Source organism: Plantactinospora sp. CNZ320 (genome assembly GCF_002846275.1).
In genome coordinates this window covers 3,440,211-3,496,963 of sequence record NZ_PJMP01000001.1, presented here as the reverse complement: position 1 = coordinate 3,496,963, position 56,753 = coordinate 3,440,211, and the positions used below count along the sequence as shown (strand labels likewise).

Genomic DNA, 56,753 nt, shown 5'->3' with positions numbered 1-56,753 from the left:
CTCCTACTACGCCCCGGCCTGACCCGGTCCGCTCCTCCTGTGCCTTGCCTGATCGCGCTGGCGACCGGTTCTCAGTCCGCCTCGGCGGCGCGGCGGGCGCGGGCCCGGCGCTTCCCCTCGTGCATCGCCTGCACCCGGGCGATCGGAATGGTGTGCCCCTCAGCGATCAGATCGGCGGGGAGCCGCTGCGGCTCCGGCATCCGCTCGGCCCACGGATCGCGCCCGGCCAGCAGGCCCGGCACGGTACGCATGGTGAAGTCGGCCGGGGTGACCCGATCCAGCTCCTCCCACGGCACCGGGAACGACACCGGCACCCCCGGCCGGAGCCGAGGACTGTACGCCGAGACCACCGTCGCGCCGCCGGAGCGGGTCGAGTCGACGAAGACCCGGCCGCCCCGGTCCTCCCGGATGAAGGCGGTCGTCGCGAGCGCCGGATCCAGCCGTTCCGCCCGGGCAGCCAGCGCCCGGGTCGCGGCGGCCACGTCCTCGATCGCTGCCTCCTCGTCGACAGGTACGAAGACGTGCACGCCCTTCGCCCCGCTGGTCTTCACCACTCCGGACAACCCTGTCTCGTCGAGCACCTGTCGGACGAGCTGGGCGGCGCTCACGACCAGTGGAAACGTGTCGGGGGCCGGTGGGTCGAGATCCAGCACCAGATGGGTGGGGCGGTCCCGCCGCTCGGCGGTGACCAGGGTGGGGTGGTATTCCACGGCCCGCTGGTTGCCGAACCACAACAGCGTGCGCCTGTCGTTGCAGAGGGCGTACGCCACCTCGCGGTGGGACGCCTCCGCCCACAGTGTCACTGTCGAGACCCACGAGGGGGTGTAGCGGGGGACGTTCTTCTGCATGAACGGCTGCTGGCCCCGGAGCACCCGGATCACCGAGAGCGGCCGGTCCCGCAGTTGGCCGATCAACGGGGTGCGGACCTCGTCGAGATAGTCCACCAGGTCCCGCTTGGTCGCGTCAGCCCCGTCGAAGAGCGGCTGGTCGAGGTTGGTCAGCGAGACACCGTCACGTACCTCGTCGGCTCGGCCCGTCATCGAACCACTCTCCCGGGGTGCCGCCGTGTCGGTCAACTCCGCCAGGCCGGGCAACCCGCCCGGCCCGTGCCGTACCGGCCAGGTGCGGAGTCAGCCGAGCACCAGCCGGACGCTGTGCCCGGACTCGTCGTGCCGGTAGGCGATCGTCCCGGTCAGGCCGGTCAGCTCACCGGTCCCGGTCTCCGGTACGACGTGTCCGAAGGTACGCGGAGGCTCGACGTCCAGGCCGGCGTGCTGGAAGACCACCGTCCCGTGCCGTCCGCCGATACTGCCGGTGAAGCGCTCCGTCGCCACGTATCCGCGGTTGGCGGCGGTCAACAACTCGGCGACGCTGGTCCCCTCGATCGCGCCCCGGAACGCCTTCCGCACCGTCACCCGGGCCAACGTGCCGCCCTCGGCCGGCTCGTCGTAGGGCTGCTCGTCCCATCCGGTCACGTCGAACTCGGCGGTGAACTCGGCGCCTGGGACGAGGGCGGGCTCCGTGCCCGGAGCAGGGGCGGTCTCGGTCTGTTGCGTCATGCCGGAATCGTAGGGCGGCCCCCCGACAGTGGATTGGAAATTCGCGTCACAGCTTCCCTGCCGGCGGTCGTACCCTGGGTCGAATGGAGCGTGACCTCGACGACCGGCGGGGAGTACTCCGTACCGCGCCGGCCGGTGTCGAGTCGCTGCGCCGACGGGCGCCCGCCCCGGAACTGCTCCCGTACGTCGCCTGGTACTGGTCGGTCTACTGGGACCTGCGCGGCCGGCCCGCCCATCGGCAGTCGACCCTGCCGCACGCCTCGGCACACCTGACCGTCGAGGAGGGAAGGGCCTGGCTCTACGGGCCGCCCCGGCGCCGCTTCGACCGGGTCCTCGCCGGGCAGGGGCGGGTGGTCGGGGTTCGTTTCACCGCCGGTGGCCTCGCCGCGTTCCTGGGCCGCCCGGTGGCCGAGGGGCCGGTCCCGGCCTCGGTGCTGCCGGGGCTCGACACCGCCGGACTGGCCGCCGCCGTGACCGCCGCCGCCGATCTCGACGCGGCCGGCCCGCTGCTGGACCGGGCGCTGGTCGCGATCATGCCGGACCGACCGGACCCGGCGGTGCTGACCGTGGAGCGGGCAGTCCGGCTCGTCGAGGCGGACCGCTCGATCCTGCGGGTGACCGACCTCGCCGACCGTCTCGGCCTGCGGGTACGCGCCCTGCAACGCCTATTCGCCGACTGGGTCGGGGTGAGCCCGGGCTGGGTCGTCCGGCGCTGTCGCCTCCAGGAGGCGGCACTGCGGGCCACCGAGGGCGGGCCGGTCGACTGGGCGGCGCTCGCCGCCGATCTCGGCTACTACGACCAGGCGCACCTGGTGCGGGAGTTCACCGCCGCCGTCGGGACACCACCCGCCCGGTACGCCAGCGACGGCACGCCATCGGACCAGCACGCCGACGGCGCGGAGAGCCGGCCCGCCCGCCCCCGTTCGCGTTCCCGCTAGGGCGGACCGACTCCCGCAGCCCTCACGGCACCCGGGCGTCCTCGTTGGACAACTCCGCAACCGGCGTTCCCGGGCCGGAGAATTCCTGGTACATCACGTGCAGGCCGACCCGGCCCAGGGTCGGGTGGGCGAAGGCGCCCGGCACCGTACCCAGCACGTCGAATCCGAGTCGCCGGTAGAGCGCCACGGCCTGGTGGTTCGACTCCGCGACGGCGTTGAACTGCATGCCGGCGTACCCGTGCCGCCTCGCCCAGTCCAGGGCGTACCGGCACAGCGCCGTCCCGACGCCGCGTCCCCGGGCATCGGCGGCGACCATGAAACTGGCGGTCGCAACGTGGCCGCCCGGACCTGGCCGGTTCGGCCCCATCTTGGCGGTACCGAGCAGTCGGTCCTCGTCGACCGCCACCACGGTCAGCCCCGGGGTCGACTCGATCCAGATGTCGTGCCCCTGCTCCGCCGTCATCAGAGGGTCGTAGGTGAACGTCTCCTGCGCCCGGACGACGTCCCGGACGATCGGCCACACCCGGGACCAGTCGGTCTCGGTGAACTCACGGATCCGCACGCCGCGACGCTAGTGCCGGGCTACGACACGAACAACCAAATTCGGACCAGGACGGGTGTCGTCCGCCCGTCCAGATCCGTCGGTCCGTCAAGATCAACTGGGCGTACCCGCGGACTCGACGGCGCGGCTGGCGCCGCTCACCACCTGGTCGATGAAGCCGTACTCCCTGGCCTCGGTCGCGGTGAACCAGCGGTCCCGGTCGGCGTCCCGGACGACCTGTTCGTAGGTCTGCCCGGTGTGCTGGGCGATCATCTCCAGCAGCATCTGCTTGGTGTGCAGCATCTGCTCCGCCTGGATCGCGATGTCGGCCGCGGTGCCGCCCAATCCGCCGGACGGCTGGTGCATGATGATCCGGGCGTGCGGCAGCGCGTACCGCTTGCCGGGGGTACCCGCGCAGAGCAGGAACTGTCCCATCGAACCGGCCATGCCCATCGCCACGGTCGAGACGTCGTTGTCGATGAACTGCATCGTGTCGTAGATCGCCATGCCGGCGAAGACCGACCCGCCCGGCGAGTTGATCCAGAGGGTGATGTCCCGCTCCGCGTCCTCGGCGGCGAGCAGCAGGAGTTGGGCACAGATCCGGTTGGCCAGCTCGTCGGTGACCTCGCTGCCGAGGAAGATGATGCGCTCCCGCAACAGCCGGCTGTAGACCGAGTCGTCGAGGGTGCCGTGCGGCTGTTCCCCGCCGCGAGCCTGTGGGATGTGCAGGTCGGTCGTGTCGGCAACGTCAGTCATGCCAGCAAACCTAGTGACGGCCAACGGCGGGAAGCGACAGCTTACGCTGTCAGCGGAGGTCTTCAGCCGTCGGCGGAATCCCTGCGGATCTCGTCGTCGATGCGGGTCCATTGGTCGATGCCCGCGGCTTGGCTGGGGTGACGCAGAACCGGGCGGCGGGTGGCTTGTGGACACCCGCCGCCACGGCCGGCCATCGCGGTCGCTCGCGCGCCGCCTGGCGCTCCTGGTTCAGCAGGGGGAGATGGTCCCGGTCACGCTGGAGACGTACGCGTGGCTGATGAAGTGCCCGGTCGCGAGACGGTTCCACTGGGTCGTGGTGCGGTACGGGCCGCTGATCGACTGACCGGTGACCGAGCACTCGATCGGTACGTTGGCGTAGGTGGCGGCGAGGCCGACGACCGGGTTACTGGTGCTGGCGCCGGAGCGAATGTTCAGCGGACCGCTGCCGATCCGGCCCCGGGTGCCGGTGCCGGTCCACAGGTAGGCCACGTCCACCCAGGCGTTGTTGGTCAGCAGCAGGCCGTCCCAGAACGTGCCGTCGGCGAGGTCGATACCGGCGGGGTTTCCCACGGTACGCCCGAACTGGTCCCGGCCACCGTTGTAGCCGTTCTGGTACGCCGCCTGTGCCTCGGGCCTGCCCTGTGGCAGGTCCTTCCACATCTCCCTGGTGGTGCTCGGGTTCCAGTAGTCGTCCTTGGTGTTCCACGGACCGACGTCCCACACCGGCGCGTACTCGCAGCGGCTGCCGGTGGTGGTGCAGACCCGCACGGTGTAGTCCCCGGTGTTCTTCGGCGAGAGGCCCCGGCGGGAGGGCAGCGCGACGAAGTGGTCCCGCGACACGATCACGTGACCGTTGGCGGTGGTGCCGCCGACCAGCCCTTCCCGGGTGGCGTAGACCCGGTAGGTGAGGCCGGGGGTGGCGGCCGTGGTGATGGCGACCGAGTCGGCGGTGAGCCGGACCGCCCGCAGGGAGGGCACGGCGGACGGCCGCTCCGCCGTGAGGACGACCCGGATCTGCACCTGGGTCACCGGCTGGTCGAAGACGGCCTCGTCACCGGCGGCCCGCCACTCGGTCCAGCCGTCCGATTGCCAGCCACGCGCCTCGACCTCTACCGCGCCGCCTTGGCGGGGGCTCGCGGCGATCTCGGCCCGGACCCGGTTGGCCGGGACGGCGAGCTGGTGTGGCGTGACGACGAGCATGCCTTCGGCGACGGCACGGCGCTGCCCCGCCGGGAGGTGCCCCGGATCGGCCAGGCCGAGCCCGCCACCGGTCCACCGGACGTTGACGTCGTCGGAGTCGATGACGGCCAGGTCGGCGCTCCACGTGTTGCTGGCGGGGACCGGTGCGGCCACGGGGGTGGCGAGTGCCGGTGAGACGGCCAGGACGGCGGCGAAAGTGCCGGCCAGCGCCGCGAGCGGGCGGGTTCTCCGGGGATGTGGCATGGCTCTCCTCCGGGGGCAAGAGGTAGATGACGCTCGATTAGAACGCCATTACGTAGGTAACCATCGATCTTGTGACGTGTCAAGAAAGAAAGTTTCGACCCGACGGAGCTGGTCGTGGCAGCGGGGCGGGTCGGTGATGACCTGCTGATCCCAGCGCGGCACCGGAGACGGAAGTGGAAGGAGAAGTGATCGGGAGCCCGGCTCAGATCTTCGCTCTGGGCTGGGCCCTCCCGGAGGTGCGCCCGGCAGGATTCGAACCTGCGACCAACTGCTTAGAAGGCAGCTGCTCTATCCGCTGAGCTACGGGCGCGCGGGGGACGTGGTCGTGTGCCCTCGCAGGTTACCGTTGCCGGGACAGCGCCCCGACGAGGACGTGACGATCTGGCCAGCACATACTAGGTTTCGAAGCGTGCAGTTGACGAGCGCAATGTTTCTGCCGCTCCTGGTCTCGACCGAAGACACCAGGTACGGCGAGAACCACCTGCTCGAAGACTTCACCCAGGACCTCGACGTCGGCTACTCGTTCGGGCCGCCGTACGGTAATCGCCTGGTCACCTGGGATGACCTTGACGAGCTGGAGATCAGCCAGGCCGAGCTGCGGCAGGTGGCCGTCGACAATCTCTACCGGCTGCTGCCCCGGCTGCGGATCGACGGGCAGCCACCCGCGCCGATGCTCTCGTTCGGCGGGCTGGAATCCACGGTGTTGCTCGCCGCCGAGGTCTGGGAGGACCTGGAGCGCTCCGTGCCGGGCGAGCTGGTCGTCGGTGTACCGGCCAGGGACGTGGTGATCGTCACTGGTACGGCGTCCCGGCCGGGCATGGAGAAGGTACGGCGGGCGGTGGACCGGATCTTCTTCGCGGGCGACCAGAATCTGCTCAGTCGCGAGCTGCTGGTGTGGCGGCAGGGCGGCTGGTCGCCGTATCGGACGACGCCGGAGGCGGAACCGCAGCCGGACCGCTGGGAGGAGCCGGAGCCGGAGCCATACCGGGAGCCGGAGCCGTACCGGGAGTCGAGGCCGGGGCCGGCGCCGGGACGGCGACGGGCTGAACCGCGGCCGGAGCCGGAGGCCGGACCGGAGCCGGACCGGTGGCGGGACGATCCCCGTCCGGCGTCGGGGGCGGGACGGGCTCGCTGGCACGACGCCCCTCGTGCGGAGCCTGATCGGGACCGGGAGGCGGAATCCGAGCCCGAACGGGGTCGCTGGCGGGCTGCCTCGGGGCCGGAGTCGGCTCCGTACCGGGTGCCCCGGCAGCGGTCGTCGGGGGACGGCGGGACGACGGACTGGCCGGAGCGGCCGCCGGTGCGGGGCTCGAAACGACGTAGGCCGAGGCCCAACGGGCCAACTCGGTGAACACCCGCTGACGCACCGCCGGCCCGGACAGGGTGAGGTCGTGCAGGGCGCCGTCGAACCGGATCAGTGTCACGTGCCGGCCGAGCTTCGGCGCCCACCGGGCGATGTGTTCGACGTCGAGTACGGCATCCGATCCGGTGGCGGACTCGTGCCAGGTCCGGCCCCGGAAGCTGCGGTCGGAGATGCTCACCAGCACCGGTACCGGGATCTCCAGCCCGGCTCGCAGTTGCCGTTGCGCCTGCCGGATCGCGGCGAGCCAGCCGACCCGGACCGGGAAACCGCCTACTGGTTTCCAGGTGAGATCGTAGGTCCATTCGCCTCTGTGCTCGGCGTGCAGGCTGTGGCCGTACACGGCGGAGAGCCGGCGGGGGACGGTCCGGTAGGGCATCCGGTGGCTGACCCGCGCGAGCATCGCCAGGGCCGGCCGGCGGACCAGCCAGGGCAGGTTGAGGTCGAAGAACGGGCTGTTCAGGAAGAGCCCGTCGACGATGCCGGCGGATCTGCGCGCGTGTGCCCAGAGCGCGGTGACCAGGCCGCCGGTCGAGTGTCCGTTGACCAGCAGCGTGCGGTTGCCGTCCGTCTCGCGGATGATCCGGGCCGCCGCGTCGAGTTCCGGGAAGTACTCCGTGACGTCGTGGCAGAAGTTCGGCGTCTGGTGCGGCAGCAGGCTGCGCCCGTGCTTGCGCAGGTCGAGCGCGTAGAAGTGCCAGCCCTGCTCGACGAAGAAGTCCGCCAGGTGGGTCTGGAAGAAGTAGTCGACGAAGCCGTGCACGTAGAGCACGGCCCGGTCGGTCGGCCGGGTGGCTCGCCGCCGGACCAGGGTGGCCACCACCGGTCCCTCCGCGTCGCGGCCGAGATCGATCGTCTGCCGCTCGTAGGGCGGTCCGAGTAGATCCGGTTCCACCTTCCTGACGCTACTCGGCAATACCAGATTGGTCCTTGATCAGGGCGTTTTCCACAGGGCGGCGGGTTGTCCACAGGGGTGGCGGCCACGGTCGCGAGTCAGCGGGTACGGCGGCGAGGCTGTCCGTCGAGTCGGCTCGGACGGGAACAACCGGATCCCTGTGGAGGGACGATGTTCGACACTTACGTAACGATTGTCGGTAATGTGCTTACCGCTCCAGAATGGCGGCGTACCACCCAGAGCGGCACGCTGGTGGCCAACTTCAAGGTGGCCTCGACCGCTCGTCGCCTCGACCGGGAGAGCGGTCGGTGGGTAGACGGCAACAGCCTGCGCGTCAGGGTCAACTGCTGGCGAAAGCTGGCCGAGGGGGTCGCCGCCTCGGTGATGGTCGGCGACCCGGTCGTGGTGGTCGGCCGGCTGTACACCCGGGACTGGACCGACGACGCGGGCAACCACCGGACCATGTACGAGTTGGAGGCGGTGGCCGTCGGTCACGACCTGTCCCGGGGAAGAGGGCGGTTCGCGCGGAACCGACCCTCGGTGGCGACCTCCTCGATGGAGGAGGCCGAGGCCGAGGCGCGGGTGCACGGCGAAACCACCGAGTCCGTCCCGTCCGAGGAAGCGCCGGTGCTGCCCGACGAACGTCCGTTCGACGACGACGACTACCGGGGCCTGCCCGTTCCACCGGGTCAGGACTTCGATTCGGTCGAGCTGCCTGCCGGTCACTTCGACGACCGGGATTTCGGGCTGGACGGCATCGACGCGGCCGAGGTCGGAGGCGACGAGAGCACACCGGGCACCAACGATGGGGACGACGAGCAGGAGTTCCGGGACTCCGACGACGACGACACCACAGACCTCGGCAAGGCCGGCGGCGCTGGTCGTGGCCGACGTGGCCGTGGCCGACTGCCGGCGTCCGTCTGAACACCTCACACATCCGGTCCAGGCACTCCGGTCGTCGGAAAGGGGTCCGACCTCACCATGCCTGGTCCGGCGGTCCGGCCCGATAGTTCGCCGGACCGAGGTCGCCCGGATCGAGGCGGTTGGTTGCCTCCGGACCGCCGTCCGGGCTGACCGAGGGTGGGGAGGTCGGTCGTTGGCACCGGCCGATCTCCCCACCCGCCTGGGGACATCGGTGGCCGGGTGAACAGCTACCTCAACTTCAACGGCTGTCGTGATTCACGACGGACTCCTGGTCGCGTCGGGGTGACGGCACCACCCGGTTCGCCTGGCTCGCCGATCCCGCCTGCTCGGTCCACTCCTGCGCCGGCCCGGCGGACTCCGAAGCCGGCCGACCGGGTTGGTGCGGCTGCCGCTGACGTACGACGCTGGGCGGCGGGGCTGTGGGGCGAGGCCGGCGCCGAGGATTGAGCAGACGCATCATCGGTGTCTCGACGAACCGGAAGAGCAACCAGGCGGCGACCAGGCTCACCAGCAGCAGGGCGAACGAGACGGCCGGCCCCTGCCACCCGGTGAACCCGCCGCTGTGACCGGCGAAACGGAAGATGGCCTTGATCAGGAAGACATGGACCAGATAGAACGCGAACGACACCTCACCGAGCCAGACCAGGGGTCGGGACCGCCACGGCGACCAGCGACCGGTGGTGTCCGCCCTGGCCGCACTCGCGATCACCAGTACGTAGCCGAAGGCGAGCACGGTGGTCCAGAGTTCGGCGCGGATCCACTCCATCGACGCCACCCAGATCGCGACGAAGAGACCGGTGGAGACGAGCAGCCCCGGCCCTCGCCACTTCCCCCGGAGCATGAGTTCGGCGGCGGCGACTCCCATCCAGAACTCGAAGGAGCGTACGACCGGGAAGATCTGGGTGAACCACCAGCGGACGGTCTCCGGAAGCAGTTGCTGGGCCGGCCACATCGCCGTGATGAGCAGTGGCATGGCGATGACGACGGCGTAGAGCTGCCAGGCAGGCATCCGGCGGATCAGCGGAAGGACGAAAGGCAGCGAGAAGTAGAAGAACATCTCGCAGGCGAGCGACCAGCTGACGTTGTTGACGCTGTAGAAATAGCCGTCGACCGGGATCCAGGCCTGCACCAGGAACAGGTTGGCCAGCGCCGCCTTGATGTTGATGGGATCGGCCCAATACAGGCCGAGGGCGATGACCACGGCCCAGGTGACGAGGTGGTTCGGGTAGATCTTCGCGGCCCTGCGCCGCCAGAACGCGCGCTTCGTGTCGCCGGGCCGGGCGGACCAGACCAGCACGAACCCGCTCAGGATGAAGAAGAACTGCACCCCGGAGAGGCCGAGCGTGAAGACCCAGTCGACGATCTGGCGATAGTCGGGCTCGGCGACGATCTGCATGGTGCCGATGTGAAAGCCGAAGACCAGCATCGCGGCAACCCACCGCAATCCGGTCAGCGACGGCAGCCGGTTCAGCCCGCCGCCAGCGCCGCCTTGTCCGGCCCGGCCGGTACCCGTCGCCGTGTCGGCGCCGGCCTCCTGGCCGGTCCCGGTGGCTCGGTCGGCCCCGCCTTGCCCGGCCTTGGTGGCTTGGTCGGCGGCAGTCGATCCGCCGGCTGATCCCTCGGTGGCGGTCGTCACACTGGTCATCGGACCTCCTCGATGGGCACATCGATGGCCAGCACTAACGCCTCCCGTCGGCCGATTGTGCCGGGGTGTCTGGTGCCGTGGGGCCGCCCGGCCGGGTACCCCCGCAGTCGCGGGTCCGTCCGCGACCCTATCCGGTGAGGCGACGAGCCCGCGTCGGCGCATCTGTCCGCCGGTTTCCGCATCGAGAGAGGCCCTGGTCAGACCTGTGCGACGCGACGCGCCGATTGTCGGTGCCGAGGTGTTGATCGGCTACCGAACGGCCGGGCTAGGCTCCGGCGGGGGAGGTGGTCACCGTGCGGCCAGACAGCGGGTTGTCGGAAACCGACGGCAGGTCGTCGGGAACCGCCGACCGGGCGGGCCGGCGCTGCGGGACGCGGCCTGGCGGGGCGAGCCGGACCGGCAGCCGGGGCGCGGTGTCGGGATGGCTGGGCAGCGCTTCGGCGAACGCCGCCGGGCTGGCCGCCGGCTACGCACTCGACGCGCTCCTCGGGGACCCGCGACGGGGGCATCCGGTCGCCGGGTTCGGGCAGTTCGCGACGGTACTGGAACGGCGGTTGTACCAGCCCCGGCGTACCTCCGGAGCCGGGTTCGCGGCGCTGGCGGTCGGCGTACCAGTGGTGCTCGGCACAGCCGCGGCGGTCGCCACCCGGCAGCGACCGTTGGCCCGCGCGGCGCTGGTCGCCGCCGCCACCTGGACGGTGCTCGGCGGACGGACGCTGCGCCGGGAGGCCACGGTGATGAGCCAGGCACTTCGCCGGGCAGACCTGCCGGCGGCACGGCAACGGCTGGGCCACCTCTGCGGGCGCGACCCGGCCGCGCTGGACGAGCCCGAACTCGCCCGGGCCACAGTCGAGTCGGTGGCGGAGAACACCTCGGACGCGGTCGTCGCGCCGCTGGTCTGGGGTGCGGTGGCGGGACTGCCCGGTCTGCTCGGCTACCGGGCGGCGAACACCCTGGACGCGATGGTCGGGCACCGGTCCGAGCGGTACGCCCGGTTCGGCACCGCCGCCGCCCGCCTCGACGACCTGCTCAACCTGGTGCCCTCCCGGCTGACCGGGCTGCTCACCATCGCCGTCGCTCCACTGGTCAGGGGAGATCGGAGGCGCGCCTGGCACGTCTGGCGGCGCGACCGGGCCGACCATCCCAGCCCGAACGCCGGGCAGTGCGAGGCGGCGATGGCGGGTGCGTTGGGGGTCCGGCTGGGCGGCCGTAACGTCTACTTCGGACGATCCGAGGTCCGGCCCTACCTCGGGGACGGCCCTCGGCCCGAGGCGCGGCACATCGACCGGGCCGCCCGGCTCTCCGGCGCGGTCGGGCTCGCCGCGCTCGGCGTCACGGTGGCGTATGCGGCGACCGGCCGGCCGCGTCGGGTCACGACCGCCTGGCTGACCCGCCGGTTGGCACGAGTCGTGGCACGAGTCGTGGCACGACCGGGCGTGCGGTCCTCCCGGATCCAGCCGTCGTCCCCGACGCCGCTCCAGGCGGCAGATCGGTGACACCGGTGAGCCCTGCGGGCCCGGCGAATCCGGCCCGGGCGTCGGCTCCGGCCCGGGCGCCGAGTTCGGTCGGGACGGCGAGTTCGGTCGGGGCGGCGAGAGCCGGGGGCGGTGGACTGCTGGTCGCGGGTACCACCTCGGACGCCGGCAAGAGCGTGCTCACCGCCGGTATCTGCCGCTGGCTGCACCGGCAGGGGGTCAGGGTGGCGCCGTTCAAGGCCCAGAACATGTCCAACAACTCGGCCGTGGTGATCGGGCCGGACGGGCGGGGCGGGGAGATCGGTCGCGCCCAGGCCATGCAGGCCGCCGCCTGCGGGGTCTCGCCGGACCTGCGGTTCAATCCGGTACTGCTGAAGCCCGGCAGTGACCGGTCGAGCCAGGTGGTGCTGCTCGGCAGGGCGGTGGACACCGTCACCGCCAGCAACTTCCGTACCCTCCGTCCCCGGCTGGCGACCGCTGCCTTCGAGGCGCTCGCCGAGCTGCGTGCCGAGTACGACGTGGTGGTCTGCGAGGGAGCGGGCAGCCCTGCCGAGATCAACCTTCGGGACAGCGACTACACGAACATGGGTCTGGCCCGGCACGCCCGGCTGCCCACGATCGTGGTCGGCGACATCGACCGGGGTGGCGTCTTCGCGTCGATGTTCGGCACCGTCGCCCTGCTGGACGCCGCCGACCAGGAACTCGTGGCCGGCTTCGTGATCAACAAGTTCCGGGGCGACCTGGACCTGCTCCGTCCCGGGCTCGACATGTTGACCCAGCTCACCGGTCGGCCGACCCACGGGGTGCTGCCGTGGCACGTCGACCTGTGGCTGGACGCCGAGGACTCGCTCGCCTACGGGCGGGTGCTCGGCCGGCCGGCACCGCCGAAGGGCGGCGAGTGGCTGGACGTGGCGGTGGTCCGGTTGCCCCGGGTCTCCAACGCCACCGACGTGGAGGCGCTGGCCACCGAGCCGGGGGTACGGGTCCGGTTGACCGTCGAGCCGGCCGAGGTGGCCGCCGCCGATCTTGTCGTACTGCCCGGGACGAAGTCGACGGTGGCGGACCTGGAGTGGCTGCGCCGTACCGGGCTGGATGACGTGCTGCGCACACACGTGGCCGCCGGGCGACCGCTGCTCGGCATCTGCGGCGGCTTCCAGATGCTCGCCCGCAGCATCGACGACGAGGTGGAGAGTGGACGTGGCCGGGTCGCCGGCCTCGGGCTGCTACCCATCGAGATCACCTTCGGTGCCGCCAAGACCGTGACCCGCTCGGCGGGCACGGCGTTCGGGTCGGTCCCGGTCCAGGGCTACGAGATCCACCACGGGTACGTCTCCGCAGCCGACCCGGCACCTCCGCCGCTGATCCACTACTCGGACGGTCGACCGGAGGGAGCCGCGCTCGGGCACCTCTTCGGCACCCACTGGCACGGCGCCTTCACCTCCGACGGGTTCCGTCGGCGTTTCCTCACCGAGGTGGCCCGACTGGCCGGTCGACACGGTTTCCAGGTGGCCCCGGACACCTCGTTCGCCGCGGCCCGGGAACGAACCCTGGACCTCCTCGGCGACCTGGTGGAGGAACACCTCGACACCACCGCCCTGTGGCGGCTCGTCGAGCAGGGAGCACCGACCGGGTTGCCGTTCGTCCCGCCGGGCGCACCTCCGGCACCCGTCCCGGCTCCGCGCGTCCCGGAAGGTTAGCCACCTCTGCTCGGCGCGTTCCGGTGGGCAGCAGTCCGGTTCGGCTGCTGGCTGGCGGGAGTCACCTTCGCACGTCGGCCGGTCCGTCGGCACAGGGCAGCCCGGCCCGCCGCCACGCCTCGAAGCCGCCGATCAGGTCCGTCGCCCGCCACAGGCCGACGCCGCGGAGGCTGGCCGCCGCCAGGCTGGAGCTGTACCCCTGCCGGCAGACCACCACGATCTCGACGTCGTAGCCGACCGCCTCCGGGATCCGCGACCCGCTCGCCGGATCGAGTCGCCACTCCAACACGGTGCGGTCGATCACCAGAGCGCCCGGCAGCTCGCCCTGCTCCGCCCGCTGCGGATCGGTACGGGTGTCCACCAGCAACGCCCCGCGCCGTACGGCCGCGAGCGTCTCCAGCGGCGTCAGGCGGCGTACCCCGGCACGGGAGCGAGCCAGCAGCGCAGCCACCCCCTGCTCCTGATCCAACACCGGATCAGTGTCTCCCGGCCCAGGTCAGCGCGGAGTAGGGTCGGCCGGATGTCACCCGTGGTCGAGGCGTACGCCGAGTTGGCGGCCCAGATCCTGCGCCGGCCGGCCCGACTGGGGCGGACCCGGTTGGTCGCCGTCGACGGGCCGAGCGGAGCTGGTAAGTCGGTCTTCGCCAGCCGGCTGGCGGACGCGTTCGGGGACGGTCGGGGAGCACCGGTGGTGCAGACCGACGACCTGCTCGACGGCTGGGCGGACCAGTTCACCTTCTGGCCGCGCCTGGAGGGGTGGGTACTCGGTCCGCTGCGCGCCGGCCGACCCGCACGGTACCGCCGGTACGACTGGACCAGTGGCCGGTTCGGGCAGGACTGGACGGTGGTGCCGCCCGCCCCGGTGGTGATCGTCGAAGGAGTCTCCAGTGCCCGCGCGGAGATCGCCGACGAACTGACCCTCGCCGTCTTCGTGACCGCACCGGCCCGACTGTGCCGGGACCGTACCCTGGCCCGGGACGGCGCCGCGCTGGCACCCCAGCTCACGGTCTGGCGTCGCGGTGAGCGGGCGCACTTCGCCGCGGACCGTACCGCCGAACGGGCCGACCTGGTGGTGGACGGAGCCGCCGGTTCGGTGCTGGACGGTGCCGCCTTCGTCCGGCTCCGGTGACGCACTGACCCGGTCCGCTTATGGACGTATCAGGATCGCTGCGGCACGATCGGCAGGAGAGGCCAAGGCAGCGGTGGGCGGGGGGACGGCATGACGACCGACGGTACGAGTCCCACTCCGGCCCGGCGTCGGGTGACACTCGGCGGGATCAGCTCGCGGGCCTGGGAGCATCCGGCGGACCGTGGGGCGCTCACCGCGCTGCGTGAGTTGCGCGGCTTCGACGACGTGGTCAAGGCGTTCTTCGGGATGTGGAACGAGCGCGGCTTCCGGCTCTCCTACCTGGCCGCCGCGATCCGGGTCGACCACCGGCAGTATTCGCGGGTCTACCGGCTCTACGCCGAGGCGGGTACCGCGCTGGACATGGCCGAGCTGCCGGAACTCTTCGTGACCCAGTCGCCGTGGCTGACCGGTGAGGCGATCGGGCTGGAACGGCCGTTCATCGTGATCAGTTCGGCCGCCGTCAACCAACTCGACGACGACGAGCTGCGCTTCCTGCTCGGGCACGAGCTGGGCCACGTGGGCAGCGGGCACGCCGTCTACAAGACCATCCTGACCATTCTGACCCGGTGGGCCGCCAACCTGAGCTGGCTGCCGGTCGGCGCGCTCGCACTCCGGGCGATCATCGCCGCGATGCTGGAATGGTGGCGCAAGGCGGAACTGTCCGGCGACCGGGCCGGGTTGCTCGCCGGCCAGGACCCGGCGGCGGCGCTGCGGGTACTGATGAAGCTGGCCGGGGGTGGCGACCTGAGCCAGATCGACACGGCCGCCTTCCTGGAGCAGGCATCGGAGTACGACGGCGGCGGTGACCTCCGGGACAGCCTGCACAAGATCCGGATGACCGCCTGGAGTACCCACCCGGTGCCGGTGGCCCGGGCGGCTGACCTGCGCAGGTGGGTCGACTCCGGCGAGTACGCCCGGTTGGTAGGTGGGGACTATCCGCGCCGGGAGGACGACGACCTGACCTCGGTGTCCGCCGAGATCAAGGCTGCGGCCGAGTCGTACCGGGAGGCTTTCGGGCGCTCCCAGGACCCGTTGGTCGGACTGCTGCGCCGGCTCGGCGACGGCGCCAGTGACCTCGGTGAGTGGGCCGGTGGCGGCGCCGGTCGGGCCCGCTCCTGGGTGAACGCGGCGGGCGAGGCGGCCGCCCGGGCCGCCGGACGTACCCGCCGAGCAGGCAAGCCGGGCCCGACAGGCGCCACCGGCCCGGGCACCGGGGCCGGGGCGGACGGCGACGGGCCGGAACCGCCCGGCGAGGGAGCCCGGTAGCCCCCGGCGGGGGAGCGTGGTGACACCGCTCGGAGTCCCCGGCCCGGGGACTCCGAGCGATCAGGGTCGTCCGACGGCGCATACGATCATCGTCATGACCACGACTATCCGCACCGAGTCCGAACTGCGTGCCGCGATCGAGCGTGAGCTACCCGGCGTACGGGCCGACCTGGAGCGGCTGGTCCGGATCCCCGGCATCGCCTTCGACGGCTTCGACCACTCCCAGGTCGAACGCTCCGCCGAGGCGGTCGCCGAACTGCTGCGCGGCTGCTCCCTGGACGTGCGGGTGGTCCGGTCCGGCGGCCAGCCGGCGGTGATCGGTCGACGTCCCGCCCCGCCCGGCGCCCCGACCGTGATGCTGTACGCGCACCACGACGTGCAGCCGGTGGGCGACCTGAGCCTCTGGCAGAGTGACCCGTTCGAGCCGGTGGAGCGCGACGGTCGGCTCTACGGCCGTGGCGCCGCCGACGACAAGGCCGGCGTGCTGGCCCACGTCGCCGCGCTGCGGGCCTTCGGTGACGCGCTCCCGGTCGGCGTGGTGCTCTTCATCGAGGGTGAGGAGGAGTTCGGCTCCGACTCGCTGGAGCGGATCCTCACCGAGCACCGGGACGAGCTCACCGCCGACGTGATCGTGATCGCCGACTCCGGCAACTGGGACATCGGCGTACCGGCGTTGACGACCTCGCTGCGCGGCATCGTCAACTGCTTCGTGGAGGTGCGCACCCTCTCCCAGGCGGTGCACAGCGGCATGTTCGGCGGGGCCGTACCCGACGCGCTGACCACGCTCTGCCAGCTCCTCGCCACCCTGCACGACCCGGCCGGCGACGTGGCGGTGGAAGGGCTGGTCCGCACGCCGGGGGCCAGCGTCGACTATCCGGAGGAGCGGCTGCGCACCGAGGCCGGGATGCTCGACGGTGTCTCGTTCATCGGCACCGGCCGGTTGACCGACCGGTTCTGGAACAAGCCGGCGATCTCGGTGATCGGGCTGGACGCGCCGGCTACGGCGGAGGCGCCGAACGCGCTGGTCCCGTCGGCGAAGGCGAAGCTGAGCGTACGGCTGGCCCCGGGCGACCAGGCCGCGAAGGCGTACGCCGCACTGACCGAGCACCTGCACCGGTACGCCCCGCACGGCGCGAGCGTCACCGTCACCCTGGAACACGACGGCGAGCCGTGCGTGATCGATGCCTCCGGCCCGATGTACGACGCGGCCCGGGCCGCCTTCCGGACCGCCTGGGACGGCGTCGAGCCGGTGGACATGGGGGTGGGCGGCTCCATTCCGTTCATCGAGACGTTCCGTCGGATGTTCCCGGACGCGGCGATCCTGGTGACCGGCGTCGAGGACCCGCACGCGCGGGCACACGGGCCGAACGAGAGCCTGCACCTGGGCGAGTTCGCCCGGGTCTGCCTGGCCGAGGCGCTGCTGCTGGCCAAGGTCGCCGAGGCCGCCGCCTGACCTGACTCAGGCTCCGGGCTGACCTTGGCCCGAGACCGGGTTCGACCCCGGCGGGCAGAATCGGATCTGCCCGCCGGCCGGGATCGGATCTGCCAGGCGGTTGTATTCGGATCTGCCCGGGGACGGACCGGATGGTCGGTCACGCCCCCGGGCGCGCTCTGCTCGGTGGTGCCTGCCGCCGGGCGTTTCGGTCGGTTACTCGGCGGATGGCGGCGCCGTCGACCGTCGCCGTCGACCGACCAGCAGCAGTACCGCACCGAGGAGAAGTGCGCCGCCACCCACGGCGGCGATGGGACCGGTCCGGACTCCGGTGATCGGGAGCCCGTCGTCACCGTCCGCGCCGCCACCTCCACCCGGTGGGTTGATCACCAACTGCGCGGAGTTGCTCTTCGGGCCGGTCTCCTTCGAGGGCCCGAGGCTGCGGATGGTGATCTTGCCGTTCGTACCCGGTGTCGACTTGATTTTGACCCGTACGACCGTCGAGACCACGCCCCCGCCGGAGGCGGTCGCCGGCCACTGACTCTCGGTGCCGCATTCGACCTCGGTCAGTTCGGCGACGGCTTCACCGTCCTCGTCTCGGAAGGTGCACCACTGGCTGGGCAGCAGTACGGTGCCGCTCGGCGCGACGATCCGCCAAGCGGCGGCACCGTCCGACGGCCCGTGGTTGGTGACCGTGTACGGCACCTCCACGGTGTCACCTACCGAACCGGTGACAGCGGTCGCCCGTACCTCTAGATCGTGGGTGTTGGATTTGGTCCAGATGCTGAAGTCGTCGATGTGAGGCTCGGCCACGGCGGCGGCCGGGGTCTGCTCGGCGGGGCCGGTCGGGGCCTGCCCCGGCAACCGCCCCGGCGTGCGCCGCTGTCCGATCCCGTCCGGCTGCTCCGTCCCGGATCGCTGCTCCGCCCCGCTGGACCGTTGTTCCGCCTTGGAGCGTTGTTCCGCCTTGGCACGTAGTTCGGCGATCTTGTCGGCCAGGGACGGTCCGGCCGGTGCTCCCGCCCGACGCTGAGCCTCGGGGAGCGGCTGGTCCAGAACGCCCGCCTCGAACCGGCCGGTCAGCTCGGCGGGACCCGGCAGGTTCTTGCCGAAGACGATGTTGAACGCGGCGTCGCCGGAGACCGGGTCGGAGAAGGCGATTCCCTTGCCGGGTTCCAGGATCAGGTGCATCTCGCAGGTCACCCGCTGCGGGCCGTAGACGTAGCCCGTGGGCGGCTCACCCGGGAGGTCGTCGTCGTAGACGCAGTCTCCGTACCGCTCGACGAAGGTCGCCCCGGGCGGAAGGGTGATCTTCAGGATGAAGCCGGGGAGCTTGCTGGTGCCGTAGTTGAAGATGGTGGCGTTCAGGGGGCGTTGATCGCCACCGCCGACCCGCTGCTGTGCGGAGCCGAGATCCGCCACCTCGGCGACCAGGCCCGAGCCGGCGGCCCGGATGGTCACCGGAAGCTCGTACGTCGCCGAGACCGTGCCGTCGGGACCCTGGCCCGAGACGCTGACCCGCATGACGCCGGCCGGGCCGGGTCGGGCGTCCGGGGCACTGCGCAGCACGATCGGCTGGACCAGCCGCTCCTGCCCTGGTGCCAGGTCGCCGTGCGGGCACTCCGCCGCCTTGCGGGACTGGTAGCACCCCTCGGGGCCGGACGGAACCACGAATATGACGTCTTTGCTGGTGGGATGGGCGTCGTAGAGCGCGCTGATCGAGGTGGCCGCCGCGTCTCCGGTGTTGCGCAGGAGGAAACCGATGGCGGTGCCGGCGGTGTCGATCGTCGCGTCGACGACGCTGGAGATCTGCAACTGCGGCTGCGCGGCAGCGTGCGCCTGCGGCTGCGCGGCGGCGGGCGGTTGCGCGGCGGCGTGCGCGGGGCTGGGCGCGGCGGTGAGGGCGAGCGCCGCGAGGACTGCGGCGGCGGCCGCACCGAGCCGTCTGCCTGGGCGGAGGATGGCGTTCGTCATGATTCTCCGGGGGTCTCGCCGGAGCCCGGATCCGGGAACGGACCGCGTCTGGCTGGAGGGGAGTGTGGACAGAGGACGGATGTCCGTATCCGAAAGATAGCCCAGTCGTCTCAGGAGTGGAGTTCCGAGGGAAGAAAGCGGAGAAAGCGCCCGGAGGGACCGCCGAGACGGTAGAATTTCGAACATGAGTACGAACGAGGCCATCGCGCGGCTTGACGCCGCGGTCAGTGCGCTGCGGGACGTCGACGTCTCCGCGTGGTCCGAGGATGCGCTCCGGGACCAGCTCGGCGAGCTTTCCACCGTTCTCTGTGCGCTCGACGCCGCCCTCGCCCGGGTGGCCGACAGCGTGCGTGCCCGTGGCCTACGCATCGAGGAGCCCGCGCCGGTCTGAGTCGTCCACCCAGCTCAGCTGGGGGATGGGCTCGCGCCGGCCGGAAAATTGTCGGCGGTGGCTGCCAGGATGGAGCCGTGCGCTTCGTTGACCTGGCAGCCACCTCCGCCGCTGTCGCCGCCACCTCTGGGCGGCGGGCCAAGGTCGAGCTGCTCGCCGAGGCGCTGCGAAACCTTGCCCCGGAGGAGCTCGTCGCCGGCTCGGGCTATCTGGCCGGAGAGCTGCGCCAGCGGCAGACCGGAGTCGGTTACGCCAGTCTCCGCGAGCTGCCGCCGGCGGCCGAGCAGCCGACCCTGACGGTGGCCGCAGTCGACGCGGCGATAGCCGAGCTGGCCGAGGTGCCTGGGCCGGGTTCACAGCAGCGCCGCCGTGACCTGTTGGCGGCCCTCTTCGGCGCCGCCACCGTCGACGAACGGCGGCTGCTGCTCGGCCTGTTCAGCGGCGAGCTGCGACAGGGCGCCCAGGCCGGGCTGCTCACCGAGGCGATCGCCCGGGCGGCCGAGGTGCCGTTGCCGACGGTCCGCCGGGCACTGCTGCTCGCGGGTGATCTGAAGACGGTCGCTGCGGCGGCGCTCACCGGCGGCTCGGGCGCGCTGACCGGGTTCGCGTTGCAGGTCGGCCGGCCGCTGGCGCCGATGTTGGCGCAGAGTGCGGCATCGGTCGAGGAGGCGTTGACGGCGGTCGGGCTGCCGGCGGTGGTCGACGTGAAGCTCGACGGCATCCGCATCCAGGTGCACCGCTCCGGCGACGACATCGCGGTCTTCACCCGCAGCCTCGACGAGATCACCACACGGGTTCCCGAGGTGGTGGCGGCGGTCCGCTCCCTGCCGGCCCGGGAGCTGGTGTTGGACGGTGAGGCGATCGCGCTCGACCCGTCCGGCCGGCCACGACCGTTCCAGGAGACCGCCAGCCGGGCGGCAACCAGGGGAGCCCGCCGTGCGGTGCGGGACGAGGCCGCCCGGACACCGGACGAGCCGGAGGCTGGTAACGGTGCAGCTGCCGTCGGAGGCGGCACCCGGAGTTTCGGAGCAGCGCCGGTCCCGCCGTCGACGGCCGGTTCGGCCCGGTCGGTCGGGCCGGTGGACATCTCCGAGGTACCCCGGATCGGCAGCTCCGGAACCGCGCCGGCAGAGCTCCCCGCCCCGGAGCGTCCGATGCCCGTCGCCCCGTCGGTGGTCGCGGCGGCGAACACCAGCGGTGGGGTCGTGCTCACGCCGTACTTCTTCGACATCCTGCACCTGGACGGCGTCGACCTGCTCGACGCGCCCGGGCACGAACGCTGGGCGGCACTGGCCCGCACCGTCTCGCCGGCGCAACTCGTCGAGCGGATCACCGTCGACACGGTCGAGGAGGCGTCGGTGGCGTTCGCCGCCGCGGTCGACGCGGGGCACGAGGGCATCGTGGTCAAAGCACCGGACGCGGCATACGACGCGGGGCGGCGGGGTGCCGCCTGGGTCAAGGTGAAGCCGAGGCACACTCTCGACCTCGTGGTGCTCGCCGTCGAGTGGGGCAGTGGCCGGCGCAAGGGCTGGTTGTCGAACCTGCACCTCGGCGCCCGCGATCCCGAGACCGGCGGTTTCGTGATGCTCGGCAAGACTTTCAAGGGGCTGACCGACGAACTGCTGCGCTGGCAGACCGAGCGGTTCCAGGAGTTGGCGGTGGAGCGCGGCGACTGGGTGGTCCGGGTACGCCCGGAACAGGTCGTGGAGATCGCCTTCGACGGAGTGCAGAGCAGCCCGCGCTATCCGGGCGGTGTCGCGCTGCGATTTGCCCGGGTGCTGCGTTACCGCGACGACAAGAGCGCGGCGGAGGCCGACACCATCGACACGGTACGGGCCATCCACGCAGGTCGCCGTCCTGACTGAGCGCAGTCGCGGGGTCCACCCGACTGGCCGACGGTTGCTACCGTTCGACAATGATCTTCCGGAACGCCATCTACCGGCTTTACGCTCGCCGCCTGCGGGCGCAACTGGTCAACGGCTCGCTGCCCCGGCACGTGGCGATGGTGATGGACGGCAACCGGCGATGGGCCCGGAAGCAGGGCTTCGACGACCCGAGCGTCGGTCACCGGTACGGCGCCGAGCACGTCGACGAGGTGCTCGGCTGGTGCGCCGACCTCGGCATCGAACATGTGACGATCTTCGTTGCCTCAACTGACAACCTGCGGAAACGGCCCTCGGACGAGGTCCGGTATCTGATGGAGGTGGTCGAGCGGATCGTCGCCGCCCGGCTCGCCGAACGCCCCGGCCGGTGGCGGGTGCACCTCGCGGGACGGCTCGACATGCTGCCCGACTCGACCCGGCACGCGCTGAAACTGGCCCGGGACGCGACCGCCGAGCGCGGTGCCGGGTTCCACCTCACCATCGCGGTCGGCTACGACGGCCGGGCCGAGGTCGTCGACGCGATCCGTTCGCTGCTGGACCAGGCAGCCCAGGCCGGTACCACCCCGACGGAACTGGCCGAGCGGCTTACCGCCGAGGACATCGCGGCGCACCTCTACACCCAGGGGCGGCCCGACCCTGACCTGATCATCCGTACCAGCGGCGAGCAGCGGATGTCCGGGTTCCTGCTCTGGCAGGCGGCCTACTCCGAGCTGTACTTCTGTGACGCGTACTGGCCCGGCTTCCGGTACGTCGACTTCCTGCGCGCCCTGCGCTCGTACGCCGGCCGGCAGCGCCGGTACGGCGCCTGACCGGTGGTCGTCAGTAGTCAGTAGTCAGATCGCGGCCAGCGACCGTACGTAGTTGACCTGCTGGTGGATCTGCTGGACCTGGAACTGTTCGGTGACCGGGATCCGGGCGACGTACTGCCGCGTCCCGCTGGTCACCGTCACCTGCACCGTCCCACGGTGCACGGTTTCCTTGACGAGGAGGAACAGCAGGCTGAACACGGTCAGCACGCAGAAGCCGACCACCGCCAGCACGATCGCCCAGGTCGGCGTCTTCTGTTCGCTCTGCCAGTAGTCCGCGACGTGCCACTGTGAACCGGCCAGCGGAAGGTCACCGCTCGGGGTGCGTACCGTCGACGAGGTGACCACGATCTCGCCGACCTGTGCGAGTACCGGCTCCGAAACGACCGGGGCCGGCCACGCCGCCGTACCGCCCGGCTGCGCCGCGCCCGGATAGCCCGGGTGGAACTGCGGCGGCACCGGGTGGGGTTGACCGCTGACCGGATAGGACTGCTGCGCAAAGTCCGACGACGACGGTGTCGGTGTCGGCGGTTCGTCCGGGGTGTGCGGCGGCGGATGCCCGGGCGAGACAGCCGCGTCGGTCGGCCACGGATCAGTCGGCGGCGGAGGCACGTCCGGCGCTCCGGTCGGGTCCACGCTCATGCCGGCTCCTCCCCAGTGCCCACCCCGGCCCGTTCCCGCAGACCTTAACCCGGCGGCGCCGACGCGGGTGGCCGACCCCGGAGCGAGCGGCCCGCCAGCAGAGTCAGGGGCTCGGTGCGGCGGCCGGCTGGTCTCGCCGATCCGGCCCGGCCCGGCCCCGCTTGTCGTCGCTGGCGCGATCCCGGTTGTCGTCGCTGGCTCGGTCCCGGTTGTCGTTGCTGGCTCGGTCCCGGTTGTCGTCGCCGGCCGGCGTGTCGCCGCGCGCCTCCCGGCGGGCCGCCCAGGCGAAGCCGACCAGGGTCAGCGCCGCGAACAGCCACCACTGGACGACGTAGCCGCCGTTCTGCCAGTCGTTCTCGTGCCGGATCGGTATCGCGGAGAAGGCCGGGTCGGCGGCCGGGGTCTGCTCGTCGAGCAGCAGGTACGCCGAGTAGACCGGGTACGGCAGCTCCCGGGCCAGTGCGGGTACGGCGATCCGTCGCGTCTCGAGCCGGCCGTCCCGCCGGGTCACCGCGTCCGGCTTGCTCTCCGACAGGTGCACCCGGCCCACCACCGTCACCTCACCGGAGGGGGCGGCGGGAACCTCGGGCCGGGCGAGTGCGCTACCGCCGGGGATGGGCGGGAGCCAGCCCCGGTCCACCAGTACGGCACTTCCGTCGGCCAGCCGCAGCGGGGTGAGCACCTCGAAGCCGACCCGGCTCTCCACGGTACGGCTGCGGATCAGGATCACGTTCGTGCTGTCGTACCGCCCGGTGACAGTCACCCGGGTCCAGGCCGCGTCGGCCGGCGGCGGCTGGCCGGTCGTGCCGGCCGCGCCACCCGGCCGGGGCAGCACCTGGTCCACGGGGATCGGCGCCAGCGTCGCGGTTTCGTCGATCCGCTCGTTGGTCGCGGCCCGCTCCTGGTAGCGACTCAGTTGCCAGTTGCCGAGCAGCACCATCACCGTGGCCGCGGCCAGGGTCAGCGCGAGAATGCCCAGCCAGCGAGGCGTGAGCAGGAACCGGTACACAGCACGAGGCTACCCGCACCGTCGCGGCGGTTTCCCAGGTGGCCGGCTCGGCGGGCCGGCGCGGCGCGCGGTGCCGGGTATCCTCACGCGCGTCGGTTCGATCGACGGGTCGGGCCGGGCCGTCCCTCGCACCATCCCGTCCGTACCAGAACCTCCGCACCGCCCGCCCGGGCCGGTGACCGCCCCCGAGGAGCCGACCATGATCGCCGCGCCGCGCGTAGTGGTGAGCGCACCGTCGTCCGGACACGGCAAGACCGCGATCGCGGTCGGCCTGCTCGCCGCGTTCGCTGCCCGGGGGCTGGACGCCACCGGGTTCAAGGTCGGCCCCGACCACACCGACGCCGCCTATCTCGGGCTCGCCGCCGGGCGGCCCGGCCGCAACCTCGACCCCCGGCTGGTCGGCTCGCAGCGGATCGCCCCGCTCTTCGCGCACGGCTCGGCCGACACCGAGATCGCGGTGGTGGAGGGCACGATGGGGCTCTTCGACAGCCTGGCCGGCCGGCCCGAGGTCGACTCGACCGCCGCGATCGCCACCGCGCTGCGGGCCCCGGTGGTGCTGGTCGTCGACGTGGGCTCGATGGGCCAGTCCGTCGCCGCGCTCGCGCACGGCTTCCGGGCGTACGACGAGATGCTCTGGCTCGGCGGCGTGATCCTGAACCGGGTCGCCTCGGACCGGCACGAGCAGCTGCTCCGCGACGCGCTGGACGACATCGGGGTACCGGTCTTCGGGGCGCTGCGTCGACGGGACCTGCCCGCCGTACTGCCGTCCCGCCAGCACGGTGTGGTGCCGGTCATGCAGCGCGGCGTGGAGGCGTACCGGGGGGTGCGGCGGCTCGGTGAGGCCATCGCCGGAGCCGTCGACCTCGACCGGCTGCTGGCGCTGGCCCGTTCGGCACCCCGGGTGCCGGTGACCGCCTGGTCGGCGGCGGAGGCGCTCGCCGAACTCGGGCCGGTCGGCGAGGCGCCCGCCGCGGGTACGGTGGTGGCGCTGGCCGGCGGCCCGGCCCTGTCGTACTCGTACGCCGAGACCGCCGAACTGCTGGCGGCGGCCGGTGCCGAGGTGGTCACCTTCGACCCGCTCCGCGACGAGGTACTGCCGGCCGAGACCGGTGCGCTGGTGATCGGCGGCGCGCTACCCGAGACGTACGCCGAGGAGCTGTCGGCGAACCGCCGGCTCTGCATAGCCGTTGCCGAACTGGCGCGTACCGGTCGACCCGTGATCGCCGAGGGCGCCGGGCTGCTCTGGCTGGCCCGGGAGTTCGACGGGCGCCCGATGTGCGGAGTGCTGGACGCCAGCGGGGCCAGCCTGGACCGGACCGTGGTCGGTTACCGCGAGGCGACGGCCCAGGCGGACACCCCGGTCGCCCGGCTCGGCGCTCGGATGGTCGGCTACAAGCAGCATCGTGGCGTACTGACCCCACGGGCCGGACAGACCCCGGCGTGGAGCTGGGGCGGTGGGCCGCCCGAGGGGTTCGTCTGGCGCCGGGTGCACGCCTCCCAGTTGACGTTGCACTGGGCGAGCAGCCCGATCATCGCCAGCCGCCTGGTCGCCGCCGCCGCGTCGGCCGGTACGCCCGCCCAGGCTGGTACGCCCGCCCAGGCCAATCCGGCTCCGGTGTCGCCGGCTGGCGCCGTCCCGCCGGCTGGCCCGGTGCCTCCGGCTGGCCCGGTCACGCCTGCTGGCGCCGTGCCGGTTGGCCCGGTCTTGCCGGCTGGCGCCGTACCGGCTGCCGGGCCGGCCGCGCCGGTGTCACCCGGACCGGCCGGCGCCCCGGCGCCATCCCCGGCTTCGGCGCCACCCCCGGCCCCGGCGGCACCGTCCGCCCTGCCCGTGTCCGCCTCGATGCCACCGTCCGCCCCGGCCGTACCGTCGGCTCCGGTGTCACCGCCGGGCGCGGTCCCGCCGGCAGTCCCGGTCTCACCGCCGGGGCAGGGCGGCCCGGCTGCCCCGGTGTCGCACCCTTCCCCGAGCGGTGGTCCTGCCTCGGCCGATGGTCCCCGGGGCGGTCGTCCCGTCCCGGCCGGAGATCCTGCCGCAGCCGGTCGTCCTGCTCCGGCCGGGCATCCTGCGCAGGCTGTTCCTCACCACGCCGTTGGCGCGGGCGTCCCGGCGCCGAGGGTTGCCGCCGGCCCGCCGAGGGTCGCCGCCGGCCCTGGCCCTGACCCTGGCCCTGGCCACGGCCACGGCCCGGTGAGCGGCGCACCGGTTCGACCCGGACCTGCCGGGCCGGGCTCCGCCGCGCCCGCTCCGGCCGGCGGGGGCGAGGCTCCGGAGGCGGTGGCCGCGCCCCGGCCGAGGCCGATGGTGGGCAACGAGCAGTCGGTGCCCGGGGGCGCCGCGGACCGGCCGGCGCCGCCTCGGGCCGGCGACCGATCGGGTACGGCGCCCGCAGCGGCCCGGACGGGTGCCGAGCCTGCCCCGGGCGGCGGTGCCGGACCGGGCGGGACGGCCGGGGCCGAGCGGATTGCCGGTGTGGTGCCGAGCAGTCCGGCCGGCGGACCGGTGGGGTGAATCCGGTCGGCGACCGGTCGGGTGGCGGCCCACGAACCCCGGGAACGGGTCTCCGGCGGGCGTGTCGCCAACCCTGGGCGGGAGCCGAGGTTCGTTTCTGCGCTGATGTCGCTGCCGGCGGCGGAAGCCGAGATCCGGCGGGCGGGAGCCGAAATGAGGTGGCGGATGTGACCGGGTGGGCGGTTCTGGCCGACTGGATCGGCAACCGGCCGGGCGGGCGGAGCACGGTCGGCATGCGATCCGGCAGTGAATGGGGTGAGTCGGCACAATGAGCGGAGAGGTGGCGGTGCGCCGCTTTCCGAGTTTGACCGTGTCGACGCCACGGGTGCACGTACGACCGCTGCTCCGCACGGACGCGCCGGCGGTCTCGGCGATCTTCGCCGACAAGCAGACCCGGCGCTGGCTGCCGTTACGGCGCGAACTGGGGGAGATCGACGCCGAGGCCTGGTGCACGGAGATGGCCCAGGAACGGCGGGACAGCGGTAACGGCGACCACTACGGCATGATCCGGCGCGAGGACGAGCTGCTGGTGGGCTGTCTCTGGACCAAGCGTACGGACTGGGGCGGCCGGGTCACCGAGGTGTCGTACGCGGTCGCGCCGGAGGCGCGTGGCTTCGGCATGGCTGCGGAGGCGGTCGACGCGATAGCCGTCGCGTTGATCCTGGAGCACGGCTTCCAGCGTCTCGAACTGCGGGTGGCCCCCGGCAACACCGCCTCTCGACGGGTGGCCGAGAAGGCTGGGTTCACCTACGAGGGGCTGCTGCGCAACGCCGGGTACGTGCACAGCGGCCGGGTCGACCTGGAGGTCTGGTCCCTGGTCGTCGCCGACCTGCACCGGCTCTGACCGGCCACCGTACTGACCAGTCAACTCGTGAGCTCGTCCGAGGGCGGGTTGAACTGGCGTACCGGCTGGTCCTTCAGCGCGCCCTTGAGGAACCCGGCGACGGCGTCGATCGGTTTGTTCGCCGGACCCGAGCCGACCGGGTTCATCGGGCTGTCCGGGTCGGAGAGGAAACTCGCGACGGCCAGCTCGGGGGTGTAGCCCACGAACCAGGCGGCCCGGTCGCTGTCGGTGGTACCGGTCTTGCCGGCGACCGGTCGACCGACGATGCCTCGGACCCGGTCGGCGGTGGACCAGCCGCCGCAGGAGCCCCGGGCCGGGGTGTCCCCGGTCGGGCAGCGGGCGGCGTCGGTGGCGGCCCGGGCGGCGTCGGCGCTGACCTGCTGGCTGCACCGGGGGAGCGCCATCTCCAGATCCATCCCGGAACCGCTCCGGTACGTCGCCGGGGTGCCGTCCGGCCCGACGATCGAGGTGACCGGCAGGGCCTCGCAGAACCGTCCCTCAGCGGCGACGGTGGCGTACGCGTTGGCCATCTCCAGCGGCGTGACGTCGGAGACCCCGAGGGTGAACGACCCCCACTTGTTCGCCTGGCTCGGCGACGCCTGCCGCTTGTCGATGTCGGTACGCCACTGAAGGCCCAGCCGTTCGGCCAGCCGGACCACGTTCTCGGCGCCGACCTTCTGCTCCAGCCAGACGAAGTACGTGTTCACCGACTTGCCGAAGCCGGACCACATGGTCTGGTTGCCGCTCATCGCGCCGCTGGCGTTCGACGGGCACCAGTAGCCGCCACAGTCCGTCGGGCCGCCGCTGCCGTCCGGATAGATCGAGACGAACCTGTGCGGTGAGTTGAACGACGTGCTCAGGGGCAGCCCGGCGTCCAGCGCGGCGAGCATGGTGAACATCTTGAACGTCGAGCCGGCCTGGTAGCCGGGGAGGTCCCCGCCGCCGAGCAGCGGGACCACGGTGTTCGGATAGTTGCCCTTCATCCGGCTGCGCTTGCTCGGGTCGGAGTGCGGGCCGTTCTCGCTCTGGTCCAGCGAGTAGGACCGGTTCACCGCCATCGACCGGACGTACCCGGTGCCGGGTTCGACCGCGACCAGGCCGTGCCCGTACGGGCTGCCGATGGACTCGCCGCCCTGCACCTGCTCGTCGGCGATCTTCTGCATGTTCGGGTCCAGGCTGGTGACGATGGTGTAGCCGCCCCGGCGCAACCGGTCGAGGCGCTCCAGGGTGTTGCTGCCGAAGGCCGGCTGTGCGGCCCACCAGCCCTTCAGGTAGTCACAGAAGAAGCCCCAGCTGTTGCGCTCCTCGGGCACCGAGACGCAGTCGTTCGGCGGGTTGCTGAGGCGCAGTTGGATCGGTTCGGCCTTCGCCGTGGCCGTGGCCTGCGGGGACAGGTAGCCCATCGCCTGCATCCGGTCGAGTACGTAGTTGCGCCGGTCGGTGGCGGCCTTCCGGTCCGAGCTGGCCGGGTCGTACGTGGTCGGCGCCTTGACCAGCCCGGCGAGGGTGGCCGCCTCGACCGGGTTGAGGTCCTTCGGCAGTTTGGAGAAGAAGATCTCCGACGCCGAGTAGATGCCGTACGCCCGGTGGCCGAAGTAGGCCGAGTTGAGGTAGCGCTCCAGGATCTGCGACTTCGTCGTCTCCTTCTCCAGGTCGAGGGCGAGTCGCATCTCACGCAGCTTGCGGATCGGCGTCTGCTCGGTGGCCTGCCGGGCCTCGATCGGAGTCTTCGCGCTGTCCCGCAGGGCCATCCGGACGTACTGCATGGTCAGCGTGGAGGCGCCCTGGGACACTCCGCCGGCCTGCTGGTTGGCGACGAAGGCCCGGAGTACGCCCTTGGGGTCGACGCCGTTGTGCTCGTAGAACCGGGAGTCCTCCGAGGCCACGATCGCCTGCTGGATGAACGGCGACATCTGCGAGACCGGCACGTACCGGCGGTGTTCCTCGTAGAAGGTGGTGATCAGGGTCGTCCCGTCGGCGGCGTAGACGTAGCTGGTCTGCGCGGGTGAGGAGGCGAGCAGATCGGCCGGGGTCTTCTCCACCAGGTCGGCGCCGGCCTTGGCGGCCAGTCCACCGACCGCGACGAACGGGAACAGCGCCGCCGCGACGACCACGCCAGCGATGAGTCCGGCCCGGAGCAGGGGTACGAGTCGACCAGAGGCAGAGCGGGTGGTGGGGTTGGTCACGTCTCCAAGCTAGGATAAATCTCGGTAAAACATGATAAAGATTCGCGGATCTGCGATTCTCCGGGCCGGGCGATTCGATCGCTTCCGATCCGCTCCGGGACGCCGCTGGCCCCTGTGGCCGCGCGCCCGGCAGGATCATCCCCATGCACCGGCCCGCCCCGCATTCCACGGATCAGCCCGATCCGCACGGGCCGGATCTGGGTCACCACGGCGATGTCGAACTCGCGCCCGGTCTGGTGGATCTCGCGGTAAACGTCCAGCGGCACCCGATGCCGGCCTGGTTGCGGGAACCGGTCGTGGCCGCGCTGGAGACACTGGCCTCATACCCCGATCCGGCGCCGGCCCGGGCCGCCGTCGCCGCCCGGCACCGCCGCCCGGCCGGCGAGGTACTGCTCACCGCCGGCGCCGCCGAGGGGTTCGTGCTGCTCGCCCAGGCGTTCCGGGGCGCCCGCCGGCCGGTGGTGGTACATCCCCAGTTCACCGAGCCGGAGGCGGCGCTGCGCGCGGCCGGGCACCGGGTCGAGCGGGTACTGCTGCCGCCGGAGACCGACTTCCGGCTGGACCCCGAGCTGGTACCGGCCGACGCCGATCTGGTCTTCATCGGCAACCCCACCAACCCGACCTCGGTACTCCACCCGGCCGACGTGCTGGCCGGCCTGGCCCGACCCGGCCGGATACTCGTGGTCGACGAGGCGTTCGCCGACTCCACGATCGCCGCCAACCCCAGCGACCTCACCATCGCCAGCGACCCCACCGACGCCGCCGCCCTCGCCGTCGAGGGGACCGCCGAGCCCGAGTCGCTGGCGAGCCGGCGTGACCTCCCGGGGCTGGTCGTGGTGCGGAGCCTCACCAAGACCTGGGGACTCGCCGGACTCCGCATCGGCTACCTGCTCGCCCCGGCCGAACTGGTCGAGCGGCTGGCGGCGGTACAGCCACTCTGGGCGGTCTCCACCCCCGCGCTCGCCGCGGCGGCGGCCTGCGCCACGCCCACCGCTGTCGCGGCGGAGCGCCGGATCGCCGCCCGGCTCGCAGTCGAGCGGGAGTACCTGGTGCGGCGGCTCGGAGAGTTGCCCCGGGTACGCGTCGCGGGTACCCCGGCCAGTGCCTTCGTTCTGGTACACCTTCCCGGGGCGGCCCGGGTACGGCTGGCCCTGCGCGACAGGGGTTTCGCGGTACGACGCGGGGACAGCTTCCCGGGGTTGGGCCCTGACTGGCTGCGCCTCGCGGTACGGGACACTGCCACCACCGACCTGTTCGTGGCCGCGCTGGCCGGAATCCTGGAGGAATGATGTTGGACGCCACCCTCGCCGGGATCGGTCCACTCGACGAAGCGGCCATGGCCGCGGCTGGGGACCTGCACGGGAGGTTGACCAAGCCGGCCGGTTCACTTGGTGCGCTGGAGGAACTCTCGATCCGGTTGGCCGGGCTGGCCGGGGTCTGTCCGCCGCCGCTGCCCGAGCCCGCCGCGTTGGCGATCTTCGCCGCCGACCACGGGGTACACGCCCAGGGGGTCACCCCGTGGCCGCAGGAGGTCACCGCCCAGATGGTCGGCAACTTCCTGGCCGGCGGCGCGGTGGTGAACGCGTTCGCCGGGCAGACCGGCGCGACCGTCACAGTGGTGGACGTCGGGGTGGCCACCCCGCTGCCGCAGGTGAAGGTGCCGGCGCAGCGGTCGGGGCGGTCGGCCCCCCGGCTGATCAGTGCCAGGGTCCGGGACGGCAGCCGGGACATGAGCGTCCGGCCCGCCCTGACCCGGGACGAGGCACGCAGCGCGGTCGAGACCGGCATCCGGGTCGCAGACGAACTGCTCGACTCCGGGGCCGGGATCCTGCTGACCGGTGACATGGGGATCGGCAACACCACTGCCGCCGCCGCGCTGATCGCCGCCTTCACCGGGATCGACCCGGCCGAGGCCACCGGGCGGGGTACCGGAATCGACGACGTCACGTACGCCCGCAAGGTGGCGGTGGTCCGGGCGGCGCTGGCTCGGCACGTACCCGATCCGACGGATCCGCTCGGGGTGCTCGCCGCGGTCGGCGGCCTGGAGCACGCGGCGCTGGCGGGTTTCGTCCTGGGCGGTGCTGCCCGGCGGGTCCCGGTGCTGTTGGACGGGGTGAGCGCGGTCGCCGCCGCGCTCGCGGCGGCGGCCTTCGCCCCGGACGCGGTCGGCGCGATGGTCGCCGGGCACCGCTCGGCCGAGCCGGGCGCGACCGCCGGGTTGGACCGGCTGGGCCTGCTGCCGATAATCGACCTGGGTCTACGACTCGGTGAGGGCACCGGCGCCCTGCTCGGCTATCCGGTGGTCGCCGGTGCGGTGCGGGTGCTGCACGAGGTGGCCACGTTCGACTCGGCGGGAGTGTCGGAGAAGTGATCATGTATCCGCTCGCGCTGCGGCTCGCCGGCCGGCGTGTGCTGGTGGTCGGTGGCGGAGCGGTGGCGACCCGGCGGGTGCCGGCGCTGCTGGAGGCGGAGGCCCGGGTGGTGGTGGTCGCCCCCGAGCTGACCCCGGCGCTGCGGGCGCACGTCGACGCCGGCCGCCTGGAGTGGGTGGCCCGGCAGTTCGCCCCGGCCGACCTCGACGGTGCCTGGCTGGTGCAGGTGGCGGTCGACGACCCGGCCGCCGCCGAGGCGGTGAGCGCGGCCGCCGCCGAGCGGCAGATCTTCTGCGTACGCGCCGACGACCGCGACGCCGCGACCGCCTGGACCCCGGCGGTCACCCGGCACGGCCCGCTCACCGTCGCGGTGCTCGGCGGGGGCGACCCGCGTCGGGCGGTGGCGGTCCGGGACGCGATCCGGGAGCAGTTGATCGCCGGAACGCTCACCGTTCCCGCCGCCGATTCCACCGCCACCCCTGCTGCCACTTCCGCAGCGAGTGTCGATTCGAGTGCCAGTGTCGCGGCCGGGAGGCCGGAGCGTCCGGCCGGTCGGGTGGCGCTGGTCGGTGCCGGGCCGGGCGACCCCGAATTGATCACCATCCGGGGCCGGCGGCTGCTCGCCGAGGCCGATGTGGTGGTCGCCGACCGGCTGGTCCCCGGGCTGCTCCTGGACGAGCTGCGCCCCGAGGTCGAGCTGGTGGATGCGACGAAGATCCCGCACGGCCCGGCCGCCGCGCAGGAGGAGATCAACCGGGTACTCGTCGATCGCGCCCTGGCCGGCGCCCGGGTGGTCCGGCTCAAGGGCGGCGACCCGTACGTCTTCGGCCGGGGTGGCGAGGAGGCGCTGGCCTGTGCCGCCGCCGGAATCCCGGTGACAGTCGTCCCCGGGGTGACCAGCTCGGTCGCGGCACCGGCGGCGGCGGGCATCCCGGTCACCCACCGGGGCGTGGCGCACGAGTTCACTGTCGTCTCCGGGCACCTTCCGCCGGAGCACCCCGACTCGCTTGTCGACTGGTCGGCGCTGGCCCGGCTGCGCGGCACCCTGGTGGTGCTGATGGGGCTGAACAACCTGCCCGCGATCACCGCCGTACTGCGGGCGCACGGCCGCGCACCGGAGACTCCGGCGGCGGTGGTCCAGGAGGGTGCGACCAACGGTCAGCGGGTGCTCCGGTCGACTCTGGACGCGGTCGCGGCGCAGGCGCAGGCGGCCGGTTTCCGCCCTCCGGCGGTGGTGGTCGTCGGTGACGTGGTGACCACCCTGGCCGGAGTGCCCGGCGTACGGTGACGGTCGGGTCCACAGCCGGGCTGCCCCGGAGGCAGTACCGGCGCGTGCAGATGCGTTTCGTGTCGTCCCCCCGACACATCGACGCACGCCACCGGATAAAGGGACAGGATCGCGCCACGCTCTGATCACAGGAGGAGGCGCAGCGTGGCTAAGCGGACCATGAGCGACATCGCCCAGAACCTGATCAACTCGGCCAACGAAGACGACGAAACGATGCCCGAGCGCGCGGCGGCAACGCGTCAGGAAGCCCTGGTGTACGCGGTCCTAGCGGTAGCTGATGAGTTGGCCCGGCTCCGGGAGGCGATCGACGGTGTGGAAGGGGCCCTAACGGATCAGGACAACTTTGGGGCCGGCATCCACCTGCACTACATCTCCGATTGGCTCAAAAAACTGGCAGAAAAGTAGCCTGCACGGCGCAACGAACGGCCCGCAGCCTGAGAGACCGGTCCGGCACGCGGGCCGTTCCGCGTGTCCGAGGACGCTCTCCCGGCTACTCGCTCTCGTCGCGCTGGCTGGGCCGGTTGTCGCGTATCCACGCCTCGACGGCGTCCCGGTCCCAGATCCGCATGCGGCCGTTGCCGACGGTGTCAACGGGCTCGGGGAACCCAGGCCGGCGGACGATCTCGGTTGCCCTGGTGCGTGATACCCCGCCGAGCATCGCGGCGACATCTGCCAGGGCAACCAGCCTCATGGGGCGACGGTAGGCACAATTGACCTTGCCACTTCGCCGCTTGCCACATTGACGGTGTCGAAGTGGCAAGGGGCTGTTGTGTATGGGCTGTGCCGCTCGTGGAGCGGGGCTCGGGGGCGGCACGTCGGCCCTGCTCTGCCCGCGCGGCCGGATCACCCCGTCCCTTGGCAAGGGGCGCCGGCCAGCGGGCGGGCTCGGACGCAACGAAGGGTGACGCCCATGTTCAGCGATGACCTACCGCAGCAGCCCGTACCACTCACCGACCTCGGGCCGGTGCCGGTGCCGGAGTCCGTCGAGCGGGCCGCGATGCGCAGTGTGCTGTTGCGCCACGTCAGTAACGGCGGCAACTGCCGGGCGTGCGGTAACCCGCCGGACCACACCGGCTACTGCTGGGCCGCCAGAGTGGCACACGAACGGTTGGCGGGTGACTGGGGGAGGTGACCCGGCAGAGACAGGGAACGGCCCGGACCCAGGTGTGACAGGTCCGGGCCGTCGCCGCGGTAGACCGCTCGGTCAGACTTTGAGCATGTTGTCGAGCAGCAGGGCACAGCGGATCAGGCCCAGGTGGCTGTACGCCTGCGGGTGGTTGCCCAGGCCGCGTTCGGAGATCGGGTCGTACTGCTCGGGAAGCAGTCCGGTCGGGCCGGCGGTGTCCACCATCTGCCTGAACAACTCCTCCGCGTCGGAGCGCCGTCCGGTGCGCAGGTACGCCTCGATCAGCCAGGCCGTGCAGATGTGGAAGCCGCCCTCCCGGCCGGGCAGCCCGTCGTCCCACCGGTAGCGGTAGACCACCGGACCGCTGCGCAGGTCGGCCTCGACCTTCAGCACCGTGGCCAGGAACCGGGGGTCGTCGTCGGGCAGCAGACCCGACAGGCCGATCCAGAGCGAGGAGGCGTCCATCTCCTCGTCCCCGTACGCGACCGTGTAGGCGCCGGCACCGGCGTGCCAGCCGAACTCCAGCACGTTGTGCCCGATCCGGTCACGCAGCTCGACCCACTCCGGCCGGTCGCCGTCGCCGTGCCGCCGCACCACGTGCAGGGCCCGGTCCACCGTCATCCAGCACATCACCTTGGAGTAGACGTGGTGCCGGGGCGGCAGCCGCGCCTCCCAGAGCCCGTGGTCAGGTTCGTGCCAGCGCCGGGCGACCGCCTCGACCATGTTCTCCAGTACCCGCCACTCGGTGTCGCGTACCTCGCCGCGCAGGTCGGCGACGGCCGCCAGCAGGTCGGCGACCGGCCCGAAGACGTCGAGCTGGAGCTGGTGGTTGGCGAGGTTGCCGACCCGGACCGGCCGGGAGCCGGCGTACCCGGGGAGGGTGTCGATGACCGCCTCGGCGCCGAGTTCGTAGCCGTCCACTGTGTAGAGCGGGTGCAGCCGTTCCGGGTGCCCGCCGGTGCGTTCGACACAGCCGTCGACCCAGCGCAGGAAACCCTCGGCCTCGCTCAGCGAGCCCAGGTCGACAAGTGCCCGGGCGGTCATCGCGGCGTCGCGGAGCCAGCAGTACCGGTAGTCCCAGTTGCGTACCCCGCCCAGCTCCTCCGGCAGCGAGGTGGTCGCGGCGGCCAGGATCGAGCCGGACGCCTCGTGCACCAGGCCGCGCAGCGTCAGCGCGCTCCGCCCGACCATCTCCCGGGCGGTGCCCGGCAGCCGCAGCCCGGCGACCCAGTCCCGCCACGGCTGCTCGGCCACCGCCTGCCGCTCCTGCACGGGTACCCGGTGGTGGTCCAGGCTGTGCGAGCCGAACCGCAACTCGCAGGTGATCTGGCCACCGGCGGCGGCCAGGTCGACCACCGCACGGGCGGACTCGTAGCCGCCGTCGTTCACGATCTCCCACTCGACACCGGGGGAGTAGAGCGCGATCGGCTCGTTGGAGCCGAGCACCAGCAACCCGTCGCCGAGCGGCTGGAGCTGCACGGCGACCTGGCCGAACTCGGGCCGGGGGGCGAAGTCGAGCCGGACCCGGCCGGCGCCGCTGAGCACCCGGACCAGTGTCGAGTCGCCGCTGATCACCGCCGAGCCGGTCGGCACGTCGTCGGCCGACGGCCGGTCCAGCCAGTCGGTGACGGTCAGCCCGGACCAGCGGGTCTCCACGGTCATGGTCCCGGTCCGGTAGCGCTGGCCGAGCGGCAGGCCGCCGCGTTCCGGCGCGACGCTGAAGTAGCCGGCCGGGTTGCCGCCGACCAGGTCGGCGAAGATCGCCGGGGAGTCGGGCTTGGGGTGGCAGAGCCAGGTCAGGCTCGCCTCCGGGGTGACGAGTGCGACGGTACGCCCGTTGGCGAGCATCGAGTGCCGCTCGATCGGTACGGCCCGCTCGCCGAAGAGCCAGTTCCGGCGTACCTCGAGCAGCAGCGCGAGCACCCGGGCGGCGTCGACCGGTTCGTTGATCCGGAACGCGGCCCGGGTCTCGCCCGGACCGATCTTGACGCCGACGTCCGGGCCGTGCAGCTTGGCGAAGGCGTTCTCGTCGGTGACGTCGTCGCCGAGGAAGAGCGCGGCGCTGGCCGAGAGCTGGGTGCGGAGCTGTTCGAGCGCGGTGCCCTTGTTGGTGGGGATCACCGACAGCTCGATCACCTCCTTGCCCCGGGTCACGGTCACGTCCGGCCAGATGGCCGGGCCGGCGTCGACCGCCGCGACGACCTCGGCGGCCACCTCGGGATCGGCGCCCCGGGTGTGTACGGCGATGCTCGCCGGCTTGGTCTCCAGCCGTACCCGGGCCCGGCCGGCGACGATCTGGCGCAGCTCGTTACGCAGCCGGGTGCGCACCTCGATCAGCTCGGGGGAGAGGCGCTCGACGAAACCGATGTCGAACTCGGAGCCGTGGCTGCCCACCAGGTGCACCTCGCTGGGCAGCCGGGAGAGCGTGGCCAGGTCACGCAGGGCCCGGCCGGAGACCACGGCGACCGTGGTCTGCGGCAGGGCGGCCAGCGCGCGTACCGCCGCGACCGACTCGGGCAGCGGCACGGCCTTGGTCGGGTCCTCCACGATCGGCGCGAGCGTGCCGTCGTAGTCGCAGGCGACCAGGAGCTGTGGCACCCGGGCGATCCGGCCGATGGCGGATCGCAGTTCGGGGTCGATCGCGTCGAGGGTCCGGGGACCCCCGTCGAGCAGTGAGCCGGACTTCACTCGTCCTCCGTCTCGGGTACGCCCAACTCGTTGAGGAAGGACCGGGCCCAGTGCCCGACGTCGTGGGTACGCAGGTGGCGCTGCATGATGCGCATGCGGCGCCGGGCCTCGACCTTGTCGACGTGGACCGCGCGCAACAGCGCGTCCTTGACACCGTCCGGGTCGTGCGGGTTACAGAGGAATGCCTGGCGCAGCTCGGTGGCGGCGCCGGCAAACTCACTGAGCACGAGGGCGCCGCCCGAGTCGGCGCGTGTTGCTACGTACTCCTTGGCCACCAGGTTCATTCCGTCTCGCAGCGGGGTCACCATCATCACGTCGGCCGCGCAGTAGAGCGCGGCCAGTTCACTGCGACTGTACGACTGATGGAGGTAATGGACGGCCGGCACACCGACCCGGCCGAATTCGCCATTAATTCGACCAACTTCGCGTTCTACCTTGACCCGGAGTGCCTGGTAGTGCTCCACCCGTTCCCGACTCGGCGTAGCAACCTGCACCATAACCGCGTCGGGAACTGTCAACTTTCCGTCAGAGAGCAACTCGCGGAACGCCTTGAGCCGAAGTTCGATCCCCTTGGTGTAGTCGAGCCGGTCCACCCCGAGGATGACGGTCTTCGGATCGCCCAACTCGGTACGGATCTGCTTGGCCCGGGCCTGCACCGCCGGGTCGACGGCCATCCGCTCCATCTCGGCCACGTCGATCGAGATGGGGAAGGCGCCCGCCTTGACCTGCCGGCCGTCCACCTGGATCATCTGGCCCTCGTAGCGCAGCCCGAGCAGGTGCCGGGCCAGCCGGACGAAGTTCTGCGCCGCCAGCCGCTGCTGGAAGCCGACCAGGTCGGCGCCGAGCAGCCCGCGCAGCACCTCGGCGCGCAGCGGCATCTGCATGAAGAGTTCGATCGGCGGGAACGGGATGTGCAGGAAGAAGCCGATCCGCAGGTCGGGCCGGAGTTCCCGGAGCATCGCCGGCACCAGTTGGAGTTGGTAGTCCTGCACCCAGACCGTCGCGCCCTCGGCGGCCACCTCGGCGGCGGCCTCGGCGAACCGGGCGTTGACCAGCCGGTACGCCTCGCGCCAGCGGCGCTTGTAGGCAGGGGTCTCCACGGCGTCGTGGTAGAGCGGCCAGATCGTGGCGTTGGACTGGCCCTCGTAGTAGCGTTCGAGTTCCTCCGCGCTCAACGGCACCGGGTGCAGCCGGATGCCCTCCAGGTCGAACGGTTCCGGTGCGGCGCCCACTCCACCGGCCCAGCCGACCCAGGTGCCCTGGTGCTGGGCCAGCACCGGGTGCAGGGCGGTGACCAGACCTCCGGGGCTGCGCCGCCACTGGCGTCCCTCGGGAGTTGTCACCTCGTCGACCGGCAGGCGATTCGCAACGACCACGAACGAGCTACGTACGGTCACAATCAGTGCACCTCCGGTGATGACGGGTGGTCCACCGCTGAGCGTACTGAGCGTAGCTGCGGTGCCTAACCCCCAGTGCCACAAGTACTGCCCTGCGGGACGCGGTGCGAAAACACAAAGGTGATCATGACCACCCGGTCGGTCCGGCGCCGGGTTCGGCGGAGGGTGATGTGGGCGGGCCGGGCCGGACCTGTCAGGATTGACGATGGCGTTTCCGCCGCACCGCGCGGCCGGCCAGCCCGACAGCGCGGTCCAGAGCAAAGCCCGACGTCGTGGTCGGTCGTAAACACGGCATCCGGGGACATCACATCCGTGGGAGGTAGGCCGCACCGTGGCCCAGTACATCTACGTCCTGGAGAAGGCGCGCAAGGCGCACGGCGACAAGGTCGTGCTGGACAACGTGACGCTGAGCTTCCTGCCGGGGGCCAAGATCGGTGTGGTCGGTCCGAACGGCGCCGGCAAGTCCAGCCTGCTCAAGATCATGGCGGGCCTGGACCGGCCGAGCAACGGTGAGGCCCGGCTGATGCCCGGCTACACCGTCGGGCTGCTCGCCCAGGAGCCGCCGCTCAACGATGCCAAGACCGTGCTCGGCAACATCGAGGAGGCGGTGGCGGAGACCAAGGCCAAGCTGGAGCGGTTCAACAAGATCGCCGAGCAGATGGCCACCGACTACTCCGACGAGCTGATGACCGAGATGGGGCAGCTCCAGGAGGAGTTGGACCACGAGGACGCCTGGGACATCGACTCCAAGCTCGAACTGGCGATGGACGCGCTGCGCTGCCCGCCGCCGGACGCCGACGTCACCCAGCTCTCCGGTGGCGAGCGGCGCCGGGTCGCGCTCTGCAAGCTGCTGCTGGAGGCGCCCGACCTGCTGCTGCTGGACGAGCCGACCAACCACCTGGACGCGGAGAGCGTGCAGTGGCTGGAGCAGCACCTCGCCAAGTACGCCGGCACGGTCATGGCGATCACCCACGACCGGTACTTTCTCGACAACGTGGCCGGCTGGATCCTCGAACTCGACCGGGGCCGGGCCGTCGGCTACGAGGGCAACTACTCCACCTACCTGGAGAAGAAGGCCGCCCGGCTGGCCGTCGAGGGCCGGCGCGACGCCAAGATGAAGAAGCGGCTGACCGAGGAACTGGAGTGGGTCCGGTCCAACGCCAAGGCCCGGCAGACCAAGTCCAAGGCCCGGCTGGACCGCTACGAGGAGATGGCCACCGAGGCCGAGAAGACCCGCAAGCTGGACTTCGAGGAGATCCAGATTCCGCCGGGTCCGCGCCTGGGCAACACCGTGATCGAGGCGCACTCGCTGCGCAAGGCGTTCGGCGACCGGGTGCTGATCGACAACCTCAGCTTCTCGCTGCCCCGCAACGGCATCGTCGGCATCATCGGCCCGAACGGCGTCGGCAAGACCACGCTCTTCAAGACCATCGTCGGGCTGGAGCAGCCGACCGCCGGCTCGGTCAAGGTCGGTGAGACGGTCAAGCTGTCGTACGTCGACCAGAACCGCGAGGGCCTGCACGGCGACAAGACGGTCTGGGAGCTGGTTTCGGACGGGCTGGACCACCTGATGGTGGGCAAGGTCGAGATGCCGTCCCGGGCCTACGTGGCGGCCTTCGGGTTCAAGGGCCCCGACCAGCAGAAGCCGACAAAGGTGCTCTCCGGCGGCGAGCGCAACCGGCTCAACCTGGCGCTGACCCTCAAGATCGGCGGCAACGTCATCCTGCTCGACGAGCCCACCAACGACCTGGACGTGGAGACCCTCTCCTCGCTGGAGAACGCGCTGCTGGAGTTCCCCGGCTGCGCCGTGGTCATCTCGCACGACCGGATGTTCCTGGACCGGGTGGCGACGCACATCCTGGCCTGGGAGGGCGACGACGAGGACCCGTCGAAGTGGTTCTGGTTCGAGGGCAACTTCGAGGCGTACGAGAAGAACAAGATCGACCGGCTCGGTGCCGAGGCGGCCCGGCCACACCGGGTCACCTACCGCAAGCTCACCCGTGACTAGTCCGGTGCAGTCCCGACCGGCGCCAGCGGAGCAGCTCGACAGCCGCAGGTACGTCTACGAGTGCACGCTGCGCTGGTCGGACCTGGACGCGTACGGGCACGTCAACAACGCCCGCTTCCTCACCCTCTACGAGGAGGCCCGGGTGGCGCTGATGTTCGCCGGCGGCCGGGCCTGGGGAGTCGGCTCGTTCGCCGACGGTGTGGTGATCTACCGGCACGAGATCGACTACCTGCGCCCGGTCGGGTACACGCTCGACGAAACGACCGTCGAGCGTGCCCCGACGGTACGCATCGAGATGTGGATCGAGGACCTGCGGCAGTCGCGGTTCACCGTCGTCTACGAGCTGTTCGACCGTACGGTGCTGGCCGGCCGGGCCCGGTCGGTGCTGGTGCCGTTCGACCTCGAAAAGCAGCGACCCCGCCGGCTCACCGACTCCGAGCAGGAGTTCCTCCGGCGGTACCTGATCGAGTCGACGACCCGGGACAAGCCAGCGTAGGGAGCGATGTCGGTGTCCGCTGCGGAGAAGGTTGGTGGTGCGCCGGTCGCGGCCGGGAACGGTCACGGGCTTTCCGGCCTGCCGGACGCCGGTGCCTTCCTGGCCCGGTTGACCCGGCTCGACCCGGGTGCGGTGGTCCGGCTCCGCTCCGGGGCGCCCGGTGCGGCCCCCGGGGCGCCGGAGCGGACCGTACTCTGGGCGCGGCTGCCCTGGAACGTGCTGGTGGGCCGGGTGGTCGCCGGGGCCGGGCCGGGCGACGCCACGGTCTCCGCCGCCGAGCTGCTGGCCGAGCTGGGCCGCGGCGGTGCGGCGTTGCCGCGCCGCCGGGACGCCGACTGGCGCTGGCCGGTGCCGGGCGGGCCCGGCACGGTGGTGGAGACGATCGCCGGCGCCGAGCTGCGCCGGATCGCGGCCGCGGCGGCGCAGACGTTGCGCGGTGCCGCCACCGAGGGCGTCGCCGGCCGGGCCGTCGGCCAGCGGGCGGTCCGGGACGCCCTGCTCGACCACGTCGCGGTGGTGGTGACCGCACCATCGATCGACACCGATCGGGGAACCGGGGTCGGCATCGCCAACGATCCCTCCCCGGGTGGCGGGCGGATAGAGATCTCTCAACGGCTGGTTCAGGCCATCGTCCGGATGGGCTTTCTCAGCTCCTCCGGCTCACCTGACCAGGACGCCGTACGGGTGCGGATCATGGGTCGTTGGGTCGGACTGGCTGCACCATTCGGAGTGGCATGGTCACAGAAAGTCAGTCAGCTTGCGATAAAACCGGCGCGTGATCAACCGAACGGATGAGGCGGTATGGTCCGTCCGTCCCGGGGCTGTCGGTGGGGGGGTGCTTCGAGCCGGCTGTACGGGTACCGTCGGGCCTCGGATCCAACGCAACGTAGGCACGTGGATCCGCTGGGGAGTGAGGTGCGCAAGCGATGCCGTGGTGGTCATGGCGCCCCGGCCACGCCGGTGGCGGCGAGCCGGAAACTCGAAGCAGGATCCAGTCGGACGGTGCCGTCCGGGTCGGGCCGCCGGCGCCCCGGGAGCCGGAACACGACTCCCGACCGGAACCCGACGCGCGGCCCGGAGATCGGGCCTCGATCAGGGAGATCCCCCCGGTGATCGCGCCGGTGACGCTGCGCCGGGTCGGCGACGCGCTGGACCTGCTCGACGTCCGCTACCTCGCCGACGGCGACGGCAGCCTGCTGGCCATGTGGGAACGGCACGCCGTGCTGTTCGCCCTGGAGGGGCCGGACGACGAGATCCTCGTCATGCGGGCGCGGCCACACTCCACCGTCCCGCCGGACTGGGCCGACCGGGCCTACCGGGTGGTCAACGAGTGGAACCACACCCGCCGGTTCTGCAAGGCGTACGTCGGTGACCCCACCGAGCGCGGCCAGTTGCCCATCTACGCCGAGTTGCAGGTGCCGTTGAGCGCAGGAGCGCACGACGCCCTGCTCGTCGAGATGCTGGACTGCGGAGCCGCGGTGGCGACCACCTTCGTCGACTGGCTGCACGACGAGGGCGCACTGCTCTAGCGGCCGACTCCGGCAGGGGCAGCGCTCAGTGCGCCGGCCCCGGCGTCTCGTCCATCGTGTTGACCATGAAGTACGCGGCCCGTTCGAGGTACTGCCACAGGGTCTCGTGCTGCTCCGGCGACAGCTCCAGCCGGTCCACGGCCTGGCGCATGTGCCGCAGCCAGGCGTCCCGCTCGACCGGCCCGACCCGGTACGGCGCGTGCCGCATCCGGAGCCGGGGATGCCCGCGCTGCGCCGAGTAGGTGTTCGGGCCACCCCAGTACTGGATCAGGAAGAGCCTCAGCCGGTCCGCCGCCGGGCCGAGATCCGCCTCCGGGTACATCGGCCGGAGCACCGGGTCGGTGGCGACACCCGCGTAGAACTCGTCGACCAGTCGTCGGAAGGTCGGTTCGCCGCCGATCTCGTCGAAGAACGTCGGCGACGGGCGGGTCTGCTCTCGCTCACCTGCGGGATTCACCGCTCCATCCTGCCACCCGGATGGGCGATCATCGCCGCCTCTGCGCCGTCCTCCCGGTGCGGGCTGGCTCACATCCGAGCGGTGCGGGCTGGCTCACCTCCAGCGCGGTGCGGGGGATCAGACCGCGCCGATGCCGGCCTCGGACGAGGGCGGCCTGGGGTTGGGCGGGGAGTTCGGCGCCCGACGCTGTCCCGATCGGGCCGCCTCGGCCGTCGCCTCCCGCTCGGCGGAACGGCGCCGGGCCTCCGCGATCGCCTCGTCGAACCGTTCCGACTGCGGCCAGCGCAACGCCAGCACCAGCATCAGCAGCACCCCGGCGGCACTCCACAGCCCCACCACCCGGGGAATGCTGAACCGCTCGGCGAGCAGGCCGGTGACGAGCACCGCGAGCCCCTGCATCACCTGCACGCCGGTGTTCATCACGCCGTTCGCCCGGCCCCGGTAACCGTGCGGCAGGGCCAGCACGAAGAGCCCGTTGGTCACCGGCATCAGCCCGGCGACCGCGAAGCCGGCGACCGCGGCCAGCAGCGCGACCACCGCCGGCGGTGGGTTGAACAGGGCGGGCACCAGGGACAGCGGGGCGAGTACCGCGAACGGCCGGACGAGCGCCCGGCGCAGGTTCGGCCGGAGGGCCCGGCCGACGAGCACGCCGCCGAGGATGAAACCGGCCGGTGCGGCGATCATGATCAGCGCCTGGGTGGCGCTCCGGCTGGCGCCCGAACCCGCGAGGTCGGTGGCCCAGGCCGCGGCCAGCCCTTCCGGGACGATCGCGAACAGCATCACGCAGAACACCATGATCGCGATGGCCCGCAGCACCGGCGTGCCGAAGACCAGGGCGAAGCCGGCGGCGGTCTCCCGGAGCAGGTGCTGCCGGCCGTGCTCGGGCGGCACGGCGGGCCGGTGCCGGACGCCGATCCAGAGGATCAGCGCGGAGAGCCCGAAGGCGGCGGCGTTGAGCAGCAGGGCCAGCGCCGGACTGTAGAGCGCGATGCCGGCCCCGACCGCGTAGCCGACGACCTGGGCCGCCTGTCCCACGCTGCCCTGCAGGGAGAGCGCGACGACCAGCCGGTCGCCGGTGAGCAGCAGGGGGAGCATCGCGGACCGGGCCGCCTGGCTGGGCGGATTGGCCAGGGTCGCCGCGAAGAGCAGCGCCAGGATCACCGGCGTGTCCAGACCGTCGATCGCGATCGCCGCGTAGAGCGGCAACCGGATGAGGTCGCAGATCACCATCACCGTCCGGTACGGGTACCGGTCGGCGAGGGTGGTCAGCAGCGGACCGCCGACCAGCCACGGCAGGTAGCTGATCGCGAAGGCCGCCGCGGAGAGCGCCACGGACTCGCTCTGCTGGTAGACCAGCAACGTGACAGCGGCCTTGGCCAGATAGTCGCCGGTCCAGGTCAGTACGGTGGCCGCGAAGACCGCCCGGTATTCACGCTGGGCGAACACCTCCCGATAGGTCGCCGGCCGCTCGGGAGTGTGTGTCTCTTCGGACACCGGTGGGCCTCCATCGTTCTCGACCGCTGACCAATTGGGATGGGGCTGCCGGGAACGTCAGACGTTCTGATCAGCAAGGTCTTCGTTACGCTCCGGGAGGGGAGCTAGTTCTGGATTCTGCCCGATCGTATGACGACTGGCTAGGGCGAACGGATAGATCGTCACATCTCCGACTGGTCGAACGGACCATACCCGACCGCCCACACGGTACGCGACCCCTGACGGCCGGCCCCCTGGCCAGGCCATCCGGTACCCCGTACGGCGCCGTCCGGCGGAACTGGTGCCGTCGCGTACCGGTGCCGGGTCAACCGGTCGGCGGGGCGCTGGTGGCGTACCCGAAAAAGGTTCGCTCAGGTCGCTCCACCCTGGCCGGTCTCGCCGTCGGCCGGTGGGGTCGACGGCCGGGGGAACATCCTGGTCGCCGCGATGCCGGCGGTGATGCCCGAGTTCTCCAGCGCCTCGGCCAGCCGGCGCCGCAGCTCCCGGGAGACCGGAAGCTGCCCCTCGGCAGTGGTCTTGGCGACCGTCCGGATCACCGAACCGTCCACGGTGATCTGCTCGACCCCGACCACCTCGGGCGGCTCCACCAGTTCCGGCGCCAGCTCCGGGTCGACCGCGACCGAGGCGGCGGCGGTGCGCAGCACTGCGGTGGCCTCCTCGGTCCGGGCGAAGCCGATCGGGATGTCCACCACCACCATCGCCCAGCCCTGGCTCTTGTTGCCGACCCGGATGATCTCGCCGTTGCGGATGTACCAGACCACTCCCCGGGCGTCCCGGACGGTGGTGATCCGCAGGCCGACCGCCTCGACCACCCCGGTCGCCTCGCCGAGGTCCACCGTGTCGCCGACCCCGTACTGGTCCTCCAGCAGCATGAAGAGCCCGGCGAGCAGATCCTTGACAAGCGTCTGTGCGCCGAACCCGAGGGCCAGACCGGCGATACCGGCACTGGCCAGCAGTGGGGCCAGGTCGAAGCTGAGTTCGCTCAGGATCTGCAACACGGCGATCGCGAAGACCACCGCCGTGGTCATGCTGCGCAGCACGGAACCGATCGCCTCGGCCCGCTGCCGGCGCCGTTCGGGTACCACCGCCTGCGGGTCGGGCGCGGCGCTGGGGATCCGTTCCCGCAACGGCCGGAGTACCGCCGGGATCCGGCTCTCCGAGGTGCTGCGCACCAGCCGGTTGATGGTCCGGTGCAGCAGGAAGCGGAGCAGGACCGCCACCAGCAGGATCAGCACGATCGTGGCCGGCTTGATCAGGAAGAGGTTGCTCCCCTCGGCGAACCACGCCGACTTTGTCACCCGGTAGACCTGGTCGCAGAGCGGGTTGTCCAGGCAACTCGGCTTCGGCTCCGGTGTCTCGGCCGGTGGCGTTCCGAGTACGGCGGCGGTGATCAGCGTCGCGGGGTTCACGAATGACTTCGTACCGTACCGGCGTCCGCCGGTCTCGGCCGACCCGCCGGCACGTGTCGGACGCCGCCGTCGCGCGGGCCGGTGCCGCCGAACGGTGGGGACGGAACCGGTCATCTTGCCACGGGACGTGAAAGCTTTCTGCGGGACCCCCGATTAGTACGTGCAATCGCGTCGGCTATCGGGGACTATTGGCGCACGGATGCCGGTGATCTGCCGGCGTCGGCCGCGGTCTGGGCGGCCGGTCGGTGCCTGCTGCCGATCGGGCAACCGGGGCGCGGCCGGCACCAGGCGGGCGAGGGAGCGGACCAGAAACAACCGAGAGGGTGAGCGCGATGCCTGACATACGACCCACGGTGGGCTCCGGAGCGTTGGTGCTCAATGCCACCTATGAGCCGCTGTGTGTCGTTTCAGTGCGTCGGGCCGCCATCCTGGTGCTCTCCGCCAAGGCCGTGTGCGTGGCCGACGGCGAGGGGATCCTGCACAGTGCCCGCAACTCCCTGCCGGTGCCGTCGGTAGTCCGGCTGACCCGGTTCGTCCGGGTGCCCTACCGGACGCATGTCGGGCTCTCCCGCCGGGCCATCTTCGCCCGGGACAACTGGCGCTGCGTCTACTGCCGGGGTCCGGCCGAGACCATCGACCACGTCTTCCCGCGCAGCCGGGGCGGCCGGCACGCCTGGGAGAACGTCGTCGCCGCCTGCGCGAAGTGCAACCACACCAAGGGCGACAAGACCCCGGCCGAGCTGGGCTGGCGGCTGAACTCGCTGCCGGCCGCGCCGAAGGGGATCGCCTGGCGGGTGCTGGGGCACCGGGCGCCGGACCCGCGCTGGGCGGACTGGCTGGACCTGCGCGAGGCCGAGGCGGCCTGAGCACCGCACGCTCAACTGAACGCGGTACCGGCTCAGCTAGTTGTGCCGGGCCGAGACCAGTGACGCGAAGACGACCACGTTGTCGGCGTACCCGGTGGAGCCGCCGACCCAGCGCCCGCCGCAGGTGATCAGTCGCAGTGACGGCCGGCTGAAGTCGCCGTAGACCTGGTCGACCGGCAACTGTGACTTGTTGAACCGCCGGACCGAGTTGACCTCGAAGACCGCCACCGACTCGTCCTCCCGGTCCACCTCGATCTTGGCGCCGGGGCGGAGCCCGGCCAGGTCGTGGAAGACGGCCGGGCCGGTCCGGGTGTCGACGTGACCGACGATCACCGACGGCCCGTACTGGCCGGGGGTCGGGCTCTGGCTGTACCAGCCGGCCTCGTCCCGGCGGTCCGACGCCGGCACCTCGATGGTGCCGTCCGGTGCGACCCCGACCGGGTGCACCGGGGCATCCAGGTCGAGCGACCGGATGCCGATCGCGACCGGCGGGCTCGACTCCAGCACCGGGAACTTGCGGGGCGGTGCCGGGGCACCGAACGGCAGCCCGCTGGGCAGCAGGGTGATCCCGGTGACGCTCTGCACCCCGAAGAGGGTGACGAGGATGCCGAGCAGCAGGGTGATCACCGGTACCGGCCCGGGGCGGCGGGCCAAGCGGCGCCCGACCGCCCGCCGGGGCGGCCGGGGTGACGCGGCGTCCAGGGTGCCGGGCGGGGTGCCGTCGGCCGGATCCGGGCTGGTGATGCTCGCCGCGGTGGCCTGCCGGGCGAGCCGGGCCGTCCGGCGTCGCCACCGGTCGGTACGCGCCCACCACCGACCCGTCCGGTCCCGCCACGTGCCACCGGCCGTGGAAGGGCGGAACATCGTCGGTCCGCGGGTCAGCTACTCGGTTCGGTACGCCGGCGCCGGCTGGCCATGCCGAACCCGACCGCGAGTACGACGATGCCGAGGCCACCGGCGATCATCATCGTCCCGCCCATGCCGCCGGCCGTACCGCCGCCACCGGTTGCCGGCCCCTGGCTGCCCTGACTCATGTTCACCACGGTCAGCGTGGTGGTGGCGTTGTTGCCGTTCTGCTGGCAGGCCAGGTTGACCGCGTACGCCCCCGGAGCCTTGCTGCCCGGGATCGTCACCGAGCCGGTGAGGAAACCGTTGTCGGGGCGTACGATCACCCGGCCGAAGGCGTCCGAGTGCACCGTTGCCTGCTGGTTGTTCGCACCGTCGCAGCTCGCCCGGATGTTGACCCGGGTGCCCGCCTGTGCGGTGTTCGGGGTCACCTCGACGAAGGTGTTCGGTCCGGCCCGTACCGCGCCCGCGTTCCCGAGCAGCGGCCCGGGTACCAGCGTGGCGACTGTGACACCGGCGGCGATCGTACGGCCGACGACCTTGGCAGTGAGCATGACGTCCTCCCCGGCGGTGCATCCCCTCGGCCGGGCACCCGTCGCATCGCCGCACGGGTCGGGTGCGCGACCGTCGTCGTGGGACGTGTTCCCACCGGTCCGGCGCACACACGCTCCGGGACCGCCCCGCTCAGCTGCCTGGGGTGGGTGGGATCGGCAGTACCGGGTGCCAGGCCAGCGGGCTGGAGAGCACCATCGTGCTCGACGGCTGCCCGTACGGGGCGAGACGGTCGATGACCTGCTCGAACGCCTCGATCGACTCGGCGGCGACCTTCAGCATCGAGCAGGCGTCACCGGTGATCCGGTGGATCTCCAGGATTTCCGGCCAGCCCGGCACCTCCGGGTCGCGGAGGATGCAGTGCGCCCCGTAACAGGACATCCGGATCATCGCCACCACGTTCCGGCCGGCCCGGGTCAGGTCGACGTGTGCGTGGTAGCCGGTCACCACACCGGACTCCTCCAGCCGGCGGACCCGTTCGGCGACGGCCGGCGGGGAGAGGTGCACCCGGCGGGAGAGTTCGCTGAACGAGAGCCGGGCGTCGGCCTGGAGTTCCCGCAGCAGTGCCCAGTCCATCGCGTCCACCACTCACTCACTCTCCGTAACGTACTCGTGAAGCTCGGATCGACCTTTCGAACGTTAAGCCATTTCGGCACCGAACCACAGAACCATCGAATCCAGGCTGATGGCGCCGTTGGTTCGGCATTCCGTCAGGTGCCCGACCAGGGAGATCATGACGGTACCGCGTTACGGAACGGAGGCAACGGTGGAGAGCACCCAGCGCCAGCGGCGACCCGGTCGACCCCGGGTACGCCCGCGCAACGCCGCACAGCGGGCCGCCCGGGCGGCGGCCAACGGTGGCGAGCCGACCCTGGAACCGGCCGGCCGGACGCCGTACGACGAGTACGTGCACGCGAGCACCCTGCATCGCCTCCAGCAGCCGCTGAGCCAGGACCCGGGCGAGATGTCGTTCCTGATGGTCAGCCAGATCATGGAGCTGTACTTCGGGCTGACCTGCTTCGAACTGCGCGAGGCGCGGCAGCGGCTGCGCGCCGACGACCTGTGGGGCGCGCTCGCCCCGCTGCACCGGGCGGCGCTGCACCTGGAGGGGCTGAACGCGGCCTGGCGGGGACTGCGCTGGATGACCCCGGCGGACTTCAACCGGTTCCGCAACCTGCTCGGCGAGGGCTCCGGATTCCAGTCCGCGATGTACCGGCAGTTGGAGTTCCTGCTCGGGCTGAAGACCGCCAGCCTGGTCCGACCCTTCCACCGGCACCCGGAGGTCTACGCCGAACTGGTCGAGACGCTCCGGTCGCCGAGCCTCTGGGACGAGGTGACAGCCCTGCTGGCCCGCCGGGGCTTCGCGCTGCCGGAAACGCTGCTGCACCGGGACTTCTCCGGCGACGCCGAGCCGAGCGCCGAGCTGACCGCCGCCTGGGTGCGGATCTACGCCGACACCGGACCCGACAACCAACTGCGGCAACTCGGCGAGACCCTGGTGGAGATCGCCGAGCAGTTCGACGACTGGCGCCACCAGCACCTCAAGGCCGTACGCCGGACCATGGGCGCCAAGGTCGGCACCGGCGGGTCGGCCGGCGCGGCCTGGCTGCGCCGGAGCATGGCCCGGGAGGTCTTCCCCGAGCTGTGGGCCGCCCGGACCGACATGTAGGGCGGGCGGCTAGCGTTCCGTGCCGAAGGCGAGCGAATCGAGGAGTGACGAGCGGATGACCACCCCCGAGCAGGAGGAGGCGGCCCGGCGCCGCGACGAGACCGACAGCGGTCATCGGCATCTCTTCCACGTGCCCCCGGCCGAGGGCGGCCGGTACCCCGAGTCCGCCTACCTGGTCGGCAACTCGCTCGGGTTGCAACCCCGGGCCGCCCGGGCCGACCTCGAAGCCGAGTTGGAGACCTGGGCCAGGCTCGGGGTCTCGGGGCACTTCTCCGGCGACCGGCCGTGGGTGCCGTCGTACCGCTCGCTCACCGGGCCGAGCGCGGCGCTGGTCGGCGCGCTGCCGGCCGAGACCGTGGTGATGAACTCGCTGACGGTCAACCTGCACCTGCTGATGGTCTCGTTCTACCGGCCGACCGCCGGTCGTGACCGGATCCTGATCGAGGACGGCGCCTTCCCCTCCGACAGTTACGCCGTGCGCAGCCAGGCCCGGCACCACGGGCTGGATCCGGACGAGGCGGTCGTCCGGCTGCGCCCCCGCCCCGGCGAGGAGGTGCTGCGCACCGAGGACGTGGTCGACTACCTCGACCGGGAGGGGCAGCGGGTCGCGCTGGTGCTGCTCGGCGGGGTCAACTACCTGACCGGCGAGCTGATGGACATCCCGGAGATCACCCGGGCCGGGCACCGGGCCGGCGCCCTGGTCGGCTGGGACCTCGCGCACGCGGTCGGCAACGTACCGCTGGCGCTGCACGACTGGGACGTGGACTTCGCCGCCTGGTGCACCTACAAATACCTGAACTCCGGGCCGGGGGCGCTGGCCGGGGCGTTCGTGCACGAACGGCACCTCGGCGACCCGGCGATCGACCGGTTCGAGGGCTGGTGGGGCACTGACGAGGCGACCCGGTTCGAGATGGCACCGGTCTCCCGGCCACCGGCCACCGTGGAGGCGTGGCTGATCTCCAATCCGCCGGTACTGGCGATGGCGCCGATGCGCAGCGCCCTGGCCATCTTCGAGCAGGTCGGGATGCCCGCGCTGCGGGCCCGCAGCGAGCGGTTGACCGGCTATCTGGAGGGCCTGCTGGACCAGATCACCCCGGGTCGGCCGCTGACCGTGCTCACCCCGCGCGATCCGGCCCGGCGCGGCTGCCAGCTCTCCGTCCGGATCGGCCGGGGCGGGGCCGCCGCACTGACCAGACGGCTCTCCAAGGAGTACGGGGTGCTCGTCGACGACCGCGAACCGGACGTGATCCGGCTCGCCCCGGTACCGCTCTACTCGACGTACCACGACTGCTGGCGGGCGGCCGAGGCGCTTGCCCGGCTCGTCGACGAGGGCTGACCCGAGCGCCGCCCGGCCCGGATCGGCACCCCGAGATCTGCTGGGCGGCGGTTTCCGATACCGTGAACGGCGACCGGCTCGGTCGGGTGGACACCTTCGCCACCTGCGCCGACCGGGCACGATGATCCCGTTTTCGCCTGGGGGCGTTGAGGTTGTCTGTTTCCGACACGTTGCTGGTCTTCGTTGCCATCCCGGCCGCCGCGGTGCTGGTGATCACCGTGCTGGCCCGGGCCGGCAAGAGCGGCCGTAACGCCCGGCGTTACCGCCCGGGGCGGCCCTTCGAGTTCACTCCGGTCTGGTTCCTCTCCTCGCCCGAGCACCTGACCGAGTCCGCCCGCAACGCGCTGCCGGCCGGCGCCGAGGCCCGGGCCCTGAGCAGTGGCGAGGTCGAGACCATCAGCGCGCCGAAGCGCGCCGGCGTGACAGGGGGCGCAAGTGACCGCTGGTAAGAGCGTGGCGACGGCCGAGCGGCCCGAGGCCGAGGTCGGACCGAGCGCCACCACCCGGCCGGACGTGCTCGACGGGCCGTTCACCACCCGCCAGCTCCTCCGGATCGACGAGGCGCTGCGGATCGCCGACGAGTCGACCGGCCTGGTCTTCACCGTCTACGTCGGTCCGCTGACCGAGCCGGTACGCGAGCACGCGCAGCGGCTGCTCATGGACCTGGTCGACCCGGCCCGTGCCGTACTTGTCGCGCTCTCGCCCAACCAGCGGGTGCTGGAGATCGTCACCGGCTCCGAGGCGCGCAAGCGGATCCCGGACCGGGATGCCAAGCTGGCCGCGCTCTCCATGGTGGCCTCCTTCGGTGGTGGCGACCTGACCGGCGGCATCGTCAGCGGGCTCGACCAGCTCGCCAGCCGGGCCGGCCGCGCCGCCGACTGACACCCCGCTCGTCCGCCCCGCCCGGCGGCCGGCCGGTCGGCTCGACTGCCGGTCAGTACAGCCAGGTGCCGGGGGCGACCCGCACCGGGAACGGCACCTCGACCAGCTTCGTACCGGTCGACGGGACGGAGCTGAGCAGCTCGTAGTGGCCGGCGGGGGCGCGTAGGTAGAGGTGGGCGATCGGGCCCTGCTCAGCCCGTTCGATCCGCCAGTACGACTCGATGCCGGCCTCGGCGTACAGGCCCAACTTGGTGAACCGGTCGTGCCGCCGACTGCTCGGCGACTCCACCTCGACCACCAGCGCCACGTCCTCCGGGTCAGCCCACATCGCGTCCTGCGGTGCACTCGGTCGCAGTACCGTGACGTCCGGGATGGCGTTGCCTCCCGGTACCCGCAGGCCGATCTCGCGGATCACCCGCCACTTCGGTGGGGTGGCGGCGCGTAGGGCGGCGCGGATCTCGTCGGCCAGCTCGTGATGCTGGAAGTCCGCCGGAGGGGTCACGTGGAGGCTCCCGTCGATGATCTCGTAGCGGTGCCCGTCCGCAGGCAGGGTGCGCAGATCGTCCTCGGTCCACCCCTGCTCGGGCGGATGCCACTCGTAGCGCGGTTGGGCCATCGAATCCACCTCCATCCCGAAGCCTAACGGCCGGAGACGCTCCGTGGTCGCCCCGACGGGGGCGACCCGGCCCCGGGTCGTCTGCGCCATCGACCAAAAGCAGGGTGGCCGCGAGAACCTGGCCGCCGGAGCGCTACAGCTCCGCTGTGCCGCCCGATCAGCGGCATGAGCGTGCGTCTACCGCTGGAGGTACAAGCATGTTGTGGACCAGCGGCGGTTTCCCTTCCTGGCCGACCTTCGGGCACGGTGGGGGGCCATCCGGGATGAATGCCGTGCTCTCCCGCAGGAGACCTACCAGCCGTGGGTACAACGCGAGATGTACGGACAGGGCTGGAGTGTCTACGGACTTGTCGCTTTCGGAGAACGGATTGAGGACGCGCTCGAAGCATGCCCGGCCACCGCCTCCGCGTTAAGGAGCGTCCCTCACCTGACGACCGCCGGATTCTCTCGGATGGCTCCTGGCACCCACATCAAGCCACATCAGGGATGGGTCACCACCGTCTACCGCGCACATCTCGGACTCGTCGTGCCGGACGACTGCGCGCTGCGAGTGGGCGACGAGACCCGACAGTGGCGCGAAGGCGAAACCTTCGTCTTCGACGACACCGTCACGCATGAGGCGTGGAACTACAGCACCAGCGACCGCGTCGTGCTTCTGTTCGACTTCGCCCGTCCCGGCTGCGAGGACATGGCGCAGGACGAACTGCCGGCCTCGGTGGCAGGCTTCGTACGGCGCGGCGGATGAGCCAGACCACACCAGAGCACTTCCACGGCCCCGTCTCATCCTGCCGTCCTGAAATCCCGCCGACCGTCGGGCGTGCGCCTGCAGCACCCGGGCATCACGCTGCCTACAGCGCGGTATGCGGCAGAAGAGGGCCTTACTCGCAGGCGAAGGAGTCGAGCGATTTTGTGCAGCTAAGTGTGGCACCGGCCGCGCTGGTTGTTCGCAGTGGTCGGCCATCGGCAGTCTTGGAAACCTTGTATACCCCCGTCTTTCCCTGGGACGACCAGCGGAGAAGAATCTCCCAAGTGCAATCACACGTCCCGGTGCTGCTGTAGACGAGAAAAGTCTCGGCGTCGTCGATTGAGACCCTGTACGGGAAGCGTATTGGCTTGCGTTCATGCGGCGGAACATCTTCGGCCCAATCGGGCTCGACCTCCGTGCTTAAGCGCGGTGGGGTGTGGTCCAGCAAGACGTTAACCCACCGATAGACATTGTCACCGCCGCAGGCCATCGAGACGTGCGTACCCGATGATGGCTTCGTTTTTTGGGTGACGCTTATCTCCATGCCAAGGAGTGTCACCTGAGCGCCTGTCTTGCCCTGGATGTTCAGCTCGATGATCCCGCTCGACGCGGTGACAGCCCCCACCCCGTCTGCCCAATAGTTCCGCTCGTCCTCCGTCGCGACATAGGACGGTTGACTGAACTCTCCGGGCGCTGCAGGAACGACCCAACCGCTTCCGCAAGGATTCGGGATCCGGCGTGCGGTCACATCTATTGGATCTGCCGGAGGGCAATCGTTTTACCAGTAGGCGATGCCGGCCTCGCACTGATCGCCTGGGTAGGAGTGTTCGGATGGGGAGTGGGCAATGCTGTCTCTGTCGGGCGAGCTGGAACTAGCATGGGAGGCGATCGACGCTCTGGCCCTGTCGGTCGATCAATCCCGAGACGTGATCCTAAGGTTGATCAATGACTACACCTGAACCGCGCTGGCGAACCTCCACTCGCAGCAACGCTGCCTCTGGCAACTGCGTTGAGGTTGCTGACAATCTTCCTGGCCGGGTACTCGTCCGGGACAGCAAGGATCGGGACGGCGGCACGCTGGCCTTCGGGCCGGAGGCGTGGCGCGGCTTCGTCAACCTGGCGAAGTCGCACGGCTGACGCGGGTCCGCCGCGCCGATCAGTACCCGGATGGTTCTTGGCTGACGACGGCGCCGGGCGCCGGAGAGGAATCCGGCGCCCGGCGGCGGTCAGTTTCGGTGGTGCGGTCAGGACGGTGAGGCGGCGTCCTTCGCCCGGGCCTTGAGCGCCCGCACCACACCGTCCCGGCCCTCGGCGACCAGCCGGCGCAGCGGCGCCGGATGCCCCGACTCGGCCAGCCAGGCGTCGGTCATCCGGATGGTCTCCTCGGTGATCTGGTACGCCGGGTAGGCCAGCATCACGAACTCCTGCGCCGGCTCACTGTCGCGGTTCTTCCACATCTGGCCGACGACCTGGAAGAACCGCTCGGCGTACGGTGCGGTCAGCTCGACCTGCGCCGGGTGCTGGAAGCCCTGCAGCAGCGCCCGGTGCCGCCAGTTCGGCAGCGCCTCGTCCCCGGTCAGGGTGCGCCACACCGTCTCCTTGTTCTCGGCGGTGGGCAGCAGCGCGTGCGCGAGCGCGGCCTCCCGCTCACCGCTGGAGGTCCGGTCCGCCGCCAGCTCGGCGTCGATCTCGGCGGCTCCGGCCGCGTCACCCGCGACCAGGGCACGCAGTACGCTCCAGCGCAGCTCGGTGTCGATGGTCAGCCCCTGCGGCACCCCGGCACCGTCCAGCCACCCCCGGAGCACGGCCAGCTCCTCGTCACTGCGGGCCGCCGAGGCGTAGGTCCGGGCCCAGGCCAGTTGCAGGCCGCTACCCGGTTCGGCGGCGCGCAGCGCGGTCAGCGCGGTACGGGCGAGATCCGCCCAGCCGGTCGGCGCCCACTCCGGCGCGGCGTACGAGGTGAGCGTGGCGGCAACCTGCCGCAGCGTCGCCGTGACCAGGTTGATGTCGGTCTCGGCGGGCAGCCCGGCCAGGGCCAGCGCCACGTAGTCCCGGGCGGCGAGCTCGGCGTCCCGGACCATGTCCCAGGCGGCGGCCCAGCACAGGCCCCGGGCCAGCGACGACTCGAACGCGGCGATGTGCCCCACCACCGTCGCCATCGACCGCTCGTCCAGCCGCAGCTTGGCGTAGGTCAGGTCGTCGTCGTTGAGCAGCAGCACGTCCGGCGCCGCCACGCCGCTGAGCTGCGGCAGCTCGGTACGCTCGCCGGCCACGTCGACCTCGATCCGGTCCCGCCGGACCAGCCGGCCGTCCCGCAGGTCGTAGAGGCCGACGCCGATCCGGTGGGTACGCAGCGTCGGGTGCTCGCTCGGTGCCTCCTGCCGGACCACCACCGACTCGTACGTCCCGTCGGGGCCGATCGACACCTCCGGGCGGAGCGTGTTGACCTGCGAGGTCTCCAGCCACTCGGCGGCGAACTTGCGCAGTTCCCGGCCGGAGGCCGCCTCCAGCTCGGTGAGCAGGTCGTCGAAGGTGGCGTTGCTCCAGGCGTGCTTGCCGAAGTAGCTGCGCAGGCCCTGCAGGAACGGCTCCTCCCCGACGTACGCGACGAGCTGCTTGAGCACGCTGGCGCCCTTGGCGTACGTGATGCCGTCGAAGTTGACCTCGACGGCCTCCAGGTCCGGCATCTCGCAGTAGACCGGGTGGGTGGAGGAGAGCTGGTCCTGCCGGTAGCCCCAGTTCTTGCGGACGGAGAGGAACGTCGTCCAGGCGTCGGAGAACCGGGTGGCGTTGGTGTTGGCCCAGTGGCTGGCCCACTCGGCAAACGACTCGTTGAGCCACAGGTCGTTCCACCAGCGCATGGTGACCAGGTCACCGAACCACATGTGGGCCAGCTCGTGCAGGATCGTGTTGGCCCGCTGCTCGTACTCGAAGTCGGTCTCCTGGGACCGGAACAGGTAGTGCGCCTCGGCGTGCGTGACGCAGCCGAAGTTCTCCATCGCGCCGGCGTTGAAGTCCGGCACCCACACCTGGTCGTACTTGGGCAGTGGGTAGCGGACGCCGAACTGCTCGTGGAAGAAGTCGAAGCCCTGGGTGGTGATCAGGTGCAGGTCGTCGGCGTCGAGGTGCGGCGCCATGCTGGCCCGGCAGAAGTAGCCGAGGTCGAGACCGTCGTGGGTGTACCGCACCTCGTGGTAGGGGCCGGCGCAGAGCGCGGTGATGTAGGTGCTCATCCGGACCGACTCGGCGAAGTGGACGGTCCTGGTGTCGGCGTCGGCCGGCTCCTCGCCGCTGACCGGCATGTTGGAGATGACCCGCCAGTGCGCCGGCACGGTCGCGTGCCAGGTGAAGACGCTCTTCAGGTCCGGCTGGTCGAAGCAGGCGAAGACCCGCTGCGCGTCGGCGGTCTCGAACTGGCTGTAGAGATAGGTCTCGCCGTCCACCGGGTCGACGCTGCGGTGCAGCCCCTGACCGCTTGACGAGTAGAGGAAGTCGGCGTCGACGACCAGGGTGTTCTCGGCGGCCAGGCCGGTCAGGGTGAGGCCGTCCTCGGCCGACCAGCCGGAGAGGTCGACCGGGCTGCCGTTCAGCGTCGCGGCCCGTACCGAATCGGCGGCCACCTCGATGAAGGTGCTGGCCCCCGGCTCCGTGCAGCGGAACCGGACCTCGG

General features: G+C 71.6%; 51 protein-coding genes, 1 tRNA gene and 1 pseudogene (2 of these 53 cut by a window edge). 29 read left to right on the top strand and 24 right to left on the bottom strand.

Annotation, left to right across the window (positions count from 1 at the left end; translation table 11 throughout):
- On the top strand, window positions 1-22 hold the 3' end of the coding sequence (locus CLT71_RS15290) for a methyltransferase domain-containing protein (protein ID WP_101367698.1). The gene continues 692 nt to the left of window position 1, outside the view; 22 of the gene's 714 nt are visible here — the last part of the coding sequence; its start codon lies off the left edge, out of view; the stop codon is at window positions 20-22.
- 49 nt (window positions 23-71) lie between these two features.
- Here CLT71_RS15290 and ligD read toward each other — a convergent pair whose 3' ends face one another.
- Both ligD and CLT71_RS15280 read right to left on the bottom strand, forming a co-directional pair.
- On the bottom strand, window positions 72-1,040 hold the full coding sequence (ligD, locus tag CLT71_RS15285) for a non-homologous end-joining DNA ligase (protein WP_101371472.1): 969 nt from the start codon (window positions 1,038-1,040) through the stop codon (window positions 72-74).
- A gap of 90 nt (window positions 1,041-1,130) precedes the next feature.
- Window positions 1,131-1,559, bottom strand: a complete 429-nt coding sequence (locus tag CLT71_RS15280; protein ID WP_101367697.1) for a DUF3224 domain-containing protein — start codon at window positions 1,557-1,559, stop codon at window positions 1,131-1,133.
- An 83-nt stretch (window positions 1,560-1,642) separates the two neighbouring features.
- On the opposite strand from CLT71_RS15280, the gene CLT71_RS15275 reads away from it, so the two are divergent.
- Window positions 1,643-2,497 carry a helix-turn-helix domain-containing protein gene (locus CLT71_RS15275; RefSeq protein WP_101367696.1) on the top strand — a complete coding sequence of 285 codons (855 nt, stop codon included), beginning with the start codon at window positions 1,643-1,645 and terminating at the stop codon, window positions 2,495-2,497.
- Between the two features lie 22 nt (window positions 2,498-2,519).
- Here the strand turns inward: CLT71_RS15275 and CLT71_RS15270 are convergent, their stop codons facing one another.
- The 5 genes and pseudogenes from CLT71_RS15270 to CLT71_RS15245 form a co-directional block, all read right to left on the bottom strand.
- A complete protein-coding gene (locus tag CLT71_RS15270) occupies window positions 2,520-3,059 on the bottom strand; it encodes a GNAT family N-acetyltransferase (RefSeq protein ID WP_101367695.1) in 540 nt (179 codons plus the stop codon).
- Between the two features lie 93 nt (window positions 3,060-3,152).
- On the bottom strand, window positions 3,153-3,794 hold the full coding sequence (locus CLT71_RS15265) for an ATP-dependent Clp protease proteolytic subunit (RefSeq protein ID WP_101367694.1): 642 nt from the start codon (window positions 3,792-3,794) through the stop codon (window positions 3,153-3,155).
- A gap of 228 nt (window positions 3,795-4,022) precedes the next feature.
- Window positions 4,023-5,237 carry a hypothetical protein gene (locus CLT71_RS15260; RefSeq protein WP_101367693.1) on the bottom strand — a complete coding sequence of 405 codons (1,215 nt, stop codon included), beginning with the start codon at window positions 5,235-5,237 and terminating at the stop codon, window positions 4,023-4,025.
- A 237-nt stretch (window positions 5,238-5,474) separates the two neighbouring features.
- Window positions 5,475-5,547 (bottom strand) — tRNA-Arg (locus CLT71_RS15255).
- Window positions 5,548-6,475: 928 nt separating this feature from the next.
- Window positions 6,476-7,492: pseudogene (locus CLT71_RS15245) on the bottom strand (alpha/beta hydrolase); the annotation flags it as partial.
- 171 nt (window positions 7,493-7,663) lie between these two features.
- Here CLT71_RS15245 and ssb point away from each other — a divergent pair.
- Entirely contained in the window at window positions 7,664-8,416 is a 753-nt protein-coding gene (gene ssb / locus CLT71_RS15240; RefSeq protein WP_101367691.1) for a single-stranded DNA-binding protein, read from the top strand.
- Window positions 8,417-8,654: 238 nt separating this feature from the next.
- On the opposite strand, the gene CLT71_RS15235 is transcribed toward ssb, so the two are convergent.
- Window positions 8,655-10,061, bottom strand: coding sequence for an acyltransferase family protein (locus tag CLT71_RS15235; RefSeq protein ID WP_101367690.1), 1,407 nt, complete (start codon window positions 10,059-10,061; stop codon window positions 8,655-8,657).
- A gap of 413 nt (window positions 10,062-10,474) precedes the next feature.
- Between CLT71_RS15235 and CLT71_RS15230 the strand changes: the two genes are divergently transcribed.
- Together CLT71_RS15230 and CLT71_RS15225 are read left to right on the top strand one after the other, a co-directional pair.
- Window positions 10,475-11,557: a cobalamin biosynthesis protein gene (locus CLT71_RS15230; protein WP_486483277.1), complete on the top strand. Its 1,083-nt coding sequence runs from the start codon at window positions 10,475-10,477 to the stop codon at window positions 11,555-11,557.
- Window positions 11,558-11,673: 116 nt separating this feature from the next.
- Window positions 11,674-13,233, top strand: coding sequence for a cobyric acid synthase (locus CLT71_RS15225; RefSeq protein WP_101371470.1), 1,560 nt, complete (start codon window positions 11,674-11,676; stop codon window positions 13,231-13,233).
- A 61-nt stretch (window positions 13,234-13,294) separates the two neighbouring features.
- On the opposite strand, the gene CLT71_RS15220 is transcribed toward CLT71_RS15225, so the two are convergent.
- Window positions 13,295-13,705 (bottom strand): rhodanese-like domain-containing protein, encoded by a 411-nt coding sequence (locus CLT71_RS15220; RefSeq protein WP_199187604.1) that lies wholly within the window; start codon window positions 13,703-13,705, stop codon window positions 13,295-13,297.
- 48 nt (window positions 13,706-13,753) lie between these two features.
- On the opposite strand from CLT71_RS15220, the gene CLT71_RS15215 reads away from it, so the two are divergent.
- The 3 genes from CLT71_RS15215 to CLT71_RS15205 all read left to right on the top strand — a co-directional run bounded on the left by CLT71_RS15215 (window position 13,754) and on the right by CLT71_RS15205 (window position 17,081).
- Entirely contained in the window at window positions 13,754-14,362 is a 609-nt protein-coding gene (locus tag CLT71_RS15215) for a nucleoside/nucleotide kinase family protein (RefSeq protein WP_101367689.1), read from the top strand.
- 90 nt (window positions 14,363-14,452) lie between these two features.
- Window positions 14,453-15,628 (top strand): M48 family metallopeptidase, encoded by a 1,176-nt coding sequence (locus tag CLT71_RS15210; RefSeq protein ID WP_101367688.1) that lies wholly within the window; start codon window positions 14,453-14,455, stop codon window positions 15,626-15,628.
- A gap of 94 nt (window positions 15,629-15,722) precedes the next feature.
- Window positions 15,723-17,081 carry a dipeptidase gene (locus CLT71_RS15205; protein ID WP_101367687.1) on the top strand — a complete coding sequence of 453 codons (1,359 nt, stop codon included), beginning with the start codon at window positions 15,723-15,725 and terminating at the stop codon, window positions 17,079-17,081.
- Between the two features lie 195 nt (window positions 17,082-17,276).
- Here the strand turns inward: CLT71_RS15205 and CLT71_RS15200 are convergent, their stop codons facing one another.
- Window positions 17,277-19,034, bottom strand: a complete 1,758-nt coding sequence (locus CLT71_RS15200) for a hypothetical protein (RefSeq protein ID WP_101367686.1) — start codon at window positions 19,032-19,034, stop codon at window positions 17,277-17,279.
- 184 nt (window positions 19,035-19,218) lie between these two features.
- Here CLT71_RS15200 and CLT71_RS15195 point away from each other — a divergent pair, with 184 nt between their 5' ends.
- The 3 genes from CLT71_RS15195 (at window position 19,219) to uppS (ending at window position 22,117) form a co-directional block, all read left to right on the top strand.
- Window positions 19,219-19,425 (top strand): hypothetical protein, encoded by a 207-nt coding sequence (locus CLT71_RS15195; protein ID WP_101367685.1) that lies wholly within the window; start codon window positions 19,219-19,221, stop codon window positions 19,423-19,425.
- 77 nt (window positions 19,426-19,502) lie between these two features.
- The gene (locus CLT71_RS15190) at window positions 19,503-21,290 is read left to right on the top strand and encodes an ATP-dependent DNA ligase (RefSeq protein ID WP_101367684.1); all 1,788 of its coding nucleotides are present in this window, start codon (window positions 19,503-19,505) and stop codon (window positions 21,288-21,290) included.
- A gap of 50 nt (window positions 21,291-21,340) precedes the next feature.
- On the top strand, window positions 21,341-22,117 hold the full coding sequence (gene uppS, locus CLT71_RS15185; RefSeq protein ID WP_101367683.1) for a polyprenyl diphosphate synthase: 777 nt from the start codon (window positions 21,341-21,343) through the stop codon (window positions 22,115-22,117).
- Between the two features lie 24 nt (window positions 22,118-22,141).
- On the opposite strand, the gene CLT71_RS37480 is transcribed toward uppS, so the two are convergent.
- Together CLT71_RS37480 and CLT71_RS15175 are read right to left on the bottom strand one after the other, a co-directional pair.
- Entirely contained in the window at window positions 22,142-22,756 is a 615-nt protein-coding gene (locus tag CLT71_RS37480) for a hypothetical protein (RefSeq protein ID WP_199187603.1), read from the bottom strand.
- Window positions 22,757-22,859: 103 nt separating this feature from the next.
- The gene (locus tag CLT71_RS15175; protein WP_101367682.1) at window positions 22,860-23,765 is read right to left on the bottom strand and encodes an SURF1 family cytochrome oxidase biogenesis protein; all 906 of its coding nucleotides are present in this window, start codon (window positions 23,763-23,765) and stop codon (window positions 22,860-22,862) included.
- A gap of 199 nt (window positions 23,766-23,964) precedes the next feature.
- Between CLT71_RS15175 and CLT71_RS15170 the strand changes: the two genes are divergently transcribed.
- Together CLT71_RS15170 and CLT71_RS15165 are read left to right on the top strand one after the other, a co-directional pair.
- The gene (locus CLT71_RS15170) at window positions 23,965-26,277 is read left to right on the top strand and encodes a cobyrinic acid a,c-diamide synthase CobB (RefSeq protein ID WP_101371467.1); all 2,313 of its coding nucleotides are present in this window, start codon (window positions 23,965-23,967) and stop codon (window positions 26,275-26,277) included.
- Between the two features lie 268 nt (window positions 26,278-26,545).
- Window positions 26,546-27,121 carry a GNAT family N-acetyltransferase gene (locus CLT71_RS15165; protein ID WP_101367681.1) on the top strand — a complete coding sequence of 192 codons (576 nt, stop codon included), beginning with the start codon at window positions 26,546-26,548 and terminating at the stop codon, window positions 27,119-27,121.
- Between the two features lie 20 nt (window positions 27,122-27,141).
- Here the strand turns inward: CLT71_RS15165 and CLT71_RS15160 are convergent, their stop codons facing one another.
- A complete protein-coding gene (locus CLT71_RS15160) occupies window positions 27,142-29,307 on the bottom strand; it encodes a transglycosylase domain-containing protein (protein WP_101367680.1) in 2,166 nt (721 codons plus the stop codon).
- A 143-nt stretch (window positions 29,308-29,450) separates the two neighbouring features.
- Between CLT71_RS15160 and cobC the strand changes: the two genes are divergently transcribed.
- From cobC to CLT71_RS15140, 4 genes are all read left to right on the top strand, one after another.
- Window positions 29,451-30,596: an Rv2231c family histidinol phosphate aminotransferase CobC gene (gene cobC / locus CLT71_RS15155; RefSeq protein WP_101367679.1), complete on the top strand. Its 1,146-nt coding sequence runs from the start codon at window positions 29,451-29,453 to the stop codon at window positions 30,594-30,596.
- Entirely contained in the window at window positions 30,596-31,678 is a 1,083-nt protein-coding gene (cobT, locus tag CLT71_RS15150; RefSeq protein WP_101367678.1) for a nicotinate-nucleotide--dimethylbenzimidazole phosphoribosyltransferase, read from the top strand. Before cobC ends, cobT begins: the two co-directional genes overlap by 1 nt.
- A 2-nt stretch (window positions 31,679-31,680) precedes the next feature.
- On the top strand, window positions 31,681-32,967 hold the full coding sequence (cobA, locus tag CLT71_RS15145; protein WP_101367677.1) for a uroporphyrinogen-III C-methyltransferase: 1,287 nt from the start codon (window positions 31,681-31,683) through the stop codon (window positions 32,965-32,967).
- Window positions 32,968-33,111: 144 nt separating this feature from the next.
- Complete coding sequence (locus tag CLT71_RS15140; RefSeq protein ID WP_101367676.1) at window positions 33,112-33,372, top strand: hypothetical protein; 261 nt, start codon at window positions 33,112-33,114, stop codon at window positions 33,370-33,372.
- Window positions 33,373-33,457: 85 nt separating this feature from the next.
- Here CLT71_RS15140 and CLT71_RS15135 read toward each other — a convergent pair whose 3' ends face one another.
- Complete coding sequence (locus CLT71_RS15135; RefSeq protein ID WP_101367675.1) at window positions 33,458-33,658, bottom strand: MerR family transcriptional regulator; 201 nt, start codon at window positions 33,656-33,658, stop codon at window positions 33,458-33,460.
- Window positions 33,659-33,877: 219 nt separating this feature from the next.
- On the opposite strand from CLT71_RS15135, the gene CLT71_RS15130 reads away from it, so the two are divergent.
- Entirely contained in the window at window positions 33,878-34,099 is a 222-nt protein-coding gene (locus tag CLT71_RS15130) for a hypothetical protein (RefSeq protein WP_101367674.1), read from the top strand.
- A gap of 72 nt (window positions 34,100-34,171) precedes the next feature.
- On the opposite strand, the gene otsB is transcribed toward CLT71_RS15130, so the two are convergent.
- Together otsB and CLT71_RS15120 are read right to left on the bottom strand one after the other, a co-directional pair.
- Window positions 34,172-36,766 (bottom strand): trehalose-phosphatase, encoded by a 2,595-nt coding sequence (gene otsB / locus CLT71_RS15125; protein ID WP_101371466.1) that lies wholly within the window; start codon window positions 36,764-36,766, stop codon window positions 34,172-34,174.
- An 11-nt stretch (window positions 36,767-36,777) separates the two neighbouring features.
- Window positions 36,778-38,178, bottom strand: coding sequence for an alpha,alpha-trehalose-phosphate synthase (UDP-forming) (locus CLT71_RS15120; protein ID WP_101367673.1), 1,401 nt, complete (start codon window positions 38,176-38,178; stop codon window positions 36,778-36,780).
- A 331-nt stretch (window positions 38,179-38,509) separates the two neighbouring features.
- Here CLT71_RS15120 and ettA point away from each other — a divergent pair, with 331 nt between their 5' ends.
- From ettA to CLT71_RS15100, 4 genes are all read left to right on the top strand, one after another.
- Complete coding sequence (gene ettA / locus CLT71_RS15115) at window positions 38,510-40,186, top strand: energy-dependent translational throttle protein EttA (RefSeq protein ID WP_101367672.1); 1,677 nt, start codon at window positions 38,510-38,512, stop codon at window positions 40,184-40,186.
- 4 nt (window positions 40,187-40,190) lie between these two features.
- Window positions 40,191-40,682, top strand: coding sequence for an acyl-CoA thioesterase (locus CLT71_RS15110; protein ID WP_101367671.1), 492 nt, complete (start codon window positions 40,191-40,193; stop codon window positions 40,680-40,682).
- Window positions 40,683-40,694: 12 nt separating this feature from the next.
- Window positions 40,695-41,477: a DUF8185 domain-containing protein gene (locus CLT71_RS15105; RefSeq protein WP_486483276.1), complete on the top strand. Its 783-nt coding sequence runs from the start codon at window positions 40,695-40,697 to the stop codon at window positions 41,475-41,477.
- A 131-nt stretch (window positions 41,478-41,608) separates the two neighbouring features.
- Window positions 41,609-42,211 (top strand): type III secretion system chaperone family protein, encoded by a 603-nt coding sequence (locus CLT71_RS15100; protein ID WP_101367669.1) that lies wholly within the window; start codon window positions 41,609-41,611, stop codon window positions 42,209-42,211.
- Window positions 42,212-42,236: 25 nt separating this feature from the next.
- On the opposite strand, the gene CLT71_RS15095 is transcribed toward CLT71_RS15100, so the two are convergent.
- The 3 genes from CLT71_RS15095 to CLT71_RS15085 form a co-directional block, all read right to left on the bottom strand.
- Window positions 42,237-42,740 carry a globin gene (locus CLT71_RS15095; RefSeq protein WP_486483275.1) on the bottom strand — a complete coding sequence of 168 codons (504 nt, stop codon included), beginning with the start codon at window positions 42,738-42,740 and terminating at the stop codon, window positions 42,237-42,239.
- Window positions 42,741-42,785: 45 nt separating this feature from the next.
- Window positions 42,786-44,162: an MFS transporter gene (locus tag CLT71_RS15090; RefSeq protein WP_101367667.1), complete on the bottom strand. Its 1,377-nt coding sequence runs from the start codon at window positions 44,160-44,162 to the stop codon at window positions 42,786-42,788.
- 350 nt (window positions 44,163-44,512) lie between these two features.
- The gene (locus CLT71_RS15085) at window positions 44,513-45,571 is read right to left on the bottom strand and encodes a mechanosensitive ion channel family protein (protein WP_486483274.1); all 1,059 of its coding nucleotides are present in this window, start codon (window positions 45,569-45,571) and stop codon (window positions 44,513-44,515) included.
- A 332-nt stretch (window positions 45,572-45,903) separates the two neighbouring features.
- Here CLT71_RS15085 and CLT71_RS15080 point away from each other — a divergent pair, with 332 nt between their 5' ends.
- A complete protein-coding gene (locus CLT71_RS15080; protein WP_101367665.1) occupies window positions 45,904-46,437 on the top strand; it encodes an HNH endonuclease in 534 nt (177 codons plus the stop codon).
- Between the two features lie 36 nt (window positions 46,438-46,473).
- Here CLT71_RS15080 and CLT71_RS15075 read toward each other — a convergent pair whose 3' ends face one another.
- The 3 genes from CLT71_RS15075 to CLT71_RS15065 all read right to left on the bottom strand — a co-directional run bounded on the left by CLT71_RS15075 (window position 46,474) and on the right by CLT71_RS15065 (window position 48,420).
- Window positions 46,474-47,301 carry a class F sortase gene (locus CLT71_RS15075; RefSeq protein ID WP_101367664.1) on the bottom strand — a complete coding sequence of 276 codons (828 nt, stop codon included), beginning with the start codon at window positions 47,299-47,301 and terminating at the stop codon, window positions 46,474-46,476.
- 14 nt (window positions 47,302-47,315) lie between these two features.
- On the bottom strand, window positions 47,316-47,837 hold the full coding sequence (locus CLT71_RS15070; RefSeq protein ID WP_486483273.1) for a hypothetical protein: 522 nt from the start codon (window positions 47,835-47,837) through the stop codon (window positions 47,316-47,318).
- 130 nt (window positions 47,838-47,967) lie between these two features.
- On the bottom strand, window positions 47,968-48,420 hold the full coding sequence (locus CLT71_RS15065) for an Lrp/AsnC family transcriptional regulator (RefSeq protein WP_101371464.1): 453 nt from the start codon (window positions 48,418-48,420) through the stop codon (window positions 47,968-47,970).
- Between the two features lie 181 nt (window positions 48,421-48,601).
- On the opposite strand from CLT71_RS15065, the gene CLT71_RS15060 reads away from it, so the two are divergent.
- From CLT71_RS15060 to CLT71_RS15045, 4 genes are all read left to right on the top strand, one after another.
- On the top strand, window positions 48,602-49,504 hold the full coding sequence (locus tag CLT71_RS15060) for a tryptophan 2,3-dioxygenase (protein WP_486483272.1): 903 nt from the start codon (window positions 48,602-48,604) through the stop codon (window positions 49,502-49,504).
- A 55-nt stretch (window positions 49,505-49,559) separates the two neighbouring features.
- Window positions 49,560-50,840 (top strand): kynureninase, encoded by a 1,281-nt coding sequence (gene kynU / locus CLT71_RS15055; protein ID WP_101367662.1) that lies wholly within the window; start codon window positions 49,560-49,562, stop codon window positions 50,838-50,840.
- A gap of 146 nt (window positions 50,841-50,986) precedes the next feature.
- On the top strand, window positions 50,987-51,289 hold the full coding sequence (gene ctaJ, locus CLT71_RS15050; RefSeq protein ID WP_486483271.1) for an aa3-type cytochrome oxidase subunit CtaJ: 303 nt from the start codon (window positions 50,987-50,989) through the stop codon (window positions 51,287-51,289).
- A gap of 4 nt (window positions 51,290-51,293) precedes the next feature.
- Window positions 51,294-51,722, top strand: coding sequence for a DUF5130 family protein (locus CLT71_RS15045; protein ID WP_486483682.1), 429 nt, complete (start codon window positions 51,294-51,296; stop codon window positions 51,720-51,722).
- Window positions 51,723-51,774: 52 nt separating this feature from the next.
- Here the strand turns inward: CLT71_RS15045 and CLT71_RS15040 are convergent, their stop codons facing one another.
- Entirely contained in the window at window positions 51,775-52,338 is a 564-nt protein-coding gene (locus CLT71_RS15040) for a Uma2 family endonuclease (protein ID WP_101371463.1), read from the bottom strand.
- Window positions 52,339-52,540: 202 nt separating this feature from the next.
- On the opposite strand from CLT71_RS15040, the gene CLT71_RS15035 reads away from it, so the two are divergent.
- Both CLT71_RS15035 and CLT71_RS15030 read left to right on the top strand, forming a co-directional pair.
- Entirely contained in the window at window positions 52,541-53,083 is a 543-nt protein-coding gene (locus CLT71_RS15035) for an aspartyl/asparaginyl beta-hydroxylase domain-containing protein (RefSeq protein ID WP_101367659.1), read from the top strand.
- 945 nt (window positions 53,084-54,028) lie between these two features.
- Entirely contained in the window at window positions 54,029-54,220 is a 192-nt protein-coding gene (locus CLT71_RS15030; protein ID WP_101367658.1) for a DUF397 domain-containing protein, read from the top strand.
- 107 nt (window positions 54,221-54,327) lie between these two features.
- Here CLT71_RS15030 and pepN read toward each other — a convergent pair whose 3' ends face one another.
- A protein-coding gene (gene pepN / locus CLT71_RS15025; RefSeq protein WP_101367657.1) for an aminopeptidase N crosses the window boundary here: on the bottom strand, window positions 54,328-56,753 show its 3' portion. 127 nt of this gene lie beyond the right edge of the window; only the last 2,426 of its 2,553 coding nucleotides appear in the window; the start codon falls outside the window, past its right edge — the gene reads right to left on this strand; the stop codon is at window positions 54,328-54,330.

What these genes read in the sequence shown, in the direction of transcription:
- CLT71_RS15075 (WP_101367664.1), bottom strand. Translation starts at nt 47,301, where the DNA reads ATGTTCCGCCCTTCCACGGCCGGTGGCACGTGGCGGGACCGGACGGGT.
- CLT71_RS15260 (WP_101367693.1), bottom strand. Translation starts at nt 5,237, where the DNA reads ATGCCACATCCCCGGAGAACCCGCCCGCTCGCGGCGCTGGCCGGCACT.
- CLT71_RS15130 (WP_101367674.1), top strand. Translation starts at nt 33,878, where the DNA reads ATGTTCAGCGATGACCTACCGCAGCAGCCCGTACCACTCACCGACCTC.
- kynU (WP_101367662.1), top strand. Translation starts at nt 49,560, where the DNA reads ATGACCACCCCCGAGCAGGAGGAGGCGGCCCGGCGCCGCGACGAGACC.
- ssb (WP_101367691.1), top strand. Translation starts at nt 7,664, where the DNA reads ATGTTCGACACTTACGTAACGATTGTCGGTAATGTGCTTACCGCTCCA.
- CLT71_RS15215 (WP_101367689.1), top strand. Translation starts at nt 13,754, where the DNA reads ATGTCACCCGTGGTCGAGGCGTACGCCGAGTTGGCGGCCCAGATCCTG.
- CLT71_RS37480 (WP_199187603.1), bottom strand. Translation starts at nt 22,756, where the DNA reads ATGAGCGTGGACCCGACCGGAGCGCCGGACGTGCCTCCGCCGCCGACT.
- cobT (WP_101367678.1), top strand. Translation starts at nt 30,596, where the DNA reads ATGTTGGACGCCACCCTCGCCGGGATCGGTCCACTCGACGAAGCGGCC.
- CLT71_RS15170 (WP_101371467.1), top strand. Translation starts at nt 23,965, where the DNA reads ATGATCGCCGCGCCGCGCGTAGTGGTGAGCGCACCGTCGTCCGGACAC.
- CLT71_RS15235 (WP_101367690.1), bottom strand. Translation starts at nt 10,061, where the DNA reads ATGACCAGTGTGACGACCGCCACCGAGGGATCAGCCGGCGGATCGACT.
- CLT71_RS15040 (WP_101371463.1), bottom strand. Translation starts at nt 52,338, where the DNA reads ATGGCCCAACCGCGCTACGAGTGGCATCCGCCCGAGCAGGGGTGGACC.
- CLT71_RS15030 (WP_101367658.1), top strand. Translation starts at nt 54,029, where the DNA reads ATGACTACACCTGAACCGCGCTGGCGAACCTCCACTCGCAGCAACGCT.
- CLT71_RS15100 (WP_101367669.1), top strand. Translation starts at nt 41,609, where the DNA reads ATGCCGTGGTGGTCATGGCGCCCCGGCCACGCCGGTGGCGGCGAGCCG.
- CLT71_RS15195 (WP_101367685.1), top strand. Translation starts at nt 19,219, where the DNA reads ATGAGTACGAACGAGGCCATCGCGCGGCTTGACGCCGCGGTCAGTGCG.
- ligD (WP_101371472.1), bottom strand. Translation starts at nt 1,040, where the DNA reads ATGACGGGCCGAGCCGACGAGGTACGTGACGGTGTCTCGCTGACCAAC.
- cobC (WP_101367679.1), top strand. Translation starts at nt 29,451, where the DNA reads ATGCACCGGCCCGCCCCGCATTCCACGGATCAGCCCGATCCGCACGGG.
- CLT71_RS15165 (WP_101367681.1), top strand. Translation starts at nt 26,546, where the DNA reads ATGAGCGGAGAGGTGGCGGTGCGCCGCTTTCCGAGTTTGACCGTGTCG.
- CLT71_RS15135 (WP_101367675.1), bottom strand. Translation starts at nt 33,658, where the DNA reads ATGAGGCTGGTTGCCCTGGCAGATGTCGCCGCGATGCTCGGCGGGGTA.
- CLT71_RS15205 (WP_101367687.1), top strand. Translation starts at nt 15,723, where the DNA reads ATGACCACGACTATCCGCACCGAGTCCGAACTGCGTGCCGCGATCGAG.
- CLT71_RS15210 (WP_101367688.1), top strand. Translation starts at nt 14,453, where the DNA reads ATGACGACCGACGGTACGAGTCCCACTCCGGCCCGGCGTCGGGTGACA.
- CLT71_RS15070 (WP_486483273.1), bottom strand. Translation starts at nt 47,837, where the DNA reads ATGCTCACTGCCAAGGTCGTCGGCCGTACGATCGCCGCCGGTGTCACA.
- CLT71_RS15200 (WP_101367686.1), bottom strand. Translation starts at nt 19,034, where the DNA reads ATGACGAACGCCATCCTCCGCCCAGGCAGACGGCTCGGTGCGGCCGCC.
- CLT71_RS15080 (WP_101367665.1), top strand. Translation starts at nt 45,904, where the DNA reads ATGCCTGACATACGACCCACGGTGGGCTCCGGAGCGTTGGTGCTCAAT.
- uppS (WP_101367683.1), top strand. Translation starts at nt 21,341, where the DNA reads ATGATCTTCCGGAACGCCATCTACCGGCTTTACGCTCGCCGCCTGCGG.
- CLT71_RS15280 (WP_101367697.1), bottom strand. Translation starts at nt 1,559, where the DNA reads ATGACGCAACAGACCGAGACCGCCCCTGCTCCGGGCACGGAGCCCGCC.
- cobA (WP_101367677.1), top strand. Translation starts at nt 31,681, where the DNA reads ATGTATCCGCTCGCGCTGCGGCTCGCCGGCCGGCGTGTGCTGGTGGTC.
- CLT71_RS15275 (WP_101367696.1), top strand. Translation starts at nt 1,643, where the DNA reads ATGGAGCGTGACCTCGACGACCGGCGGGGAGTACTCCGTACCGCGCCG.
- CLT71_RS15265 (WP_101367694.1), bottom strand. Translation starts at nt 3,794, where the DNA reads ATGACTGACGTTGCCGACACGACCGACCTGCACATCCCACAGGCTCGC.